General features: G+C 72.2%; 51 protein-coding genes, 2 tRNA genes and 1 other RNA gene (1 of these 54 cut by a window edge). 24 read left to right on the top strand and 30 right to left on the bottom strand.

Annotated elements, in window-relative coordinates; all coding sequences use genetic code 11:
* From AB4Z02_RS05165 to AB4Z02_RS05145, 5 genes are all read right to left on the bottom strand, one after another.
* Nucleotides 1-363 carry the 5' portion of a L,D-transpeptidase family protein gene (locus tag AB4Z02_RS05165; RefSeq protein WP_056883034.1) on the bottom strand. 183 nt of this gene lie to the left of the window's left edge, so 363 of the gene's 546 nt are visible here — the first part of the coding sequence; it begins with the start codon at nucleotides 361-363; its stop codon lies beyond the left edge, outside the window.
* A gap of 326 nt (nucleotides 364-689) precedes the next feature.
* Complete coding sequence (locus AB4Z02_RS05160; protein ID WP_056883033.1) at nucleotides 690-1,649, bottom strand: M15 family metallopeptidase; 960 nt, start codon at nucleotides 1,647-1,649, stop codon at nucleotides 690-692.
* Between the two features lie 68 nt (nucleotides 1,650-1,717).
* The gene (locus AB4Z02_RS05155; RefSeq protein ID WP_056883032.1) at nucleotides 1,718-2,578 is read right to left on the bottom strand and encodes a LytR C-terminal domain-containing protein; all 861 of its coding nucleotides are present in this window, start codon (nucleotides 2,576-2,578) and stop codon (nucleotides 1,718-1,720) included.
* Between the two features lie 230 nt (nucleotides 2,579-2,808).
* Entirely contained in the window at nucleotides 2,809-3,855 is a 1,047-nt protein-coding gene (locus AB4Z02_RS05150) for an aspartate-semialdehyde dehydrogenase (protein ID WP_441969815.1), read from the bottom strand.
* 41 nt (nucleotides 3,856-3,896) lie between these two features.
* Nucleotides 3,897-5,177 (bottom strand): aspartate kinase, encoded by a 1,281-nt coding sequence (locus tag AB4Z02_RS05145; protein ID WP_441969813.1) that lies wholly within the window; start codon nucleotides 5,175-5,177, stop codon nucleotides 3,897-3,899.
* Nucleotides 5,178-5,550: 373 nt separating this feature from the next.
* On the opposite strand from AB4Z02_RS05145, the gene AB4Z02_RS05140 reads away from it, so the two are divergent.
* From AB4Z02_RS05140 to AB4Z02_RS05125, 4 genes are all read left to right on the top strand, one after another.
* Entirely contained in the window at nucleotides 5,551-6,864 is a 1,314-nt protein-coding gene (locus tag AB4Z02_RS05140) for an MFS transporter (RefSeq protein ID WP_441969811.1), read from the top strand.
* Between the two features lie 84 nt (nucleotides 6,865-6,948).
* Nucleotides 6,949-8,559, top strand: coding sequence for a B12-binding domain-containing radical SAM protein (locus AB4Z02_RS05135; RefSeq protein ID WP_441969809.1), 1,611 nt, complete (start codon nucleotides 6,949-6,951; stop codon nucleotides 8,557-8,559).
* Nucleotides 8,560-8,658: 99 nt separating this feature from the next.
* The gene (locus AB4Z02_RS05130) at nucleotides 8,659-9,573 is read left to right on the top strand and encodes an ABC transporter ATP-binding protein (RefSeq protein WP_056883027.1); all 915 of its coding nucleotides are present in this window, start codon (nucleotides 8,659-8,661) and stop codon (nucleotides 9,571-9,573) included.
* On the top strand, nucleotides 9,570-10,709 hold the full coding sequence (locus AB4Z02_RS05125; RefSeq protein ID WP_441969807.1) for an ABC transporter permease: 1,140 nt from the start codon (nucleotides 9,570-9,572) through the stop codon (nucleotides 10,707-10,709). The genes AB4Z02_RS05130 and AB4Z02_RS05125 overlap by 4 nt, the downstream gene beginning before the upstream one ends.
* A 25-nt stretch (nucleotides 10,710-10,734) precedes the next feature.
* On the opposite strand, the gene AB4Z02_RS05120 is transcribed toward AB4Z02_RS05125, so the two are convergent.
* Genes AB4Z02_RS05120 through AB4Z02_RS05105 form a run of 4 tightly spaced genes read right to left on the bottom strand, consistent with a single transcriptional unit; the run spans nucleotide 10,735 to nucleotide 14,827 of the window.
* Entirely contained in the window at nucleotides 10,735-11,286 is a 552-nt protein-coding gene (locus AB4Z02_RS05120; protein ID WP_056883025.1) for a DUF5063 domain-containing protein, read from the bottom strand.
* Entirely contained in the window at nucleotides 11,279-11,878 is a 600-nt protein-coding gene (gene recR, locus AB4Z02_RS05115) for a recombination mediator RecR (protein WP_441969804.1), read from the bottom strand. The genes AB4Z02_RS05120 and recR overlap by 8 nt, the downstream gene beginning before the upstream one ends.
* A 26-nt stretch (nucleotides 11,879-11,904) precedes the next feature.
* Nucleotides 11,905-12,459, bottom strand: coding sequence for an SRPBCC family protein (locus AB4Z02_RS05110; protein ID WP_441969802.1), 555 nt, complete (start codon nucleotides 12,457-12,459; stop codon nucleotides 11,905-11,907).
* Nucleotides 12,460-12,463: 4 nt separating this feature from the next.
* The gene (locus AB4Z02_RS05105) at nucleotides 12,464-14,827 is read right to left on the bottom strand and encodes a DNA polymerase III subunit gamma and tau (protein ID WP_441969800.1); all 2,364 of its coding nucleotides are present in this window, start codon (nucleotides 14,825-14,827) and stop codon (nucleotides 12,464-12,466) included.
* Between the two features lie 173 nt (nucleotides 14,828-15,000).
* On the opposite strand from AB4Z02_RS05105, the gene AB4Z02_RS05100 reads away from it, so the two are divergent.
* Both AB4Z02_RS05100 and AB4Z02_RS05095 read left to right on the top strand, forming a co-directional pair.
* Entirely contained in the window at nucleotides 15,001-15,699 is a 699-nt protein-coding gene (locus tag AB4Z02_RS05100; protein WP_441969798.1) for an ABC transporter ATP-binding protein, read from the top strand.
* Nucleotides 15,696-17,102, top strand: a complete 1,407-nt coding sequence (locus AB4Z02_RS05095; protein ID WP_441969796.1) for a hypothetical protein — start codon at nucleotides 15,696-15,698, stop codon at nucleotides 17,100-17,102. The genes AB4Z02_RS05100 and AB4Z02_RS05095 overlap by 4 nt, the downstream gene beginning before the upstream one ends.
* Nucleotides 17,103-17,136: 34 nt before the next feature.
* On the opposite strand, the gene ffs is transcribed toward AB4Z02_RS05095, so the two are convergent.
* An RNA gene (gene ffs / locus AB4Z02_RS05090) (signal recognition particle sRNA small type) lies at nucleotides 17,137-17,235 on the bottom strand.
* 98 nt (nucleotides 17,236-17,333) lie between these two features.
* Here ffs and AB4Z02_RS05085 point away from each other — a divergent pair.
* Together AB4Z02_RS05085 and AB4Z02_RS05080 are read left to right on the top strand one after the other, a co-directional pair.
* Nucleotides 17,334-17,795: a DUF3817 domain-containing protein gene (locus AB4Z02_RS05085; RefSeq protein ID WP_056883020.1), complete on the top strand. Its 462-nt coding sequence runs from the start codon at nucleotides 17,334-17,336 to the stop codon at nucleotides 17,793-17,795.
* A 41-nt stretch (nucleotides 17,796-17,836) separates the two neighbouring features.
* Nucleotides 17,837-17,924 (top strand) — tRNA-Ser (locus tag AB4Z02_RS05080).
* Nucleotides 17,925-18,125: 201 nt separating this feature from the next.
* Here the strand turns inward: AB4Z02_RS05080 and AB4Z02_RS05075 are convergent.
* Genes AB4Z02_RS05075 through AB4Z02_RS05035 form a run of 9 tightly spaced genes read right to left on the bottom strand, consistent with a single transcriptional unit; the run spans nucleotide 18,126 to nucleotide 29,055 of the window.
* Complete coding sequence (locus AB4Z02_RS05075; RefSeq protein WP_441969793.1) at nucleotides 18,126-19,082, bottom strand: BadF/BadG/BcrA/BcrD ATPase family protein; 957 nt, start codon at nucleotides 19,080-19,082, stop codon at nucleotides 18,126-18,128.
* 13 nt (nucleotides 19,083-19,095) lie between these two features.
* Nucleotides 19,096-19,998, bottom strand: coding sequence for a carbohydrate ABC transporter permease (locus tag AB4Z02_RS05070; protein WP_441969791.1), 903 nt, complete (start codon nucleotides 19,996-19,998; stop codon nucleotides 19,096-19,098).
* Nucleotides 19,995-20,894 (bottom strand): carbohydrate ABC transporter permease, encoded by a 900-nt coding sequence (locus tag AB4Z02_RS05065; RefSeq protein ID WP_441969789.1) that lies wholly within the window; start codon nucleotides 20,892-20,894, stop codon nucleotides 19,995-19,997. The genes AB4Z02_RS05070 and AB4Z02_RS05065 overlap by 4 nt, the downstream gene beginning before the upstream one ends.
* Nucleotides 20,891-22,183 carry an ABC transporter substrate-binding protein gene (locus AB4Z02_RS05060; RefSeq protein ID WP_441969787.1) on the bottom strand — a complete coding sequence of 431 codons (1,293 nt, stop codon included), beginning with the start codon at nucleotides 22,181-22,183 and terminating at the stop codon, nucleotides 20,891-20,893. The genes AB4Z02_RS05065 and AB4Z02_RS05060 overlap by 4 nt, the downstream gene beginning before the upstream one ends.
* Nucleotides 22,180-23,133 (bottom strand): N-acetylmuramic acid 6-phosphate etherase, encoded by a 954-nt coding sequence (locus AB4Z02_RS05055; RefSeq protein ID WP_056883015.1) that lies wholly within the window; start codon nucleotides 23,131-23,133, stop codon nucleotides 22,180-22,182. Before AB4Z02_RS05055 ends, AB4Z02_RS05060 begins: the two co-directional genes overlap by 4 nt.
* A gap of 49 nt (nucleotides 23,134-23,182) precedes the next feature.
* Complete coding sequence (locus tag AB4Z02_RS05050; protein ID WP_056883014.1) at nucleotides 23,183-24,076, bottom strand: MurR/RpiR family transcriptional regulator; 894 nt, start codon at nucleotides 24,074-24,076, stop codon at nucleotides 23,183-23,185.
* A 29-nt stretch (nucleotides 24,077-24,105) separates the two neighbouring features.
* Nucleotides 24,106-25,830, bottom strand: a complete 1,725-nt coding sequence (locus AB4Z02_RS05045) for a serine hydrolase (RefSeq protein ID WP_441969784.1) — start codon at nucleotides 25,828-25,830, stop codon at nucleotides 24,106-24,108.
* An 18-nt stretch (nucleotides 25,831-25,848) separates the two neighbouring features.
* Nucleotides 25,849-27,216, bottom strand: a complete 1,368-nt coding sequence (locus AB4Z02_RS05040; protein ID WP_441969782.1) for an exo-beta-N-acetylmuramidase NamZ family protein — start codon at nucleotides 27,214-27,216, stop codon at nucleotides 25,849-25,851.
* Nucleotides 27,217-27,234: 18 nt separating this feature from the next.
* Nucleotides 27,235-29,055: a glycoside hydrolase family 3 protein gene (locus AB4Z02_RS05035; RefSeq protein ID WP_441969780.1), complete on the bottom strand. Its 1,821-nt coding sequence runs from the start codon at nucleotides 29,053-29,055 to the stop codon at nucleotides 27,235-27,237.
* Between the two features lie 159 nt (nucleotides 29,056-29,214).
* On the opposite strand from AB4Z02_RS05035, the gene AB4Z02_RS05030 reads away from it, so the two are divergent.
* The 4 genes from AB4Z02_RS05030 to AB4Z02_RS05015 all read left to right on the top strand — a co-directional run bounded on the left by AB4Z02_RS05030 (nucleotide 29,215) and on the right by AB4Z02_RS05015 (nucleotide 33,122).
* Complete coding sequence (locus tag AB4Z02_RS05030; protein ID WP_441969778.1) at nucleotides 29,215-29,772, top strand: hypothetical protein; 558 nt, start codon at nucleotides 29,215-29,217, stop codon at nucleotides 29,770-29,772.
* Between the two features lie 7 nt (nucleotides 29,773-29,779).
* Nucleotides 29,780-30,160, top strand: a complete 381-nt coding sequence (locus AB4Z02_RS05025) for a VOC family protein (protein ID WP_056883010.1) — start codon at nucleotides 29,780-29,782, stop codon at nucleotides 30,158-30,160.
* Nucleotides 30,161-30,281: 121 nt separating this feature from the next.
* Nucleotides 30,282-32,189, top strand: a complete 1,908-nt coding sequence (locus AB4Z02_RS05020; RefSeq protein WP_441969776.1) for a propionyl-CoA synthetase — start codon at nucleotides 30,282-30,284, stop codon at nucleotides 32,187-32,189.
* Nucleotides 32,190-32,198: 9 nt separating this feature from the next.
* Nucleotides 32,199-33,122: an AEC family transporter gene (locus AB4Z02_RS05015; RefSeq protein WP_441969774.1), complete on the top strand. Its 924-nt coding sequence runs from the start codon at nucleotides 32,199-32,201 to the stop codon at nucleotides 33,120-33,122.
* Between the two features lie 130 nt (nucleotides 33,123-33,252).
* Here AB4Z02_RS05015 and AB4Z02_RS05010 read toward each other — a convergent pair whose 3' ends face one another.
* Nucleotides 33,253-34,851: a helicase HerA-like domain-containing protein gene (locus tag AB4Z02_RS05010; protein ID WP_441969772.1), complete on the bottom strand. Its 1,599-nt coding sequence runs from the start codon at nucleotides 34,849-34,851 to the stop codon at nucleotides 33,253-33,255.
* Nucleotides 34,852-34,948: 97 nt separating this feature from the next.
* On the opposite strand from AB4Z02_RS05010, the gene AB4Z02_RS05005 reads away from it, so the two are divergent.
* From AB4Z02_RS05005 to AB4Z02_RS04980, 6 genes are all read left to right on the top strand, one after another.
* Nucleotides 34,949-35,245, top strand: a complete 297-nt coding sequence (locus AB4Z02_RS05005) for a type II toxin-antitoxin system VapB family antitoxin (RefSeq protein WP_056883007.1) — start codon at nucleotides 34,949-34,951, stop codon at nucleotides 35,243-35,245.
* A gap of 56 nt (nucleotides 35,246-35,301) precedes the next feature.
* Nucleotides 35,302-35,829 carry a LytR C-terminal domain-containing protein gene (locus AB4Z02_RS05000; protein ID WP_056883006.1) on the top strand — a complete coding sequence of 176 codons (528 nt, stop codon included), beginning with the start codon at nucleotides 35,302-35,304 and terminating at the stop codon, nucleotides 35,827-35,829.
* Nucleotides 35,830-35,853: 24 nt separating this feature from the next.
* The gene (locus AB4Z02_RS04995) at nucleotides 35,854-36,294 is read left to right on the top strand and encodes a hypothetical protein (RefSeq protein ID WP_441969769.1); all 441 of its coding nucleotides are present in this window, start codon (nucleotides 35,854-35,856) and stop codon (nucleotides 36,292-36,294) included.
* Between the two features lie 166 nt (nucleotides 36,295-36,460).
* On the top strand, nucleotides 36,461-37,087 hold the full coding sequence (locus tag AB4Z02_RS04990; RefSeq protein ID WP_441969767.1) for an ANTAR domain-containing protein: 627 nt from the start codon (nucleotides 36,461-36,463) through the stop codon (nucleotides 37,085-37,087).
* A gap of 9 nt (nucleotides 37,088-37,096) precedes the next feature.
* The gene (locus AB4Z02_RS04985; protein ID WP_441969765.1) at nucleotides 37,097-37,960 is read left to right on the top strand and encodes an SDR family oxidoreductase; all 864 of its coding nucleotides are present in this window, start codon (nucleotides 37,097-37,099) and stop codon (nucleotides 37,958-37,960) included.
* 31 nt (nucleotides 37,961-37,991) lie between these two features.
* Nucleotides 37,992-38,498, top strand: a complete 507-nt coding sequence (locus AB4Z02_RS04980; RefSeq protein WP_441969763.1) for a hypothetical protein — start codon at nucleotides 37,992-37,994, stop codon at nucleotides 38,496-38,498.
* Between the two features lie 96 nt (nucleotides 38,499-38,594).
* Here the strand turns inward: AB4Z02_RS04980 and AB4Z02_RS04975 are convergent.
* From AB4Z02_RS04975 to AB4Z02_RS04960, 4 genes are all read right to left on the bottom strand, one after another.
* Nucleotides 38,595-38,684 (bottom strand) — tRNA-Ser (locus tag AB4Z02_RS04975).
* Nucleotides 38,685-38,750: 66 nt separating this feature from the next.
* A complete protein-coding gene (locus AB4Z02_RS04970) occupies nucleotides 38,751-39,788 on the bottom strand; it encodes a metallophosphoesterase (RefSeq protein WP_441969761.1) in 1,038 nt (345 codons plus the stop codon).
* Between the two features lie 143 nt (nucleotides 39,789-39,931).
* Entirely contained in the window at nucleotides 39,932-40,564 is a 633-nt protein-coding gene (locus AB4Z02_RS04965) for a DedA family protein (RefSeq protein WP_441969759.1), read from the bottom strand.
* Complete coding sequence (locus AB4Z02_RS04960) at nucleotides 40,561-41,028, bottom strand: nucleoside deaminase (RefSeq protein WP_441969933.1); 468 nt, start codon at nucleotides 41,026-41,028, stop codon at nucleotides 40,561-40,563. Before AB4Z02_RS04960 ends, AB4Z02_RS04965 begins: the two co-directional genes overlap by 4 nt.
* 64 nt (nucleotides 41,029-41,092) lie before the next feature.
* On the opposite strand from AB4Z02_RS04960, the gene upp reads away from it, so the two are divergent.
* The 4 genes from upp (at nucleotide 41,093) to AB4Z02_RS04940 (ending at nucleotide 44,444) form a co-directional block, all read left to right on the top strand.
* Nucleotides 41,093-41,731, top strand: coding sequence for a uracil phosphoribosyltransferase (gene upp / locus AB4Z02_RS04955; RefSeq protein ID WP_056883000.1), 639 nt, complete (start codon nucleotides 41,093-41,095; stop codon nucleotides 41,729-41,731).
* Nucleotides 41,732-41,885: 154 nt separating this feature from the next.
* On the top strand, nucleotides 41,886-42,053 hold the full coding sequence (locus AB4Z02_RS04950; protein ID WP_200949212.1) for a hypothetical protein: 168 nt from the start codon (nucleotides 41,886-41,888) through the stop codon (nucleotides 42,051-42,053).
* A 6-nt stretch (nucleotides 42,054-42,059) separates the two neighbouring features.
* Entirely contained in the window at nucleotides 42,060-42,833 is a 774-nt protein-coding gene (locus AB4Z02_RS04945) for a PH domain-containing protein (protein ID WP_056882999.1), read from the top strand.
* A 123-nt stretch (nucleotides 42,834-42,956) separates the two neighbouring features.
* Entirely contained in the window at nucleotides 42,957-44,444 is a 1,488-nt protein-coding gene (locus tag AB4Z02_RS04940) for an amino acid permease (protein ID WP_056882998.1), read from the top strand.
* Between the two features lie 88 nt (nucleotides 44,445-44,532).
* On the opposite strand, the gene pntB is transcribed toward AB4Z02_RS04940, so the two are convergent.
* The 4 genes from pntB to AB4Z02_RS04920 form a co-directional block, all read right to left on the bottom strand.
* Nucleotides 44,533-45,918 carry a Re/Si-specific NAD(P)(+) transhydrogenase subunit beta gene (pntB, locus tag AB4Z02_RS04935; protein WP_441969755.1) on the bottom strand — a complete coding sequence of 462 codons (1,386 nt, stop codon included), beginning with the start codon at nucleotides 45,916-45,918 and terminating at the stop codon, nucleotides 44,533-44,535.
* Nucleotides 45,919-45,924: 6 nt separating this feature from the next.
* On the bottom strand, nucleotides 45,925-47,460 hold the full coding sequence (locus tag AB4Z02_RS04930; RefSeq protein WP_441969753.1) for a Re/Si-specific NAD(P)(+) transhydrogenase subunit alpha: 1,536 nt from the start codon (nucleotides 47,458-47,460) through the stop codon (nucleotides 45,925-45,927).
* Nucleotides 47,461-47,645: 185 nt separating this feature from the next.
* Nucleotides 47,646-48,620, bottom strand: coding sequence for a pirin family protein (locus AB4Z02_RS04925; protein ID WP_441969751.1), 975 nt, complete (start codon nucleotides 48,618-48,620; stop codon nucleotides 47,646-47,648).
* A 53-nt stretch (nucleotides 48,621-48,673) separates the two neighbouring features.
* Entirely contained in the window at nucleotides 48,674-49,237 is a 564-nt protein-coding gene (locus AB4Z02_RS04920) for a MarR family winged helix-turn-helix transcriptional regulator (RefSeq protein WP_441969749.1), read from the bottom strand.
* A 127-nt stretch (nucleotides 49,238-49,364) separates the two neighbouring features.
* Here AB4Z02_RS04920 and AB4Z02_RS04915 point away from each other — a divergent pair, with 127 nt between their 5' ends.
* Nucleotides 49,365-51,554 carry an MMPL family transporter gene (locus AB4Z02_RS04915; RefSeq protein ID WP_441969747.1) on the top strand — a complete coding sequence of 730 codons (2,190 nt, stop codon included), beginning with the start codon at nucleotides 49,365-49,367 and terminating at the stop codon, nucleotides 51,552-51,554.
* On the opposite strand, the gene AB4Z02_RS04910 is transcribed toward AB4Z02_RS04915, so the two are convergent.
* Nucleotides 51,525-53,153 carry an AMP-binding protein gene (locus AB4Z02_RS04910; RefSeq protein ID WP_441969745.1) on the bottom strand — a complete coding sequence of 543 codons (1,629 nt, stop codon included), beginning with the start codon at nucleotides 53,151-53,153 and terminating at the stop codon, nucleotides 51,525-51,527. The two genes, AB4Z02_RS04915 and AB4Z02_RS04910, sit on opposite strands and share 30 nt — an antisense overlap.
* A 181-nt stretch (nucleotides 53,154-53,334) precedes the next feature.
* On the opposite strand from AB4Z02_RS04910, the gene AB4Z02_RS04905 reads away from it, so the two are divergent.
* Nucleotides 53,335-54,972, top strand: coding sequence for an ABC-F family ATP-binding cassette domain-containing protein (locus AB4Z02_RS04905; RefSeq protein ID WP_441969743.1), 1,638 nt, complete (start codon nucleotides 53,335-53,337; stop codon nucleotides 54,970-54,972).
* 9 nt (nucleotides 54,973-54,981) lie between these two features.
* On the opposite strand, the gene AB4Z02_RS04900 is transcribed toward AB4Z02_RS04905, so the two are convergent.
* Nucleotides 54,982-55,812, bottom strand: a complete 831-nt coding sequence (locus tag AB4Z02_RS04900; RefSeq protein ID WP_441969741.1) for an SDR family oxidoreductase — start codon at nucleotides 55,810-55,812, stop codon at nucleotides 54,982-54,984.
* Nucleotides 55,813-55,999: the final 187 nt, after the last annotated feature.

Genomic DNA, 55,999 nt, shown 5'->3' with positions numbered 1-55,999 from the left:
GCTGTTGAGCAGCTCCTCGGCCGAGTCCCACCGGCCGTTGGTGGGCGTGCGCTGGTGGGTGTTGTAGAGCGAGGACCCGCTGTCGTCGACCCAGACGTCCTGGCTGTCGACACGGAACCAGCCCATGGCCAGGCCCGGGTTGGCGCGCACGCCGAAGCCGCCGCGCAGCGGGAACGTGCCGACCGGCGTGCGCAGGTCGCCCTCCCTCTTGGCCGAGCTCACCCCGTTGCGGCCGACGTGTCCCGAGTAGGGGCCCAGGGACAGCAGGTAGCGGCCGCCGGACCGTCGGCACGCGCGGACGGTCGCCGAGGACCCGGCCGAGGTGACGAGGACGACCTGCGACGCCGTGACGCCTGACGGCACCTGGCAGGTCGCGGCCGCGGGAGTTGGGGACGGCTTGGGTGCGGGCCTGCTGGATGGCTGCGCGCTCGGCCTCGTCGTCGTCGGGCGGTGCGACGGCTTGGGCCTGGGCTTCGGCTCGGGTTTGGGTTTGGGTTTGGGTGCGGGTTTCGCCCGGGTCGTCGTGGGGGTGGTCGGCGACGTCGGTGCCGGCGCGACGGTAGTCGTGCTCGAGGTGGCGCTGGGAGCAGAGGTCGTCGGCGCGGCGGCCTGTCGTTCGCCCCCACAGCCTGCGGCGCCGAGGACCGCGAGCGCGACGGTGGCCGAGACGAGCACCGGACGGATGCGGCTCATCGGTCGAAGTGCTGCAGGTCGGGGTTGCTCCACAGGCCGCCCCAGTGCAGGCCCTGGGAGGTGAACGCGCGGACGGCTGCGCTGCCGCTGGAGGAGAACACCCCGGCGGCGGGTCCGCGCCGGGTCAGCCAGTAGCGGTCGGGGTACACGGTGCCGTCGTCGGCGACATACGGGTTCTCGAAGTCGTTGACGTCGATGGCCGTGCCGTAGGCGTGCTTGCTGTAGACCTTGCTCGCCTCCTGGCCACCGACGTAGCGGCAGTTGAAGGCCGAGGTGTTGTCGGCCTCCATCGCGGCGTAGTCGTCGGCACCGGGCCCCTTGGGGTTGTGGCCCCAGCGCGAGTCCATCGGCTTCATCTGGCGGATCCGGAAGCGCTCCCCGTAGAGGCTCGTGAAGGCTGCCGCGGCCTCGTCGGCGATGGAGGCGTTGACCACCAGGGACCCGCGGGAGCGCTTGCCGTCGAACCCCCAGAAGTTCACGCGCACCCACCTCAGCTGCGTACGCCCCACCGGGCAGCCCGGGGTCCACGAGTACCCGGCCATCCGCGACCACTCCGAGTCGGGAACCGGCCCGACGGTGGCGTTGGCCCCGGAACCGACCGCCGGCTCGTTGGCGGGGAAGCGGGTGGTGGGCTCGGCACCGGCGCGCGGCACGGGCGCGAGGGAGGTCACCGGCTTCGGTGGCTGAGCGGCCGCCCGGGTGGGCAACGGCGACGCGGTACGGCGCGTGGTCCTGGTCGATGCGGTGGCCGCCTTGGTGGCCTTGGTGACCTTCGTCGGGGCCTTCGTGGCGGTCGTGGTCCTACCAGGAGGGGTCGTGGGGAATGGCGGTGTCGTGGTGTTCGTCATCGCCCCGGTGACGTCCGCCGCGGGGGACGCGGGGTCGCCTCCGCACCCGGCGACCAGGGCGAGGGGCAGCACCAGGAGGGGCACGGCATACCGGTGTGGGAGGCGCATCGGGCCACCACTGTGCCCGGTTCGTCCCCTCCGGACAACCACGGTCCGCCGCCGGGCGACGGCTCAGCTCAGCTGTCGGAGCAGGGGCGGGCGACCGTGGGCGTCGGCAGCTTGGGTCGCGCGGGCAGCGGCGGCACGTCGGCCGCGGGGGTGAGGCCGGTGTAGGCGTTGCCGATGACCAGGTCGAGGCCGGCGCCCCGGCGGTCGTCCTTGACGAGCTGCGCGCCGGGGACGTGCTGCTTGAGCAGGGCCGCGGCGAGGTCGCCGTCCTCGCCGTAGCGGATCACGGCGGTGCCGAGCTGCATGGTGCGCAGGGGGTCGTTGGAGACGTCCTTGACCTTGAAGCCGCGGGCCGCGACCTCGTCGGCGACGGTCTTGGCCAGACCGGTCTTGTAGGTCGTGTTGTAGACGTTGACCGCCACCTCGGACGGGATCGGCTTGAGCCGTGCGGGCAGCGGCACGAGGTCCTTGTAGCCCAGGCCGACGACGACGTCGACGGTGGTGCCGGTGCGGGTGTCCTCGAAGAGCTTGGCGCCGGGGATCTGGGTCGCCGTGAGCAGCGCCTGGTCGAGCCCCTGCGGCCCGTGGTGGATCACGGCCGGCGGGGTCACGTACCAGGAGTCCGGGGCGTTGCTGATGCCGCCGACGGTGAACTTGCGCTTGCCGAGGCCGGCCGCGACCTGGGCCGCGGTGCCGCTGACCCCGGTGGCGTTCATGACGTTGACCGTGAAGGACCCACGGGCCGGCGCCGGCACGATGGTGGGCTGGCAGGCCGCCTTGGGCGGGGCCGGCGTCATCCACCCGCTGGAGTAGGCAGCGGTGATGCTCGCGGTGCCGAGCAGCACCCCCGGGACGGTGACGAACAGCATGATCTGGCGCAGCCGGTGCCGCCGCCAGACGCGGGTCGGAGTGCGGTCCTCGTCGTCCATGTCTTCTGCCCCCTGGCTCATCAACGGTGGAGCCCCAATCGTCACATCAGTCACACGAGTCACATGTCAAGCGACACGCCCGCCGGCGCGTTCGTCACCGAGCCGTGACGAAGCATCCGACGAACCGACCCCACGGCCGACCCCACGGACAGTGTCCGGCATGCGCACCGGGCCCAGGGTCGGTGCCCAGCCGGTGGGACCCCACCGCTCAGCGGGTGGGACCGGCCTGCTCAGGCGGCGACGGCGAGGTCTCGGGCGACGAGCTCGGCGACCTGCACCATGTTGAGCGCCCCGCCCTTGCGCAGGTTGTCGCCGCAGATGAAGAAGTCGAGCGTGTTGGGGAAGTCGAGCGCCTGGCGCAGCCGCCCCGCGAACCGGGGGTCCGAGCCCACGGTGTCGTTGGGCGTGGGGAACTCGGTCGTCTCCGGGTCGTCGAGCACGACGACGGCCGGCGCCTCGATGAGCGCCTGCCGGGCCTCGTCGACGTCGATCGGCCGGGCGAACGTCGCGTGAACCGCCACCGAGTGCGTCGAGACGACCGGGACGCGGACGCAGGTCGCCGACACGCGCAGGTCAGGGAGGCCGAGCACCTTGCGGGTCTCGTTGCGGATCTTGAGCTCCTCGGTGGTCCAGCCATCCTCGGCCGCGGTCCCGATCCAGGGCAGCACGTTGAGGGCCAACGGTGCCGGGAAGGGCGACTCGGTGCCGAGCTCGAACTCGATGAGGCGGCGCACGTCGCCGGGCTGCTGGCCCAGCTCGCGGTGGCCGGCCACCACCTCGAGCTCGTCGTGCAGGCGCGCCATACCGGCGCGTCCTGCACCGGAGGCCGCCTGGTAGGTGGCGACGACGAGCTCGGTGAGCTCCCACCCGGTGTGCAGCACGCCGAGCGCGTCGATCATCGTCAGGGTCGTGGCACCGGGGTTGGCGATGATGCCCTTGGGGCGGTTGCGGACCTGGAGCGGGTTGACCTCCGGCACCACCAGCGGGATGTCGGGGTCGCCGCGCAGCGCCGAGCTGTTGTCGATGACGACCGCGCCACGGGCCGCCGCGACCGGGGCCCAGTGGGCGGCGACCGGTGCGGGCAGGTCGACGAGGGCGATGTCGACCCCGTCGAAGAACTCCGGCGTGAGGTGCTGGACGACGACGTCGCGACCGCAGACGGTCAGCTCGGTGCCGGCGTCCTCGGGCGCGGCGGCAGCCCGGATCTCCCCCCAGATGTCGGCCCGCATCGCAAGCACCTGCTGGGTGACCGAGCCCACCGCGCCCGTCGCACCCACCAGGGCCAGGGTCGGCCTGGGGGCCCTCGAGGCGAGTGAGCTCACCGGCCGCTGCCCCCGTAGACGACGGCTTCACCGTCGGCGGAGTCGAGCCCGAACGCCGTGTGGACCGCACGGACGGCGTCGTCGAGCACCTCCGCACGGGTGACGACGGAGATGCGGATCTCGGAGGTGGAGATCATCTCGATGTTGACGCCCGTGTCGGCCAGCGCCTTGAAGAAGGTGGCCGAGACGCCCGGGTGGGACCGCATGCCGGCACCCACGAGCGACAGCTTGCCGATCTGGTCGTCGTACTGGATCGAGCTGAACCCCACCGAGTCCTGCACCTTGCGCAGGGCCTGCACGCCGGTCTGCCCGTCGGTCTTGGGGCAGGTGAACGAGATGTCGGTCAGGCCGGTCTCGGTCGCCGACACGTTCTGGACGATCATGTCGATGTTGATCTCGGCGTCGGCGCAGGTCTGGAAGATCTCGGCGGCCTTGCCGGGGTGGTCGGGGACGCCGACGACCGTGATCTTCGCTTCGCTCCGGTCGTGGGCGACACCGGCGATGATGGGGGCTTCCACGGTGTCTCCTGCGGTGGTGGTGGTGGGGGTGTCCGTGACGATGGTGCCCTCCTTCGCGGAGAAGGAGCTGCGGACGTGGATCGGGATGCCGAAGCGGCGGGCGTACTCGACGCTGCGCAGGTGCAGCACCTTGGAGCCGGAGGCGGCGAGCTCGAGCATCTCCTCGTTGGAGATGCGGGCGATCTTGCGGGCCGCGGGGACGATGCGCGGGTCGGCGGTGAACACGCCGTCGACGTCGGTGTAGATCTCGCACACGTCGGCGCCGAGGGCGGCGGCCAGCGCGACGGCGGTGGTGTCGGTGCCACCACGGCCCAGCGTGGTGATCTCCTTGGTGTCCTGGCTGACGCCCTGGAACCCGGCGACGATGACGATGTGGCCCTTGTCGAGGGCGTCGGTCACCCGGCCCGGCGTCACGTCGATGATGCGCGCCTTGCCGTGCGAGGAGTCGGTGATGACGCCTGCCTGGCTGCCGGTGAAGGAGCGCACGGTGTAGCCGAGGTCGGCGATGGCCATGGCGACCAGCGCCATCGAGATGCGCTCACCCGCGGTGAGCAGCATGTCCATCTCGCGCGGCGGGGGCTGGGGGCTGACCTCGTTGGCGAGGTCGAGCAGCTCGTCGGTGCTGTCACCCATGGCCGACACGGCCACGCAGACGTCGTTGCCGGCCTTCTTCGCCTCGGCGATCCGGCGCGCGACCCTCTTGATGCTGGCGGCGTCAGCCAGCGATGAGCCGCCGTACTTCTGGACGACGATCGGCACGGTGGGACTCCTGGGGACCAGACGACGGTGCAGGGGGCGCACGTGGGGTCCACGTCCGCGCGGAGCGGCCAGTCTAACGACCGTCCTCATGGTGGGACGCGGCCGCCGCATACCGGACGCCGGGCCGCGCGGGCGCCGGGCCGCGCGGGCGGCAGCCACGCGGACGCCGTACCCAGCCGGGGTGGGCCGCGGTCCACGGATTCACCTGCTCGTTCGAGCGGCACGAGGCCCCCGTGCCGTTTACAGTGCAACCTGCTGCACCGTAGGCGGAATGTGGCTCCTCCGGCTTCGCGTCGAGGCGCCGCGGGTCAAGCAGGGGCCCCGCCGATGCCATCGCGCACGCAGCGGGTTGGACATGTCAGGGGTTGTGACCATGGGTGCCAGGAGCCGAGGCCGTGGCGCGCTCTGGCGCATCCGCGACCTGCGCGTCATCCTCCCGGCCCGGGTCCTGTCCTACACCGGCGACACCCTCACGCTGTTCGCGCTGACCCTCCGGGTGCACGACGAGGGGGGCGGCGCCAGCGGTATGGCACTGCTCCTCGCCGCCTTCGCCCTGCCGATGGCGCTCACCGTGGGGATCGCCGGGCACGTCGCCGACCGCTGCGACTCCCGGCGGGTCCTGGTCACCGCCTCGCTCGTGCAGGCCGCCGCCCTGGCCGGCCTCGTGCTGACCGGCACCGGACCGCAGATGTACCTCTTCGTCATCGCCCTGCAGCTCGGCCAGTCCTTCGCCAACCCGACCTGGGCCGCGCTGCTGCCGCGAGCCGTCGGCGAGCACAACCTGGGCCGGGCCACGGCCGTCCAGCAGGGGGCGCTCGCCGTCACCGGCGTGGTCGGTGCCGCGGTGGCCGGCGTGAGCGCCGGTCACTTCGGTCACGACGCACCCCTGTGGATCGCCCTCGGCGCCTTCGTGGCCCTCGCCGCCGCCGCAGCCGCCGTGCGGACCCGACGGCGCGGTGACCGGCACGCCGCCCCGCTCACCCTCGCCGCCCAGGTCTGGTCGGCGGCGGGCTTCCGGGTGCTGCACGCCGACCCCGTCAGCTGGACCCTGCTGTCGTCGATGGTGCCCTTCGTGCTGGCCCTGGAGACGGCCAACGTGCTCGAGGTCTTCCTCGTCCGGGACAGCCTCGACGCGTCGACGACCGTCTTCGGCCTGGTCCAGGCCGCGAGCGCCGCCGGCACCGTGGCCGGCGCCGCCTGGGCCTCCCAGATGCGCACCGAGCGCTCACGCGTGCGCCTGGCGATCGGCGGCGTGGCGGGGGCCGGCGCGTCCATGCTCGTGGCGGGCGCCGCTCCCGACGAGCTGGTGCTCGCCCTCTCCTTCGCGGGGATCGGGGTGTTCGTGATGGCCTCGACGGTGTGCCTCTGGCCGGTGCTGCTCACGCGCACCGTCGAGGCCGACCGGGGCAAGGTCAGTGCCGCGGCGAACGGCGCCAGCCGCCTCGCGTCGATGGTCGCCCTCGGCCTGGGCGCGCTCGCCGGTGGCTACCTCGGCCCCCGGTGGTCGTTCGCGCTCGCCGGGCTCACCGCCCTCGCGGTGGCCGCGCGCAGCTGGCACCACCTCGACGTCGTGCTGCTGGCCGGTGCGGCGACGCCCACCGACGCCCGCACCGACATCCCCGGCGACGCCGGCGCCGAAGCCCGGTCGGACCGGCCTGCGGAGTGGTCGGACCGCCGTACGGAGTGAACGTGCGACGATCCCGGCGCACCACCCGGGCGCCCGCCCGACACCACCGCTGACCGAACCCGACAGGGAGGACGAGCCCGAGCCATGCGCAGCCAGACACCGGCCCCGGCGATGCGGGCCGACCTCGGCGGGATGCGGGTCGCCCTGGTGCACGCCAACCCCTGGCAGACCTGGCGGCCGGTGCCCCCGTACGGCCTGTACCGGCTCCGCACCGCCCTCGAGGACTCCGGCGCGGTCGTGACGATCGTGGACCCGTACCTCGAACGGCCGGAGGACGAGGCCGAGGGGCACCTCACCACCCGCCTGCGCGAGCTGGCCCCCGACCTCGTCGGCTTCTCGCTGCGCGTCGTCGACACCCTGGTCCCGGTGGAGACCACGGACGGCGCCGACACCTCCAGCGACAGCACCCCGCTCCTGCGCCAGATCCGGGGCCTCGTGGACGCCGCGAGGCGCGGCGCCCCGGACGCCACCTTCGTCGTGGGCGGCGCGGCGTTCCCGACGGCACCGCAGATGCTCCTCGACGCGCTCGGCGTCGACCTCGGCATCCTCGGCAACGGCGAGGCCGCGGTCGTCGACCTCGCGCACCGGATCCGGACGTCGGCACCCCTGTCGGGGGTCGACGGCCTGGTCCACCGGGGCTGCACGCTGCCGGTGCGCCCCGCAACCGCCGCCCTGGCGACGACCACGCGGCGCGACCCGTTGTTCGCCCCGGTCTTCTCGGCCCCGGTCCGCACCCGCACCGGCTGCGGGATGTTCTGCTCCTACTGCACCTCGTCCAACACCTCCGGCGTCAACGCCAACTACTCCCTCGACCTCGTCCTCGACGAGATCGGCGAGGTCGTCGACCGGTCCCGGGAGATCGGGGTCGTCGGCGACATCCACTTCGCCGACGAGGAGCTCAACCTGCCCACCGAGGACCACGCCGTCGCGGTGCTGCAGGGCATCGTCGACCGCGGCTACGCACCCGACCTGCGGTGGTCCGGATACCTCAACCCGCGCCCGTTCTCCGACCGGTTGGCCGAGCTCGTCAAGGCCACCAACGGCTTCCCGGAGATCACGGTCGACTCGGCGGTCGACAGCGTCCTGCTGGCCAACCGCCGACCGGTGCGACGGCGCCACCTCGACCAGCTCGTCGACGTCCTGGTGCGGCACGAGGTCACCTCCGTGCTCAACATCATGTTCGGCATGCCCGGCGAGACCTGGGAGACCGCGCTGGAGACGGTCGCCTGGGCCCGCCAGGTGCCCGAGGCGGTGCAGGTGACGTGGGGCGTCGGGGTGCGGATCCTGCCCGGCCTGCCCGTGTCCAGGATCGCCGCGGTCGAGCCCCAGCACGTGTATGCCGGCGCGGGGCCGAGCTTCGAGGAGCCCAGCCTCTACTGCCCGCTCGGCCCGCCGCGGGCGGTGGGCCGCCGGCTCAACGAGCTGCTCGGCGGCCGTCCCAACGTCCACGGCATCCCCTCGGGCGAGAGCATCTGGAAGAGCACCGGCGTCATCGCGGTCGCCTACCGTCTGGTCGCGGCCGGCGTCGACGTCGACACCTGGGTGCGTGAGGTCGTCGACGTCGCGAGCACAGCGGGGCCGGTCTCGACCCGGCTCCTGAAGTCCGTCGACCTCATCGCGCGGTGGAACGACCGGCCGGACCTCGCGGCGGCGACCCCCCTGTCCCCCGCCCCCGCGCCGCCGGTCCACCGGTAGACGCCGGCCGGGCTGGGCCGGTCGGTGGGGCGGTCGCCGGTTCGGCACCACTTCGCCGAAAGCCGCGTCGGGGCCGCGCCCAGGCACTACCTTCCCCCCATGACCATCGAGGTACAGGGGGTCCGCCGCGCGTTCGGCGACGTCCTCGCGGTCGACAGCATCAGCCTCACCGCCAACCCCGGTGAGGTCACTGCGCTGATCGGTCCCAACGGCTCCGGCAAGACCACGCTGCTGCTCATGCTCGCGACCCTCCTGGTCCCGGACCAGGGTGCGATCCGCATCGACGGGCTCGACCCCGTCACGCAGCCCACCGAGGTGCGTGCGCGGATCGGGTGGATGCCCGACGGGTTCGGCACGTGGGACGCGCTCACGGTGAGGGAGGTGCTGCTCACCGTCGCTGCGGCGTACCGGATCGCGCCCGACCGGGCGCGCACCCGCACCGACGCGCTCCTGGCCACCGTGCACCTCGAGGACCTCGCCGACCGCCGGGCGCGCGTCCTGTCGCGCGGCCAGAAGCAGCGCCTCGGCCTGGCCCGGGCGCTCATCAACGACCCGAGCGTCCTCCTGCTCGACGAGCCGGCCTCCGGCCTCGACCCCCGCAGCCGTATCGAGCTGCGCGACGTCCTGCGCGGCCTCGCCGCCCAGGGCAAGACCGTCCTGGTGTCCAGCCACATCCTCACCGAGCTGCAGGAGGTGGCCGACCGCGCCGTCATCGTCGCGCGCGGCCGCAGCCTGGAGACCCAGCGCCTCGACGACGAGCACGCGCTGACGGCCACGGCGTCGTGGCGCATCGACTCCCTCGACCTCGAGGGCCTCACGGCCTGGCTGGCCGACCACCACGTGCCCGCGCGTCGCGTCGGCGGCGGGCTCACCGAGGTGGAGGTGGCCGGCGAGGAGAACGCCGCCCGGCTGCTCGCCGACCTCGTCCGCGACGGCATCCGCGTCACCGGCTACGCGCGCAGCCAGGGCGCCCTCGAGTCGGCCTACCTCGCAGCGACGGAGGACCGGCGATGAGCTGGCACGGGATCAGGACGGTCGCCGCCCTCGAGCTGCGCCAGCGGGTGCGCACCTCCAAGTGGCCGGTGGTCCTCGGCATCTGGGTCGCGGTGATCGCTCTCGTGGCGTTCCTCGCCTACTACGCCACCAACGACGAGCAGCTGCGCTCCGGCGAGGCGATGTACGACGTCGTCGTCTTCTTCGTCCTCGGCCTGGCCATGCTCATCGTGCCCTCGCTCACCGCGACCTCGGTCAACGGGGACCGCGAGCACGGGGTGCTCGCCACGCTGCAGACCACGCTGCTCACGCACTGGGACATCGTGCTCGGCAAGCTGGTGGCCGCCTGGGCGCTGTCGATGGCGTTCCTCGTCAGCGCGCTGCCGTTCATGGCCTGGGCCTTCTTCGAGGGCGGCGTCTCGTTCGGCCGGATCCTGCTGTCACTGCTGGTGCTCGTGCTCGTGCTCGCCGTCATCTGCACGGTCGGGTTGATGTTCTCGACCCTGACGGCCCGGCCCATCGCGTCGGCGGTGCTGACCTACCTGGCCATGGGTGCGCTCGTCTTCGGGACGACCATCGGCTTCGCCCTGTCGGCGTTCCTCGTCACCGACAAGGAGCAGCAGACGGTCTTCGGGATCCCCGACAACTGGTACGACACGCACCAGCCGCCGAACGTCGACCCCTCCGACCCGACGCTGACGCAGGAGCAGATCGACCAGCTCATGAAGGCCGGTCAGCCCACCCGGGCCGACTGCACGACCTTCACGCGGACCACCGACGTGGCCCACACCGAGCGGATCTGGTGGATGCTCCCGCTCAACCCGTTCGTCGTCGTCGCCGACGCGGCCCCGTCCAAGCCCCGCCCGCCGCAGCGGAACGAGGTGTCCACCTCCGCCGGCTTCACACCGATGCGCTGGATCAGCGGCGGGGCGAGGCTGGCGCGCAACGGCCCCGGCGGCGTCAGCGACGAGTGCTGGGTGGACGAGGCGAGCAGCTACAGCAACCAGGACCCCATCGAGAAGGCGCTGGGCACCGCCCCGGTCTGGCCCTACGGGCTGGCCTTCCTGCTCCTCGCAGGCACCGGCGCCGCGACCGTGGCCGGGCGCCGGCTGCGCACCCCGGTCCGCCGGCTGCCGAACGGGACCCGGATCGCCTGAGGAGGCGCGGTCGAGCCACCCAGCGTCAGGGGTGCAGCGCGTCGAACTCCGCCTCGGAGATGGTCTCCGCGTCGGCGTCGAGGCGGATGTGGCTGAGCAGCGACTGGAGCACGCGCAGCGCTGAGGCGGCACGCTCGCCCCAGTCGGACAGGTAGCTGAACTGCCACCACCACAGGGCCTCGGACAGCCGGCCCTCGTCGAAGTGGCGCAGCCCGTGCGACAGGGCGCCGGCGACCACGGCGACGTCGTTGGACAGGGAACCGGTGGTCAGCTCGGGCGAGGTCACCGGGTCGACGACGTCGGCGTACTCGTCGAGGCCCTCGAACAGGTTGGCGAACCCGGTGCGCAGCGGGTCGAGCTCGGCCTCGGTGGTGTCGGCCTCGAAGCGCTCCGCGGGCACGATGTCCTGGATCGCTGCGAGCCGCGTGCCCATGACCAGGGCCTGCGAGAGCGCCAGCAGCGTCATGGGGATGGCCGCGTCGGGCGCCGACCCTGACGCCACCTCCGTCACGGTGGCCAGGTAGTGCCGCGCGTCGCCGGCAGACTCGTCGGCCAGCACCTTGAGGTCCTCAGACATCGAGCAACCGCCTTCCTTCGAACGCGCGGCCGAGGGTGACCTCGTCCGCGTACTCCAGGTCTCCACCCACCGGCAGGCCCGAGGCGAGCCGGGTGACCTTGAGCCCCATCGGACGCAGGAACCGGGCGAGGTAGCTCGCCGTGGCCTCGCCCTCGAGGTTGGGGTCGGTGGCGATGATGACCTCGGTGACCTCGCCGGACGCGAGCCGGGTCATGAGCTCCTTGATGCGCAGGTCGTCGGGGCCGACGCCCTCGATGGGGCTGATCGCGCCGCCGAGCACGTGGTAGCGACCGCGGAACTCGCGCGTCCGCTCGATGGCGACGACGTCCTTCGGCTCCTCGACGACACAGATCGAGCTGGCGTCGCGGCGGGGGTCGGCGCAGATCTTGCACTGATCACCCTCGGCGACGTTGCCGCACGTGGCGCAGAAGCGGACCTTGGCCTTGACCTCGGTCAGCGCGTCGACCAGCCGCTTCACGTCGACGGCGTCGGACTGCAGGAGGTGGAAGGCGATGCGCTGGGCGCTCTTGGGGCCGACCCCGGGCAGCCGCCCGAGCTCGTCGATCAGGTCCTGGACCACGCCTTCGTACACACGGGTGAGCCTATGCCCTGACGGTGTCAGCCACCGGCCGGTGGGGCCTCGGACACCGCCCGGACGCGCTCGCGCAGCCCGGCCGCTAGGCCCATCACCGTCAGCTGGTCGACGAGGCCGCCGAACCGCGCGGCGAGCAGCGGGTGCCGCACCGGTGCCATGCGCAGCCGCAGGTGCAGGCGGGTGCCCCCGCCGTCCTCGGGCCGGAGGCGCAGGCACCAGGTCAGGCGGGTGTGTCCCCGGGTGGAGGTGTGGAGCAGGTGCTGCGACGGCTCGAGCGAGGCCACCGTGAACGTGGCGTCGCGGCCGCCCCAGTCGGGGATGACGTCACCCACGGCCAGGTGCGCGAGCCGGTCGTCGAGGTGCCGCAGGCCCCTGCGCGACGGCGGGACGACCCGCTCGAGGAAACCCGGCAGGTACCAGCCGGCCCTCCGCTTGCCGAGCTGCACCAGCCACGGCCAGACCGCATCCGGGGGTGCCGGCAGGCTGAACGCGCGGTCCATGACCACGTCCGCCGGGTCGACGAGCTCGTCGCCGGGGAGGGTGGCGGCTCGTTCGGCGGCGGTCGGCCGGGTCAGCACGGGCTCAGCCCTCGTCGATGACCCTGCCGCCGAGGATGCGCTCGATGACGGGGCGACCCACGTCGCCGACCGCCTCGATGTCCTCGTCGTCGTCGCTGGCGGCGCTGTCGTCGGCCACGTAGGTCTCCGGCTTGCGCTCGGGCTCCTCGGCGGCGACCTCGGCCTTGGCTCGGGCCAGCAGGGAGCCGGTCGGGGCGGGGGCCACGGCGACGGCCGGCGCTCCCTGGGAACCCGGTGCGCCGGGGCCGGGCTCGGTCGCCCACGAGGGGCCGCTTCCCGGCGCGGAGGCGGCGCCGGCCCAGCCTCCGTCTCCGGACTCGGGCGTGGGCGCCACCGCACCGGTGGCTGCGTAGGCGGCGGCTGCGCGTCCGCCTGCGTCACCGGAGGAGGATGCCCCGCCGCTGGAGTGCCCGCTGCTTGCCGGACCGGAGGCACCGGCCCCGGCCATGGGTCCGCCTCCCGCCTCGGGTCCCGAGGACGACGCTCCGGAACCCGGCTCGTGGAAGCCTTGGGAGGTCTCCTCGCGACCGACCACCGGGTGGGACTCGCCGCTGGGGGCCGACAGGCGGGCGTCGGGGACCGGGATGCCCTCGACACGGGCGTCGACGCCGAGCACGTCGATGAGTGCCTGGCGGACGAGGTCGGCGTGGGGGCCGTGCCGGAAGGTGTTGGCGATGCCGACGGTCGAGATGCCGAGGATGACCCGGCGACCGTCGAACTCGTGGACGGTCGCGTGCTCCGACAGCAGCGTCCAGGTCGTGCGCTTGTGCTTGAAGATCCAGGCCAGGATGTCCGGCCACGCGCGACGGATGGCGGCAGTGTCGAGGCCACCGGCCTGCGGCCGACCGGACTCCTGCGGCTCAGGCTGGGCCGGTGCGTGCTGGACCGGTGCCTGCTGGACCGTTGCCTGCGGGACGCGCTCGGGCTCCACTGACGCGACCGGCCCGGGACGGGACTGCTGAACCGGCTCCAGTCGGGACTGCTGCGACTGCTCGGCCGCCGAGGTCGCCGCGGCCGGCTCCGGCACTGCGGCGGTCTCCGGCGCTGGGGACGACTTCGGCACGGCTGGGGGTTCCGGCGAGGACGACTCCGGCACCCGGACGCTCGAGGGCGCGGACAGCGGGGTGGCGGGTACGGGCTCTGGGGCGGCGGCGGACGCAACCGGCTGGACCGGCGCCTGAGCGCGGGCGGCCACGGTGGGCACGCCCTCGACGTCGAGGCGACGCTCGAGGCGGTCGAGGCGTGCGGCGTACCCGCTCTCGCCGGACGCACCCGGGAGCAGGACACGGGCGCAGATGAGCTCGAGCTGCAGGCGGGGCGCCGTGGCGCCGGTCATCTCGGTGAGGCCGGCGTTGACGATGTCGGCGGCCCGCGACAGGGCGCCGTTGCCGAACGCCGCCGCCTGCTCGCGCATCCGCTCGAGCTGGTCCTCCGGCAGGCCGCGCAGGACCGAGGAGGCACCGTCGGGCACGGCCGCGACGACGATGAGGTCACGCAGCCGCTCGAGCAGGTCCTCGACGAACCGGCGGGGGTCGAGCCCGGTCTCGATGACCCGGTCGACCTGGTGGAACACCCCGGCGGCGTCACCCACGGCGAAGGCGTCGATGGTGGCGTCGAGCAGCTCGCCGTCGGTGAACCCGAGCAGGGCCGCGGCGCTCTCGTAGGTGAGGCCCTCGTCGGTGGACCCGGCGATGAGCTGGTCGAGCACGGACAGGGAGTCACGGACCGAGCCGCCGCCGGCGCGGGTGACGAACGACAGCACCCCCGGCGCCACGGCGACGCCCTCCTGCTCGCACAGCCGCTGCATGTAGTCGGACAGCTGGCCCGGCGGCACGAGGCGGAAGGGGTAGTGGTGCGTGCGGCTGCGGATGGTGCCGATGACCTTCTCGGGCTCGGTCGTCGCGAAGACGAACTTCACGTGCTCCGGCGGCTCCTCGACGATCTTGAGCAGGGCGTTGAAGCCCTGCGGGGTGACCATGTGGGCCTCGTCGATGATGTAGATCTTGAAGCGGCTCTGCGCCGGGCCGTAGGACGCGCGCTCGCGCAGGTCGCGGGCGTCGTCGACACCACCGTGGCTGGCGGCGTCGATCTCGATGACGTCGACCGAGCCGGAGCCGCCTCGGGCCAGCGCCACGCACGACTCGCACACGCCACACGGGTCGGGGGTCGGGCCCTGCTCGCAGTTGAGGCAGCGCGCCAGGATGCGGGCGCTGGTGGTCTTGCCGCAGCCGCGGGGGCCGGAGAACAGGTAGGCGTGGTTGACGCGGCCGGTGCGCAGCGCCTGCATGAGCGGCTCGGTGACGTGCTCCTGCCCGATGACGTCGGCGAAGGACTCGGGCCGGTAGCGGCGGTACAGGGCGGTGCTCACGAGGGGAACCCTAGTCGCCGCGCCTGACACGAGGCACCCGCCGCCGAGAGCTCCGCAGGGGCCCGTGCCGGACTGGTCCCCGCGCCAACCCCGGGCTCCCTGAACCGTTCCTGAGGCTGCCGGCACGGCCGCCCGCGACCCGGTGACACACTGGCCGGTGACGAGGGAGGTCCATGTTCGGACGACGAGCTCAGGCCGGCGACGCGGTCACCGCCACGGGTGACGGCACCCCTGCCGCACCGGTCACCATCAAGGTGTCCAAGGCCGGCAAGGACATCGAGGGGGCGGTGCTGCTGGCGCCGGTCAGCCTCACCGTCCGCTCGGGCCGGTGCGTCGTGCTGCGCGGCGCCAACGGCAGCGGCAAGACGACCCTGCTCAAGATCCTCGCCGGCGCCCTCGAGCCCTCCACCGGCACCGCCACCCTCGACGACGGACCCCTCGACGAACGCCACGCGGCGACCCGCGCGCGGGTCGCGGCGCTGGTCGGCTCGCCCACGGCATACCGCGACCTCACGCTCATCGACCACCTCGTGCTCATCGACTCGACGTGGGGCGGGGCGATCGACACCGCCGACGAGCGGGCCGACGCGATGCTGGCCACCCTCGAGATCGACCACCTCTCCGAGCGGTTCCCCCACGAGCTCTCCTCCGGGCAGCAGCAGCTCTTCCACCTCGCGATGGTGCTGTTCCGGCCGTCCCAGGTGCTGCTGCTCGACGAGCCCGAGCAGCGCCTCGACACCCACAAGCGCGAGCTGCTCACCGAGATCCTGCGCGCGCGCAAGGCCTCCGGCACGGCGCTCGTCGTCGCCTGCCACGACCCGGTGATGACCTCGGCGCTGGCCGACAAGGTCCTCGACATCACCGGCGCATGAGCGCGACCACCACCCCGGCCAGCGCGCCCACCACCGACCGCGAGCGCCTCGCGCAGGCGCGCGAGGTGATCCACGGCGGCGAGGCCGACCGGAGCGCGGGCAACGCGGTGTACGCCGCCTACGTCGCCGTCATCGCCTCCCTGGTCTACGGGGTCCCGGCCTCGCGCGCGTTCTTCATCTTCGTCGACCCGGCCTGGCTGTCGCGCCACCTCACGGGGGTGCAGGGGGTGCTGGTCATCGGCGCCGTCGTGCTCGCCCTGGTGCTGCTCGCGTTCCGCGTCGGGTCGATCCGCGGACCGGTGGTGCCCGACCTGCCCTACCTCGACCACGTCGCGACGAGCGCGCTCGACCGCGCGGTGGTCCTGCGGCGCTGGTGGCGCCTCAGCTTCCTGGCCTGCCTGCTCGGCGGGCTGCTCACCGGCGCGGTGGTCGGCACCGGCATGGTCGTGGCCAAGGTCGCCTCGCCGCTCGCGCTGCTGCCCTCCACGCTGGGCGGAATCCTGCTCGGCCTCGCCGTCGCCGGCGCGTGGCTGTGGGGCCAGGTGCGCTCGTGGCCGACCGGCATGCGGGGGCCCTCGACGGTCCTGCGCGAACGGCGGTCGCTGCGCGCCCTGCACCACGTCGGCCTGCGCACCCAGTCGGCCCGGGCGGTCACCGTCGGTGGCGCCGTCCTCGCCGGCGACCTGCGCGCCGCACGACTCGACGTCGCGGCGCCCAACACCCGCCTGCGCCGCACCCGCCTTCGCGCCCACGGGCCGGTCGGTGTCGTCGCCGCGCGCGACGCCCTGGGCCTGCGCCGCTCCCCCGGGGCGGTCGTGGCCGGCCTGGTCCTCACCGTCGGAGGCTCCTGGGCGCTGGCCCACTCCACGACCCCGGGCGTACCCAGCATCGTCGCCTTCGTGGGCATCCTCGCCGCCTACCTCGGGTACGGCGCGTGGTCGGAGGGTGTGCGCCTGCAGGGCGACAACGCCGGGACGCCGGCGCTCATCGGGCTGCCGTTCCGCGACGAGGCCAGGGCCCACCTGCTCGTGCCGTCGGCCCTGTACGCCGTCGTGGCCCTCCTCACCGGGGCGGTCACCACGATCACGTCCCCGTCGGCAGGGACCACCGCGATCTGGTGGCCGCTGGCCGTGACCGGGCTCGTCGCCGCGGCGCACCTCATGGCGGCGTTCCGCGGGCTGCCGCCGGTGTCGCTGTTCTCGGGTGGCTCGGCCGTCATCTCGGTCGTGTTCTGGTACTCACGGCCGCTGCTGCTCGCCGTCGTCGGTGTCGTCGCGGCGACTGCGGCCCTGGGGCGTTCGGGGGTCGGCCACGGGCTCGTGGTGCTGGTGCTCTTCACCGCCGGCACCGCGATCTTCGGGATGCGCCGCGTACGCCGCCTCGACGAGGCCCACCGCGCCTGACCTCCGCGCGGGCTCAGGGCGTGAGGCGCCCGGGAACACAGGGACACCCCGCGTACCTGGAAGAGCTCTCCTACCCTTGCTGCATTCCTGCCCTGGGGGAGTTCGGAGAGGTACCACCACGCGGGGTGCCGGTCGCCAGTGTAGACGGGGCCGTGCCGTGGCAGCCAATCCCCTCTTGAGACAATGGGCCGACATCCCCCGCACGTCGTCCGCACCGACCCCGGAGCCCCCATGTCACCGCTCGTCCTCTTCCGCCGCCTCGCCGTCGCCGAGGCCACGACCTGGGCCCTGCTGTTGCTCGGGATGGTGCTCAAGTACGCCACCCGCACCACCGAGCTGGGCGTGCAGGTGTTCGGCATGCTGCACGGCATCGTGTTCATCGCCTACTGCCTCGGCACGCTGTTCGTCGCCGTGAACCAGCGCTGGTCGGCGGGCGTGACGCTGCTCGGGCTCGCCAGCGCCGTACCGCCGTTCATGACCGTGTGGTTCGACTGGCGGGCCGAGCGCCGCCACCTGCTCGAGGGCGGCTGGCGGCTCTCCGTCGGGGGCGAGACCCCGCGTTCGCTGCCCGAGAGGGTGCAGGCGCGCATGCTCGCCCGACCCCTCGCCGCGGCCGCCGTGGCGCTCCTCGCGGTGGCTGCGCTGACCACTCTCGCGCTGCTCGTGGGACCCCCGGCAGGCTCCCCCAGCTGACGATTTCAGGACCGGGCCCCCGCCCGTGTAGCCTCGCCCGCGGAGGATTCGCATAGTGGCCTAGTGCGCACGCTTGGAAAGCGTGTTGAGTGAAAGCTCTCAGGGGTTCGAATCCCCTATCCTCCGCCACACGAGATGGCCCCCAAGCTTGCGCGGGGGCCTTTCTCATGTGCGGAGGTAGGTGGTGACGGGAGCCTGAGCGGGCGGCGAGGAACGAGCCGGCCGCGAAGGCGGGTCCCCTATCCTCCGCCACACGAGATGGCCCCCAAGCTTGCGCGGGGGCCTTTCTCCTTGCCCTTCTTGCTCGCCCCACGGGCCGTTCGTGGGGTGTCAGCCGATGAGCAGGTATGACGCGTGCGTGGGGAGGCCGCCCGTCTCCACGAGGTGGGCACCCAGCAGCCGGGCGCCGTCGAGCGCGCTGCCCTCGGCCGCGGTGAGCGCCCGCCCGTCGCGAGCGAGCCGCTGCTCCAACGCTTCCCGCACGGGTGTGGCACCGAGCACCCCTCCGGTCGCGGCCAGTACGGGGTCGGGCAGGCCCGCCGCCGCGGCGAGCAGCGCGTCGCCCAGTCCCTCTCCCCCTCGGGTGCACAGGTCGGCGCAGACCGGGTCGGTGGCTGCCGCGTCCGCGACGGCGGGGGCGAATTCTGCCAGCCGCTCGGGGGCGTCGGGCGCGTTCATCACCTGCCGCGGCCACGTCGCCGGCTCACCGAACGCCGCCGTACTCGACCGCAGCAGCGCCCGCGAACCCGAAGGCAGTCCGTCGTGTGCGCGCAGGGCCGCCCGCAGTCCCTCGAGGCCGAGCCAGGCAGCCGAACCCACGTCGCCGAGCACGTGGCCCCAGCCGTCGACCCGACGCCAGGTCTCGGCGAAGTCCGTGCCGAACGCGACCGCCCCGGTCCCGGCCGCAACCACGGCTCCGGGGCGCAGGCCGCCGAGGGCGCCCACGAGGTTGGCGACGGCGTCGCTGACGACGACGGTGCGCGCGGCTCTGAGGGTCGACCGCACCGTACGCAGCACCTCGTCTCGGTCGGCGAGGAAGAGCAGCCCACGCATCGACCACACCACGACGTCGGGGGCTCCGTCCTCCAGCACTTGCGCGAGCAGACCCCGGGCCGCGAGCGCCAGGGTCGGCACGTCGATCCCGCCGGGCTGGATACGCACCCCGGGGGCAGTGCGCACCGGGCCGGTCTGCCTACCGCGCAGCACCTGCACCCGCAGGCCGGAGCCGCCGATGTCGACCGCGGCGACACAGGCGTCGACGGCCGCGACCCAGGCCCCGTTGCTCACGCGGGCGATGGGATCACTTGGACATGCCGGCGGTCAATCCCGCGACGATCTGCTTCGTGGCGACCAGGAACAGCACGATGAGCGGGATGGTGGTGATGACCAGGCCCGCGAACACGGCCGAGTAGTTGGTCGCGTTCTCGCCGAAGAACGTCGTCAGGCCGACGGGCAACGTGTACTTCTCCTCGCGCCGCAGCAGGACGAGCGGGAAGAGGAAGTCGTTCCAGATCGGCACGAACCTGAAGACGGCCACGGTGGCCAGCGCGGGACGCACCATCGGCACCATGATCCGCCAGAACGTCTGCCACGGCGACGCGCCGTCGAGCGCCGCGGCCTCCTCGAGCTCCCCGGGCAGCTGCCGGAAGAACGTCGTGAGGACGAAGATCGAGAACGGGACCCCGGACGCGCCGTACATGAGAGCCAGGCCGAACCGGGAGTCGATCAGGCCGAGGCCGTCGAACAGGTAGAAGATCGGCAGGATCGCCAGGTGGATGGGCAGCATCAGGCCCGACAGGAACAGCGACTCCAGCGCGCGGAACGCCCTCGAGTGCACCCGCGCCAGCGCGTAGGCAGCCATCGTCGAGACGACCGTGGAGAGGGCGACGGCTCCGACGGTGACGAGCAGGGAGTTGCCGAAGTAGGTGGCGAAGCTGCCGGTCGTCCACGCCTCGCGGTAGCTCTGGGTCGACACCGGCGACGGCAGCCCGAGCGGGTCGGTGATGAGGTCGGCGTTGGTGCGGAACGAGCTGACGACCATGAGCAGCAGCGGGACCAGCGCGATGGCCGCGTACCCCCACAGCACGATGCTCGCCGCGACGCCGCCGACGGGCTTCTGACCGGTACGGCGCCGTGGCCCCTTCGGCTGCGCGAGGTCCGGGGCGTCAGGGGTCGCCGTGGCTGCCGGCGCGACGACGCTCATGCGGTGATCCTCCGCTCGTGGCGTCGCAGCACCGACGTGGCCGCCACGGCCCCGCCGAAGATGACGATGAACAGCAGGGTCGCCAGTGCCGACGAGCTGCCGATCGCGTCGACCGAGCCGGAGTCGAAGGCGGTGCGGTAGAACAGCAGCGACACGAAGTCCGTTGACCCAGCGGGGTTTCCGGTCGAACCACCGAACGCGTAGGGCAAGGCGAACGCCTCCATCGCGAAGATGAAGGTCAGCACCGAGACCGTGCCGATCGCGGGGACCAGCAGCGGCAGCGTCACCTTCTGGAAGGCCTGCCGGTTGCTGGCGCCGTCGACGCGGGCGGCCTCGGTCAGCTCCTCGGGCACCCCACCGAGCGCGGCGCCGTACAGCAGGACCGGGAAGCCGATCCATTGCCACACGCTCACGAGCACCACGACCCACAGGGCCGTCTTCGGGTCACCCAGCCACGGCAGCGCCCACGAGTCGAGCCCGACCTTGGTGAGCAGCTGGTTGACCGGGCCGAAGGTCGGCGACAGCAGCAGCGTCCACAGGTAGCCGATGACGATCGGGCTCACGAGGTAGGGCATCGCGTAGAGCGTCTGCAGCAGCCGCCGGGTGCGGGCCCGGCGGTGCAGCAGGAACGCCACCCCGAGGCCGATGGTGTTCTGGAACGCCATCGTCCCGACGAAGAACAGGATGTTGTGCAGCAGCGCGCGGGGCAGGTCGGTGGTGAACGGCGCGCGGGTGAACAGGGTGTGGAAGTTGTCCAGGCCCGCGAACGCGCCCCGTGCCGTGCCCCGCCACTCGAAGAACGCGTACGAGAACGCCGTGCCCATCGGGTAGAGCACGAAGATCCCGAAGAGCAGCAGGGCCGGCAGGACGAACAGCAGTCCGGTGCGACGGGTCACGAGGCCGGCTTGAACCAGGTCTTGACGCCGGTGTCGAGGTCCTTGCTCACCGCCGAGGCGTCCTTGCTGCCGAGGAGCAGCTGCTGGATCCCCTTGCCGAGCAGGTCGGTGCCCGAGGGGGCGCCGTAGCGGAAGTCGGTGAGCAGCAGGTAGGGCGAGCCCGACTTCTGGTAGTTGTCACTCATCGACTTGAGCAGCGGGTCCTTGTACTCGACGCCGGGGACCGCGGAGATCTGCTTGACGTCGTCGGCGACCATCTGGCCGAACTCCTTGGTGGACATCCACTTCACGAGGTCCATGGCCTGCGCCTGGTGCGTCGACTTCTTGGAGACGGCGAAGTTGCCGTCGGCCCAGCCGGCGGTGGTGGCCTCGGAGCCGCTCGGCGAGCCGGGCGGCGGCGGGACCTGCATGACGCCGATCTTCATCTGCGGGTTGGCCTTCTGCAGCACCGCGAGGTCGTAGGAGCCGCCGGGCAGCATGGCCGCCTTGCCGGCGGTGAACAGCGTCTGGGCGTCGGTCACGGCCACGCCGGTGACGTTCTTGGGCATGAACTTCTCGAGGTCCTTCACGACCTTGACCGAGGCGACCCAGTCGGGGTCGGTGAAGTCCTTGCTGCCGCTGGCGACCTGGTCCTGGAACGCCTTGCCGCCGAACCGCGGTGCCGCCAGGACCTCGTGCACGATCGGCAGGGTCCAGTCGTCCTTGGCCCCGACCGCGATCGGCGTCATGCCGGCCGAGGCGAGCTTGGTGTTCGCGGCCATGAACTCGTCCCACGTCGTGGGCGCCTTGAGGCCGTTCTTGGCGAACGCGTCCTCGTTGTAGAACATCACGGTCGTCTGGCGGGCGAGCGGCACCGAGTAGATCTTGCCGTCCTCCTTGCCCTTGGCGCTGGCGACGACGTTGTCGTCCCAGCCGGCCAGGTCGACCTTGCCGTCGAGCGGGACGAGCGCGTCGGACGCGACAGTGGTCTGCAGCTGCCCGTAGGAGCGGACCTGCGGCACGTCGGGGCCGTCCGACCCGGCGAGGCCGGTCGCGAGGATCTTGTTGTACTCGGTGGCCTTGAACGCCTTGAAGTTCACCGTGACGCCCGGGTGGGCCTTCTCGTACGCGTCGAAGATCTTGGTGTAGGCGGCCTCGTCCTCGACTCGCCACGACCAGACCGTCAGGGTCGTGCCCTTGTCACCGCTGCCGGAGTCCGAGCCTCCGCCGGAAGGAGCACAGGCGGCGAGGGCGGCGGTGGCGCCGAGGACGGCCACGAGGGCGGTGGACCTGCGCGCTGGACGAGTCATGAACGGTCTCCTGTCAGGGACTGCGGTGGGGTGGTCGGGGTTGTCGTGGGAGCGAGGGCGGCCAGGGCCTGGGCGACCGAGCCGTCGTGCTGGACGATCGCGGCCCGGGCGGTGGCCGCGTCGGTGCCGGCGAGCAGCGACAGCAGGGCTGGCTTGAGCTCGCCGTCGGCCTGCTCGAGCGCCAGCCGGGCGTCGCCCTCGCTCGCGCCGCTGGCCTCCTGCAGGATCCGCAGCACGCGGCCGCGGAGCTTGGCGTTGGTGGCGACGACGTCGACCATGAGGTTGGACCAGGTCCGGCCGAGGCGGATCATCACCGCCGTCGAGAACGAGTTGAGGATGAGCTTCTGCGCCGTCCCCGCCTTGAGGCGGGTCGAGCCGGTGAGGACCTCGGGCCCGGTCTGTGCGGCCAGCAGGTGGTCGACGTGCCGGGCAAGGGCGGCCTCGGGGTTGGAGGTCACGAGCGCGGTGACGGCGCCGAGCTCGCGGGCCCTGGCCAGCGCCCCGCCGACGAACGGCGTACGGCCCGAGGCCGTGAGCCCGATCGCCAGGTCGCCGGCGCGCAGGCTCTCTGCCTCGCGGCGCCCGGCCTCGACGTCGTCCTCGACGTTCTCGACGGCGCGCAGGAGGGCACCGAGCCCGCCGGCATGGTGGGCGACGAACAGGCCTTCGGGGGCGTTGAAGGTCGGCAGCAGCTCGGCGGCGTCGAGGACGGCCAGCCGCCCCGACGTGCCGGCGCCGAAGTAGTGCACGGTCCCGCCGGCCCGGATCGAGGCCACGGCGCGGTCGACGAGCACCGCCAGCTCTGGCAGCACCCCCGCGACCGCCGGGGCCACCTTGGCGTCGTCGTCGTTGAGGAGCCGCAGGATGTCCAGGGTCGACCGCGTGTCGATCGCGGTGGTCCCGGGATGGCGTTCCTCGGTGGGCGCGCTGACGCTCACGTGGCTGGTCACGCGGCCGAGGTTACTTTCCTACGCCGTATGCGTCAATGGTGTGAATCAGTCACGTCTGCGGGTCGACGTGACGGCTCGCGACAGCCTGGCGCGTCTCCTTGACCGCCTTGCGCGCTCGGGGCAGGTTCCGTTGTGCCACAGCGATGTACAGGCAGTCGACGACCGTCAGGGCCGCGATGCGGCTGGCCGTCGCGCCCGACCGCAGGCTGGTCTCCCTGGCCGCCGTGGTCAGCACCAGGTCGGCCTCCCCCGCGAGCGGCGAGACCGGGAAGTTGGTCACGGCGACCGTCGTGGCCCCCCTGCCCCGCGCTGCGTCGAGGGCGGCGATGGTCTCGCTCGTCGTGCCGGAGTGCGAGATGCCGATCGCGACGTCACCGGCCGACAGCAGCGTGGCGCTGGTGAGGGCGATGTGCGGGTCGTTCCACACGAAGGCCACCACACCGATGCGGTGCAGCTTCTGCTGGAGGTCGGTGCCGACGATCGCGCTGGCGCCGATGCCGTAGATGTCGACCCGCTTGGCCGCGGCCACCGCAGCGGCGGTGGCCGCGAGGGCCTGCCGGTCGAGCTGCTGGGCGGTCTCCTCGACCGCGCTCGCGTCGACCCAGGCGACCTTGGCGATGATGTCGTCGATCGAGTCCTTGGCGCTGATGTCGGTGTCGGCCGCGGCGGCGGACCGCGGGTGGGCGCTCTCCTCGGCCAGGCCCAGGCGCAGCTGGGGGTACCCGGGCAGCCCCAGACGGCGGCAGAACCGCAGCACCGTCGTCTCCGAGGTCCGCGCCGTCGCCGCGAGCTCGCTGATGGTCAGGGCCGCGGCCGCGCGCGGGTCGGCGAGCACCTGCTCGGCCACCCGGTCCTCGGCGGGCGACAGCGACGGGCGGATCCCCCGCAGCCGCAGCAGGAGGGGCACGGGCGGCGCGGTGGCGTCGGAGGCGCGGGTGGACATGCGCTTACCGTACGGCGTGGCCGCCCGCCTCAGCGTGACTGCAGGCTCCAGCCGTCGGCGGTGAAGGCGTCCGGGTGGGACTCACCGTCGAGCAGCGCCCCGCCGGGCCCCGCGACCCTGACGTCGTCGACGTACACGCCACGCCCGAGGTAGGAGCCGTCGGTGGTGTAGCGCCAGCGCAGCGACTGCGTGCCCGGCGGGAGGTCGGCCCGCGCCTGGGCCCAGCGACGGTCGCCGCTGCCCGAGACGACCCCGTCACTGGCGGTCGTCTCGCCGCGGTCACGCACCGTGAACGGCACCTTCGCCCAGGTCGCACCACCGTCGGTCGACCGCTCCAGCACCAGCAGGTCGGTCTCCTCCGTGTCGAGGAAGAGGTCGAACCCCAGATGCGCACCCGCAGCGGGCACCGGCAGCGGCGCGGTGGCGAGGGTCGACGTGGAGCCGTCGCGAGCACCGGAGAACCACGCGGTGTCACCGTGCTTCGGCCGCACGCGCATCGCCTGGGCCAGGCCGCCGGCCCACTCGCGCCGGGCCAGGTTGTTGCTGCCCCAGCTGCGCGAGGGGTGCACGCGGTTGGTGAGCAGGATCGCGAACGAGCGCGACGCGAAGTCGATGACGATCGACGTGCCCGTGTACCCGGTGTGGCCGGCGGTGCGCGGCCCGGAGAGGGCGTCCATGTACCACCGCTGGTCCAGCTCGAAGCCCAGGCCGTGGGCGTCGCCCGGGAAGTCGCCGTTGAAGTCGGTGATGAGCTGGGTGACGCTGGCACGACTGAGGATCCGGTGACCGCGGTAGGTGCCGCCGTTGAGCAGCGCCTGGCTGAGCACCGCGAGGTCGTCGGCGGTGGAGAAGACCCCGGCGTGGCCGGCGACTCCGCCGAGCGACCAGGCGTTCTCGTCGTGGACCTCGCCCCAGACCATGCCGCGGGCCGGTGCGGTCTGGTACTCCGTGGCGGCGGTGCGCGTCCGGTCGGTCGGGTTGTAGCCGGTGTCCTTCATCCCGAGCGGACCGGTGATGCGCTCCGCGACGACCTGGTCGAGGGACTTGCCGCGCAGCCTCTCCACGACGACACCGAGGGTGATCATGTTGAGGTCGCTGTAGAGGTAGGTCGACCCGGGCGGGTTGGTGAGCGGCTGGTCCATGACCGCCTTGATGCGTGACGCCTTGTCCGGGTACTTGCTCCACAGCGGCAGCCACGAGGTGAACCCGGAGGTGTGCGTGAGCAGCTGCCGGATGGTGACGGCTTCCTTGCCCGCGGCGGCGAACTCCGGCAGGTAGGTCGCCACGGGTGCGTCGAGGGCGACCTTGTCCTCCTCGATGAGCTGCACGACGGCGAGCGAGGTGAACAGCTTGGACACCGAGGCCAGGTCGAAGACCGTGTCGTCCCGCATCGGCACCCACTGGTCGCGCGGCAGCTCGGTCGTCGCGTCCGCGTACTTCAGGGCGTAGCCGCTGGCGTCACGCTCGACGACCTTGCCGTCGTGGCCCATGAGCCCAACCGCCCCTGCGTACATGGGGTGTCCGCCAGCGGGAGCCGTCTCGTGCCCCCGGATCTGCTCGACCGCGGTCGCGATCGGCGCCGGGTCGAGGCCCACGGACGCCGGTGAGGCGTCGGCGAGCACCGTGCTGGGCGGGGCGAAGCCGTGGAACGGCTTGCTGAAGTCCTCAGCCACGGCGGGCGTGGGCACGAGGGCACCGGTGGCCACGAGGGCGCACGCGGCGACGGTCGCGGACAGGGCTGGGCGCAGGCGCATGGAGGGGCACCGATCGGGTCAGGCGGCGGGGCCGCGGTAGAGGAGGTACTGCTGCCGGCGACGGTCGAACGCCGCGAGCTCGTCGCGCCAGGCGCCCACGACCTCGTCGGCGGAGGCACCCGCGGTCACCTGCTCGCGCAGACGGGTCGAGCCGGACAGCTTGTCGACCCAGTAGGGGCGCGCCGGGTCGTAGCTGTCGTAGCGCCAGGCGAACTCGGGGTAGAGCTTCTTCGCGGCCACGAGCATCTCCACGCCCACGCGCATGGGGTCGATTGCGGACGGGTCCGTGACGTGGACCTGCACGCCGCCACACACGGTGTTGACGTGCTTGCTGAAGGTCGGCGTGAAGTAGGCCTCACGGAAGCCGACGCCCGGGAGGTCCAGTGCCGCAAGGCGTTCGGCCCACCGGTAGTCGACGTAGGGGGCGCCGACCAGCTCGAACGGGCGGGTCGTGCCGCGGCCCTCCGACAGGTTGGTCCCCTCGAACATCCCGGTGCCGGGGTAGACGAGGGCGGTGTCGGGCGTCGGCATGTTGGGACTGGGCATGACCCACGGCAGGCCCGTGGCCGCGAAGGTCACGTCACGGCGCCAGCCGCCGACCTCCACGACCGACAGCTCCTCGAGGCGGTTCCCGGCGTCGGCGGTGAGGAACTCCCCGTCGAAGTAGCGCGCGAGCTCGCCGACGGTCATGCCGTGCGCCTGCACGATCTCCTTCGCACCCACGCCCGAGGTGTACGCGGTGGTCATCATGGGCCCGTAGGCCTTGCCGCCCAACGGGTTCGGGCGGTCGAGGACGACGAACCTCGCCCCGGTGGCGACGGCCGCGCGCATGGCCGTGTACATGGTCCAGATGTAGGTGTAGAAGCGGGCGCCCGCGTCCTGGATGTCGAAGACCACGGTCTCGACCCCGGCGGTCCGGAACAGCTCGGTGAGCTTGGAGACCCCGGCACCGTAGGCGTCGTAGACGGTCAGGCCGGTGCGCGGGTCGGTCGAGGTCCCCTCGGAGCCGCCGGCCTGTGCGGTGCCGCGGAAGCCGTGCTCCGGGCCGAAGACCCCGACGATGTCGACAGTGCCCGCCTCGTGCATCTCGTCGACGATCGTCCGCAGGTTGCCGAGGATCCCGGTCGGGTTGGTGATGACGCCGACCTTCTGCCCCGCGAGCGTCGACCACCGGTCCGCTGCTGCACGTTCCGCGCCGGTGGTGACCGGCCGCCGCGGGAAGGAGCCCGCAGCCGGGCCGGCGGGGGCGCCCGCCGGCCCGGCCCCACCGGGTACCCGGGCGGTGGTGGAGGCGCCCGCGGTGGTCGCGGACGCGATACCCAGCGGAAGGGCCAGTGCCCCCGCACCCGCTGCAGTGAGGAGCTGTCGTCGGTCGAGGTTGCCCATGGGAGCTCTCCTTGCGCCTCAGTAGGTGAGGCCGTGGCCGAAGGGGTAGAGGACCGTCGACGGGTCGCCGGCGACCGGGATGTCGACCGGCAGCTTGCCGGTCGGGGTGACCTTGCCGGCGATGACGCGGGCGACCGCCTCGATGGCGACCGGGCTGTAGGAGTAGGTCGCGAGGTAGGTCGGCGCCTGCGTCATGTAGGCGATGTCGTAGGGGTCGCGGGTGGCGACCACGATGACCGGCTTGCCGGTCGCGAGCAGCGCCTTGACCAGCTTCTGCTGGCCACCGCGCGGGTCGGTGGCCGAGGTGTCCCAGGCCTTCATGGTGGTCACGACGACGGCGTCCTGACCCGCCGCGGCAGCGACTGCGCTGGCGACCTGGGCGTCGGTCGGTGAGGTGCCGGTCTGCTTGACCGTGGTGACCGCACCCTGCTCCGCCAGTCCGTCGGCGAGGGTCTGGGTCGTCGTGACGCCGTACCCGGTGACGAGGACCTTGCGGCCGGACGTGGCGAGCGGAAGGGTGCCGGCGTCGTTCTTCACGAGCGTCGTCGTGCGGTCGGTGATGGCGTCGGCCGCAGCGAGGTGCTCCGGGGTGCCGACGACCGAGTCGAGGGCGGCCGGGTCTGCGTACGGGTGGGCGACGATGCCGCGCGAGTACTTCAGCTCCAGGACGCGGCGCACCTTGGCGTCGAGGTCCGCCCGGCTGATCCGGCCCGTGCGCATGGCGTCGACCACGGCGGCGTACGCGTCGTCCATGGCCGGCGTCATGAGCAACTGGTCGGCACCGGCGGACAGGGCTCGGACGGCGACCTCGGGGTCGCCGTAGAGGTCGCGCACACCCTGCATCGCCAGCGAGTCGGTGACGATGACCCCCTTGTAGCCGAGCTCGCCCCGCAGCAGGCCGGTGAGGATGGGCCGGCTGAGCGTCGCGGGGTTGCCGGAGTCGTCGAGCGCCGGGAAGCTCAGGTGCGCCGTCATGATCATGTCGATGCCGTCGGCGATGGCCTGCTTGAACGGCGGGGCGTCGATCTGCTCCCACTGCTGGCGGCTGTGCGTGATGACCGGGAAGGCGACGTGGCTGTCGGTCGCGGTGTCGCCGTGCCCTGGGAAGTGCTTGGCGGAGGAGGAGATGCCGGCGTCGTCCTGGTAGCCGCGCACCTGGGCGCCGACCATGCTGGCTGCGAGCGCCGGGTCGGAGGAGAACGACCGGGTGCCGATGACGGGGTTGAGGGCGTTGACGTTGACGTCGGAGTCGGGCGCGAAGTCGGTGTTGACGCCCATGGCCTTGAGCTCCTCACCGGTGATCCGCGCCGCTGTGCGGGCGTCGTCGGTGCTGCGGCCGGCGCCGAGCGCCATCGACCCGGGGAACTGCGTCGCCGGAGGGCCGATGCGGGTGACCACCCCCTGCTCCTGGTCGGTCGCAACCTGCAGTGGGATGTGGACCTTCGAGTCCTGGCTGAGCGCGGCCTGCTGGAGGCCGTTGGAGAGGCGGGTGATCTGCTGCGGGTTCTGGACGCTGTCGGTCCAGGCGAAGTAGATGACCCCGCCGAGGTGGTACTTGCGCACGACCTCCGCCGGGCTCGCGACGCCGTACAGCGGGATGTTGCGTGCGTCCGGTGTGGTGGCGTCCTTGCCGTAGACGTTCTGGATGAACAGCTGCCCGACCTTCTCCTCGAGCGTCATCCGCGCGAGTGTCGACGTCACCCAGCCGTTCTCCGCCGCGGGGGGAAGGGGTGGCGCCGTGGTCGGCGCGGCGGCTGCGGTGGACAGCCCGGCGCCGAGGAGGGCGACGCCGGCGGCCCCGGCGACGACGGAACGACGGGACAGGACAGACCCGGACATGGGCTCCTCCAAGGAAGTGAACGATTCACCATTGAATGACTTCCTGCGGAACTTACCTACGCTTGCCGAGACGGGACAAGGGGTTCAGGTGTCCGGTTTGGTCAGGATTTCGTCAGGTCACCCGGTGACCAGCACCCCTTCGCGGATTAGGGTCGACCCATGGCGCGACAGATCCGCTGGCGCGGAGCCCTCAGCCCCGACACCGCGGGCGACGGGCGGGCTGCCGAGCGCACCACGTGGCGCCCCGGCTCCCCGGTGGTGCCGCCGCAGTCGATCCTCGAGACCGTGCGCCTCCTGCAGGTCGGCGCCGTACTCAGCCTGCTCGAGGTCCCGCGCGCCTTCTTCACCCGCGGCGCCCTCCACACCGCGTTCGCCGCCGAGGCCAGGTCGCAGGGAGCCCGCGTCAACGCCAGCGACCTCGACAGCATCGTCGCCCTCAGCCTGACCATCTCGATCGCCTGGGCCGTGGTGTCGGCCGTCGCCTGGTTCAGCCTGGCGCAGGCGGCCTCGCGCGGGTCGTGGTGGGCCCGGTGGCTCGGCTGCGCGCTGTACGCCATCGCGCTGGTCGTCTTCTTCGGCGGCCTGCTGCCCACCGCCGGGCTCTTCGCGAGGACGCTCGCGCTGTCCCTCCTGCTCATCGGCGCCTGGACGCTGGTCCGGTGGTGGCACCGCGACTCCTCGGCCTGGATCCGCTACAGCAACCGCCCGGTCGACTAGGCCGCTCGTGCCCGGGCGCCTGCACCACGTCGTCCTCGACTGCCGCGACCCGCACGCGGTGGCCGCGTTCTGGTCGGCGCTCCTGGACCTGCCCGTGACCTGCACCAGCGACACCTGGGTCGTGGTGTCCGTCGACGACACCACGTCGGGACTGGCGTTCCAGCTCGCGCCCGACCACCAGCCACCCGTCTGGGGCGACCCCGCCCGGCCGCAGCAGGTGCACCTCGACGTCATGGCCGACGACCCCGTCGTGCTGGGCGCCGAGGCAGTCGCCCTCGGGGCGCGGCTGCTCAGCCCGCCGGGTGAGCACGTGTATGCCGACCCGGCCGGCCACCCCTTCTGCCTGATCCCGCGCCCGGGCTGGGCACCCCCGGTCACCCCCACCTGACGACCGGTCCGCGTCACGGGAAGGGCGCACCGGGTACCGCTCGCCGCAGCGAGCCGCGCTCCCGTCGCGCCGGCCGTCCACGCCTCTGGCGCGGTGAGGGGTGGCGCCGCACGATGGACCCATGAGCAACGGTGCCTACCGCGCGGCGTACGACGAGAGCCTGGCCGACCCGGATGCCTTCTGGGGGCGGGCCGCCCGGCTCGTCGACTGGGTCACCCCTCCCCCGCGGGTGCTCGACGACGACCGGCCGCCGTTCTACCGCTGGTTCACCGGCGGCACCCTCAACACCTGTTTCAACGCGCTCGACCGCCACGTCGCGGCCGGACGCGGTCCCCAGGCCGCGCTCCTCTACGACTCCCCGGTGACCGGCACGAAGCAGACGCTCACCTATGCCGAGCTGTTGGCGCAGGTCGCCACCTTCGCCGGGGCGCTGGACTCGCTCGGGGTGACCAGGGGCGACCGGGTCGTCATCTACATGCCGATGGTCCCGGAGGCAGTGGTCGCCATGCTGGCCTGCGCCCGCCTCGGTGCCGTCCACTCCGTCGTGTTCGGGGGCTTCGCGCCGGCCGAGCTCGCGGCCCGCATCGAGGACGCGCGCCCGAGCGTGGTCGTCGCGGCCAGCTGCGGCATCGAGCCGAGCCGCGTCGTCGAGTACAAGCCGATGCTCGACGACGCGCTCGACCGCAGCAGCCACAAGCCCGAGACCGTCATCGTGCTCCAGCGCCCGCAGGCCCGCGCCGCCGTCGGTGAGCGCGACACCGACTGGGAGGAGCTCGACTGGGACGAGCTGGTCGCCGACGCCGAGCCGGCCGACTGCGTCGAGGTGGCCGCCACCGACCCGCTCTACATCCTCTACACCTCCGGCACGACCGGCCGGCCCAAGGGCATCGTCCGCGACAACGGCGGGCACGCGGTGGCGTTGCGCTGGTCGATGGAGAACGTGTTCGGCATCGGGCCCGGCGACCCGTGGTTCACCGCCAGCGACGTCGGCTGGGTCGTCGGCCACTCCTACATCGTCTACGCGCCGCTGCTCACCGGCGCGACCACCGTTCTCTACGAAGGGAAGCCGGTCGGCACCCCGGACGCCGGCGCGTTCTGGCGCGTCATCGCGGAGTACGGCGTGAAGGCGATGTTCACCGCCCCCACCGCCTACCGCGCCATCAAGCGCGACGACCCCGAGGGGCGGCTCATGCAGGGGCACGACCTCTCGTCGCTCCAGACGGTGTTCCTGGCTGGTGAACGGCTCGACCCCGACACGTATGCGTGGGCGTGCGAGCGCCTCGGTGTGCCCGTGGTCGACAACTGGTGGCAGACCGAGACCGGCTGGCCGGTCGCCGCCAACCTGCGGGGCCTCGAGCCCATGCCCATCAAGGCCGGCTCGCCGAGCGTGCCCTGCCCGGGGTACGACGTGCACGTCCTGGACGAGCGTGGTGAGCGGGTGCCCGCGGGTCGGGAGGGGTCCATCTGCATCAAGCTGCCACTGCCACCCGGCACCCTGCCGACCCTGTGGGGCGACGACGAGCGCTACGTCGCGGGCTACCTGTCGGCCTTCGACGGCTACTACCTCACCGGCGACGGCGGGTTCGTCGACGAGGACGGCTACCTGCACGTCATGGGCCGCACCGACGACGTCCTCAACGTCGCGGGGCACCGGCTGTCGACCGGCTCCATCGAGGCCGCCCTCGCCGGGCACGAGGCCGTCGCCGAGTGCGCGGTCATCGGGGTCGCCGACGACCTCAAGGGCCAGGTGCCGCGCGGGCTGGTGGTGCTCAAGGCCGGTGTCGACGGCGCGACCGACGGCGAGCGCATCCGGGCCGAGCTCGTGCAGCGAGTGCGCGACGAGGTCGGGGCCGTCGCCTCCCTGCACCGCGTCGACATCGTGCCGGCCCTGCCGAAGACGCGCTCGGGCAAGATCCTGCGCAAGACGATGCGCGAGATGGCCGACGGGCACACGCCGGTCGTGCCGGGCACCATCGAGGACGCCGGCGTTCTCGAGACCCTCGCACCTGTGCTGCGCCCTCCCGTCTAGCCTGACGGCGTGCAGGGGGTCTTCACCGGTTTCGCCACGATCGCCGTCGTCATCGGCGTCGGTGCGCTGCTCGCCCACCTGCGCGTGCTCGACCTCCAGGCGCAGCGGCTCCTGTCGAAGCTCGCGTTCTTCGTGGCCAGCCCGGCCCTCATGGTCATCACCCTCAGCCGTGCCGACGTCCACTCGGTGCTGTCGGCCAACCTGCTCGCCACCAGTGCGGGCGTGGTCGCCACCGCCGGGCTGTACTGCGCCCTCGCCCGCTGGGTCTGGCACCGTCGCCTCGGTGACGCCACCATCGGCGCGCTCTCCGCGTCATACGTCAACGCCGGCAACCTCGGCATCCCCGTCGCCAGCTATGTCCTCGGCGACGCAGCCCTGGTCGCACCGACGCTCCTGCTGCAGCTGCTCGTCCTGCAGCCCCTGGCCCTGGCCGTCCTCGACGTCGACGCCCGGGGACGCTCGGGCTCGGTGTGGCAGGTGCTGTCCCGACCGCTGAGGAACCCGCTGACCGTCGGTTCGCTGGTCGGGGTGCTGCTGTCGGTGACCGGATGGACGCTCCCGGCACCGCTGGCCAGCCCACTCGGGCTGATCGGCAACATGGCGGTGCCCAGCATGCTCATCGCCTACGGCATCGCGCTGCGCCTCGGGCCAGGGCTCGGCCGCGCCGGGTCGGTCACGGAGCTGGCCGCGACGTCCGCTCTCAAGCTGGTCCTGCAGCCGCTCGTGGCGTGGTTCGTCGCCTCACAGCTCATCGGCGTCGAGGGGCACGCCCTGCTCGCCATCGTGGTCACCTCGGCCCTGCCGACCGCGCAGAACATCTTCGTCCACGCCACGCGCTACGGCCGTGCCACGGTCCTGGCACGCGACACCATCCTCATCACGACGGTCGGCGCCGTCCCCGTCATCCTGTTCGTCGCCGCCGTCCTCGGCTGACCGCCCCGCGTTCGCCTGGCGAGCCCTCGCCGTTTCGAGGTATTCCGCCGCCGGGATCCGGTCGCCGAATACCTTGAACCGGCGGTGGAGGGCGGGCCGGGTATGGGTGCGGTCGGAGTCGGCGGACGGGTCAGCGGGAGCGGCGGGCGGTGCCGAAGATCGAGCGGGTGATCTCGCGGCCGAGGACGGTGCCGGCCGAGCGCAGGGCCGACTTGAACGCGCTCGACGTCACCACCTGCTCGACGATGCCGGGCTGCTCCTTCGCCGGCTTCGGGGCGCGCGGGGCCGGCGCCGGGACCTGAGCGGACTGGGGAGCGGGAGCGGGAGCGGCCGGCGGCGCGGCGGGTGCCGCCTCGAGGCGGGCGCGCAGCTTCTCGTAGGCGGACTCGCGGTCGACGGCAGTGGCGTACTCCGCCGCCAGCGGTGACCCCGCGATGAGCGCGGTGACGGTCGCCGCGTCGGAGGGCGCCATCAGCGACTGCGGGGCGATCATGCGGGTCCACGCGACCGGGGTCGGCGCACCCTTCTCCGACAGCACCGTGACGACGGCCTCGCCGGTGCCGAGGGAGGTGAGCAGCTCCTCGAGGTCGTAGCCGCTGCGGGGGTAGGTCGACACCGCGGCCTTGAGCGCCTTGGCGTCCTCGGGCGTGTAGGCGCGCAACGCGTGCTGCACCCGGTTGCCGAGCTGGGCCAGCACCCCGCTGGGCACGTCCTTGGGGCTCTGGGTCACGAAGAAGACGCCGACGCCCTTGGACCGGATGAGTCGCACGGTCTGCTCGATCGCCGACAGGAACGCCTTGCTCGCGTCCTTGAACAACAGGTGGGCCTCGTCGAAGAAGAACACCAGCTTGGGCTTGTCGGCGTCGCCGATCTCGGGGAGGTCGTGGAACAGGTCCGCGAGCAGCCACATGAGGAACGTCGAGAACAGCGCCGGCCGGTCCTGCACGGCGGGCAGCTCCAGGCAGGTGACCAGGCCCTTGCCGTCGGCAGCCGTGCGGAGCAAGTCCGCGGTGTCGAACTCGGGTTCACCGAAGAACGCGTCGGCGCCCTGGTCGGAGAACGCCACGAGCTCCCGCAGGATGACACCTGCCGTCGCCGACGACAGGCCGCCGAGCGACTTGAGGTCGGCCTTGCCCTCGTCGGAGGTGAGGTAGGAGACGACCTCGCGCAGGTCCTTGATGTCGAGCAGCGCCAGGCCGTTCTTGTCGGCGTAGTGGAAGACCAGGCCGAGGCTGGACTCCTGGGTGTCGTTGAGCCCCAACACCTTCGACAGCAGCGTCGGGCCGAACGACGTCACGGTGGCGCGGACGGGGATGCCCTGCCCGAGACCGCCGAGTGACAGGAACTCGGTGGGGTACGCGGTGCCCACCCACTGCTGCCCGACGTCGGTCGCCCGGCTCGCGATCCGGTCGTTGCTGACCCCCGCGGTCGCCATCCCGGACAGGTCGCCCTTGATGTCGGCGAGGAAGACCGGCACGCCCTGGCCGGAGAGCTGCTCGGCCATGAGCTGCAACGTCTTCGTCTTGCCCGTGCCGGTGGCTCCGGCGACCAGGCCGTGCCGGTTGAGCGTCGCCAGCGGCACCTTGACGGGCGCGTCCGGGTGGGCTGTGCCGTCGATGACCGCGGCGCCGAACAGCAGCGCCCCACCCTCGAAGGCGTACCCCGCCCGGATCGCGTCGAGCTGCTCGGTGGACTTCGCGGACTGGTCACCACTCGCGTTCTCGGTCACCTCCGGCACTCTAGTGCGGCAGCGATCCCGGGCGCAGGGAGACGAGAGGCGACGCGGGCGACTGGGGTCGCACGCGACGTACCCCTATGGTGGCTGGGTGATCTTCAAGAAGGTGGGCGAGGGCAAGCCGTATCCGGACCACGGCAAGCAGACGCCGCGGGACTGGGCCGAGGTGCCCCCACGGATGGTGCGTCTCGAGGAGCTCATCACCACCAAGCGCACCCTCGACCTCGGGCAGCTGCTCGCCGAGGACTCCACCTTCTACGGCGACCTGTTCGCCCACGTCGTGGAGTGGAAGGGCGACCTCTACCTCGAGGACGGCCTGCACCGCGCCCTGCGTGCCGCCCTTCAGCAGCGACCTACCCTGCACGCCCGCGTCCTCGTGCTTGACTAGCCCCGACCAGGCCCTGCGCGCAGCAGGTGCCGCACGCGACGGGGCGGAGGTGGGCGGTGAGCTACATCGTGGAGTCGGGGGCGTCGAGCTCCCGGCGCGCGCGACGACGCCGCGCCCTCATCACGCTCGGCCTCGTCGCCCTCATGCTGTTCTTCGCCTTCTGGTACGCCTACTCCTACTTCGAGGCGTCCGACGGGCGACCCAGCACCGCGACGAAGCCGACCTGCACGACGACCGCCGCCCCCGCCCTGACCCCCGCCGGAGTGACGGTCAACGTCTACAACGCCACCGACCGCAGCGGCCTCGCCGCCACGACGGCCAGCGCGGTGCGCAAGCGCGGCTACCGCATCGCGACGGTCGCCAACGACCCGCTCCAGAAGACCGTGTCCGGCCCCGCCGAGGTCCGGTACGGCACGACCGGCCGCCCCGGTGCGCGCCTGGTTCTCACGCTGGTCAAGGGCGCGAAGGCGGTCAAGGACAGCCGTACCGACTCCTCGGTGGACCTCGTCCTCGGCGACAAGTTCACCGTCCTGGCGGCCGCGGCCAAGGCCAAGCCGTCGCCCACGACGACCAAGCCCTGCTGACCGGACGGACGTAGGCTCGAGGGCATGATCTCCGTCGAGCTCGCGCGCGGTCTCAGCGAGGGTGGCGTGCTGTGGGAGCCTGCGCCCGGCGACCGGTTCACCATCGACCAGCCCAACGTGGTGGGCGAGGTCTTCTGGATCAGCCACCTCACGATCGACGTGCACACGTTCCACGGGCAGCCGCTGCTGGGGTTCAACGGGACGACCGAGTGGGCGCTCGACTCGGTCACCCTCGACACGGCGCTGTGGATGCCGCGCGAGGACCAGCTCCGCGTGCTGCTGGGCGACCGTTTCGTCGGCCTGCGTCGCGAGGGTGGTGACTGGCTGGTCGACGTCGTGGCCGACCACGCCGACCACGCCGACGCCGACGGCGACGGCGACGGCGACGGGTCGAGCGGGGTCACGACGTTCCGGGACGCCGACCCCGAGTGCGCCTACGCGCTGGCCCTGCTCAGCCTGGTCTGACGTCGAAGACCGGACTGCAGGCGGAGCAGTCCACCACCCCGAACGGCGGTGCAGTGGCAGTGAGTTGAGGACATCTCCCGAGCCGACATATGCTCACCGCCGGTCAAACAGCGGCCAGGTCATGTGAACCCGCCGCTCTCGCGCGGCCAGGTGAGATCGAGGTCTGATGCCACTGCACGCCGCTGCGCCCGAACCCGGGGCGGCCCACTTCCAGTACGACGTCGTCGCCGACCGGTGGACGTGGTCACCCGAGCTGCGGGCCCTGCACGGGCTGCCGGCGGACGCCGAGCCGACCACGGCCCTCCTGCTCGACCACGTCGTCGACGGGGAGCGGGACACCGTCGCGGCGCGCGTCCAGCATGCCGTCGCCACGCCCGGCGCGTTCTCCTGGACCTACCGGCTCACCACGGCCGGCGGGCCCCAGCGCACGGTCGTCGTCGTGGGCCGCAGCGAGAAGCCCGGCGACCGGGTCGTGCGCCTCCTGGGATTCCTCGTCGACATCACCGAGGCCGTGCGCGAACGCACCGACGCCGCCGTCGCCGCCGCCTCCGAGCACCGGGCCACCATCGAGCAGGCCAAGGGCGCCCTGATGCTCGGGTTCGGGGTGGAGGAGGACGTCGCGTTCGAGCTCCTGCGCTCGCACTCCAACCAGCACAACATCAAGCTCTCGACCGTGGCCTACCGCGTGGTCTCCGGCCTCACCGAGCGCGGCGCCCCCAGTGACGACCCCGTACGCAGCCTGCTCGACACGCTCCTGTCCGCCGAGGGGTTCGAGGGCGCCTCGGCCGGGTAGGGGCCCGGCATGACCACTCGACCCGACCTGTCCAGCATCCCCGCCCAGTCCCAGGACTGGCCCGGCTCGGTGAGCGCCCTCGACCCGCAGGCCGACCACGGGGAGGAGAGCTACACCGGGCACGGCCGCCTCTCGGGTCGGCGCGCCCTGGTCACCGGCGGCGACTCCGGCATCGGGCGCGCGATCGCGATCGCCTTCGCGAAGGAGGGCGCCGACGTCGCGATCGCCCACCTGCCGCAGGAGCAGGCGGACGCCGACGACACCCTGCGCCACGTCGAGGCGGCCGGCGGTCGCGGCTTCTCCTTCCCCACCGACCTGCGGACGCAGGAGGCCAACGCCGAGCTCGCCACGAAGGCGACCGAGGCGCTCGGAGGCATCGACCTGCTCGTCTGCAACGCGGCGTACCAGATGACCCACGACTCGCTCGAGGAGTTCCCGCCCGAGCAGGTGGCCCGGACCTTCGAGACCAACGTGTTCTCGCCGTTCTGGCTCAGCCACGCGCTCGCCGGCGAGCTCGAGGGCGGCGGCAGCATCACCATGACGACGTCGGTGCAGGCATATGCGCCGAGCGAGCACCTGCTCGACTACGCCTCGACGAAGGCGGCGCTGACCAACATGGTCGTCAACCTCGCGCAGGAGCTCGGCCCGCGCGGCATCCGCGTCAACGCGGTCGCACCCGGACCGATCTGGACGCCGCTCATCCCCGCCACCATGGCGCCCGACAAGGTGGAGGGCTTCGGGGCCGACACCCCGCTCGGACGGGCCGGGCACCCGGTCGAGGTCGCGAGCGCCTACGTCTTCCTCGCCTCCGACGAGGCCAGCTATGTTTCGGGGACGGTGCTCGGGGTGACCGGGGGCAAGCCGGTCTTCTGACGCCGGCTGGGGCGCGGGACAGGGAGGCGCAGTGGTACGCAGGGGCTGGTGGGTCGTCCTGGTGGTGCTGCTGATCGCGTGGCCGCTGACCTACCGCTACACCTCCGTCGGCCTGGACCTCGAGGGCCGACACGGCCAGCGGGTGGACCAGACGTTCTACCGGGTGCGCTGGCCCGGCAACGGCTCGATGCTGGTCGGGCGCATCGACGAGCACCGCGACCTCTCGACCGCGAAGGTGCAGCGGCTCGACCTCGGCGCCGAGATCTTGCGGCCCGCACGGCCGATCGGGACCCGCTCCACCTGGAACCGGCTGGGGTTCTGGTGGGTCCACGCCGACGCTGCCGCCGGCGACCCGCCCACCGATGCCGCTCCCCACGCCGACCGGGTGTGGTTCGTCGGGGTGCCCCACTGGCTCCTGGTCCTGCTCGCCCTCGGGATGGCGGTACGCCGCCGCGCCCGCCGCCCTCGTTCCCGTCGCGACACCGGCCCCGGCCCTGACCCCGGCACCGAGGTGGTGGCAGATCGCCCTCGTCCCTGACGATGACCACGGTTTGCCACCAGGTCGACGCGATCAGCGTTCAATCACACGAAGAAGGACCCGACGAAATGCTTGTCGGGTCCTTCTTCGTCTGGCTGGCGGTGGCGGTGGGATTTGAACCCACGGTGGGCGTTAACCCACACACGCTTTCGAGGCGTGCTCCTTAGGCCGCTCGGACACGCCACCGCGGAGCAGGTTACTAGAGCGGTCGACCACCGAGAAATCGGCCCGGGAGAAGCCGGTCGGCAGGTCTCAACCCGTGTAGGGCACGCGCTCCCAGCTCAGCGTCGACGCCGCACCGGGACGGTTGACCGTGACCTTGAGCCAGTCCTTGTTGTTGTCCGATCCGTCGACCGTGATCCGCTCCAGGCCGGCGGCCGGCTGCGTGACGCCGTACCGCTCCAGCCACACGGAGCCGGGCGCGAGCGGGCGGTCGGAGTTGTAGATGTGGGAGTCGCCGTTGACGAGGTAGACGTCGCCGTCGAACCGGCTGGTCTCCTCGGCGAGTGCCTGCACCAGCGGCCGGAACGCGGAGATGTCGGCCTCGGTCGGCGTGTAGGTCGGGTCGAACATGTCGGCCTGCTGCAGGACCATGACGGCCCGGTCGTGTCGTTGGGTCGCCTCCGCGAACGTCCGGCGCAGCGAGGCGATCGAGGCGTCCATCCGCCCGCGCTCCTCGGCGACCTGGTCGGGTGTCGCGGTGGTCTGCCCGATGCCGGTCCAGGGCTGGAGGTCGTTGTTGCTCCCCACGACGTGGAGGGTGGCGAAGGAGACCCCATCGCGGCGCAGCGCCACGTTCTCCGGGTATGCCGCGTCCGGCACCCTCACCCGCGCCGGGGCACCCAGCGTGGTCCCGGGCCGGTCGAAGAACACCGAGCGGTCGAAGGCGAGCCGCTCGAGCGGGTCGTAGGCCCCGTTGTTGGCGCGGTGGCAGTCGGTCCACTCGTTGTCGCCGGGCGTGTAGACGAGCGGGTCGGTGAACCGGTCGAACTGGGCGCGGACCATCCGGTAGTACGCGTCGTCGCAGCGCGTCGAGCCGTTCTTGATGTCGCCCACGTGGAAGACGAGGCCGACCTGGGCGTCGGCGTTGATCTGGTCGACCCAGCCGGGGAACTTCGCGACCTGGTCGGCGCCGTAGGGCACGTCACCGATGACGGCAAAGGTCTCGTGCCCGGGCTTGGCCTGCCCCGGCGCGTCGGCGGCCAGGGCGGGTGCCGCACCCGCCAGGGCGGCGGTCAGCAGGGTCAGGCAGGCGGCGCCGAGGACGCTGCGTCGAGCAGTGGAAGGCATGGGGGCTCCTGTCAGAGGGGACAGGAGAGTTCTCGCCCAGCCGGGTGAACTCCAGCTCCTCGCCGAGGTGGCCGGCGCGTGAACGATCAGCCCGGCCGACCGGGCCGCCTGGCGGGCCCGGCTGGTCAGCGGACCGAGCGGCGTCAGGCGGCCTCGGAGCGGCCCTCGGCGCGGTGCCGGCGGATGGCCCAGACGGCGATGGCGACGAGCACGATGAGGCCCACGACGACGGCCGCTCCCGTGCCGAGCCACTTCTCGACGCGGTGGTAGGACTCGCCCGCGAGGTAGCCGGCCGTCACGGCGGCGCCGCCCCACGCAATACCCCCGAGGGCGTTCCACGGCAGGAACACGCGGTAGCGCATGCCGCTCAGCCCGGCGAGGGCCGGCATGACGGCGCGGAAGAAGGCGGTCCAGCGGCCGAGGAAGACCGCCGACCCGCCGCGGCGACGCAGGAACTCCTGCGCCGACTCCAGCCGCTTGCGCCGGCGGTCGAAGATCTTGTGGCCCATCACCTTGGGGCCGAACAGCCGGCCGATCTCGTAGCCGACGGAGTCGCCGATGACCGCAGCGAGGATGACCACGACGAGCACCCACCACAGCGACGTGTGCCCGAGGCTCGCGGTGACGCCGCCGATGATGGCCAGGGTCTCGCCGGGCAGCACGAACCCGACGAACAGCGCGTCCTCGGCGAACACGACCAGCGCGACGATGAGGTAGACCAGCCACGGCGGGGCGCTGAGCACCGTGTTGACCAGGCTGTTCACCACCCCGCTCATCGTGCTGCTCCCAGCTCTCGTGGCCCTCGTGGCGTCCTGCGTCCCTCGAAGAATGCCAGCAGCACCTGAGAGCACTCTGACTCGCGCACCCCCGAGACCACCTCGATCCGGTGCGTGGCCCGGCGGTCGCGCACGATGTCCCACACCGAACCCGTCGCGCCGAGCTTGGGGTCCCAGGCGCCGAGCACCAGCGTGGCCACCCGGGAGAGCATCAGCGCCCCGGCGCACATGGGGCACGGCTCGAGGGTCACGACGAGGGTGCAGCCCTCCAGGCGCCACGACCCGGTACGCCGCGCGGCCTCGCGCAGGGCCACGACCTCGGCGTGCGCCGTGGGGTCGCCCTCGACCTCACGGAGGTTGCGGCCCTCGCCGACGACCTCCCCCGCCGCGGTGACGACGACCGCGCCCACCGGAACGTCGCCCTCCTCACCCGCCTCCGCGGCGAGCTCGAGCGCCCGCCCCATCCACGCGGCGTACCGCTCGTCGGCGGCTGGTCCGCTGCTGGAGGTCACGCGCTAAGTTTCGCCTATGCGCGTCCACGTTGCCGACCACCCGCTCATCACGCACAAGCTGACCTACCTGCGCGACAAGCGCACGGACAGCCCCACGTTCCGGCGGCTGACCGAGGAGCTGGTGACGCTGCTCGCCTACGAGGCCACCCGCGACGTGCGCGTCGAGCCCTTCGACATCGAGACGCCGGTCGCCCCGACCACGGGCATCAAGCTGTCCAACCCCAAGCCGCTCATCGTGCCGATCCTGCGCGCCGGCCTGGGCATGCTCGAGGGCATGGTCCGCCTCCTCCCGAGTGCGGAGGTGGGCTTCCTCGGTATGCAGCGCAACGAGGAGACGCTCGAGGCCATCACCTACGCCAACCGGCTGCCCGACGACCTCAAGGGACGCCAGTGCTACGTCGTCGACCCGATGCTGGCGACCGGCGGCACCCTCGCCGACGCCATCCGCTACCTCGCGGACCGCGGCGCCGACGACATCACCGCCGTGACGCTGCTCGCCGCCCCCGAGGGCGTCAAGCACGTCGAGGAGGCGCTCGCCGACCTCGACATCCCGATCCAGATCGTGACCGGCGCGATGGACGAGCGCCTCAACGAGAAGGGCTACATCGTGCCCGGCCTCGGTGACGCCGGTGACCGCCTCTACGGCGTGGTCTGACGCGCCCTGCCCGGCGCGCCCGGCGTGGTCTGACGCGCCCGGCGCGGCGCGCCTGTCCCGGCGACCCGGCCGGATCCGCCACGATGGACGTCGAGGTGTGCCCGTCCGGTGTGCCCCCACGCCCCCAACCGGCCACCAGACCAAGGAGACGACGATGAACCGCGTGAAGAAGATCCTGCTGTGGCTCCTCGTCGCGTTCGCCGCCTACGCGATCTTCACCTCCCCCGACCAGGCCGCCCAGATCGTCAAGACGTCGGGCTCGATCCTCGCCGACGGCGTGCGCAACATCGGCAGCTTCTTCGACGCCCTGCTCGGCCGGTAGGCCGAGATGGGCCCCGGCGAGCGCCGCCACGCCGAGCTCGACCGCTACCTGCTCGACGGTGAACGGCTGGTCACGGCCGTGCACCAGCACTGGGGCAAGGTGGCCGAGCCGGTCGCGAGCGCGGTGGCCGGGTTCGCCGTCGCCCTCTGGGTCGACGGCAGCGTGCCGCGCTCGCTGCACCTGCTGTCCACCGTCGTGTGGTGGCTGTTCTTCGCCCTGGTCCTGCGGGCGCTCTACCTCGTGGCCGAGTGGCGCCACGACTGGTTCGTCGCCACCGACAAGCGGCTGCTGCTGTTCTACGGCTTCATCACCCGCAAGGTCTCGATGATGCCGCTGACCAAGGTGACCGACATGTCCTACGAGCGCTCGGTGCCCGGGCGCCTGCTCGGGTACGGCCGCTTCGTCATGGAGTCGGCGGGCCAGGACCAGGCGCTCCGCGAGGTCAACTGGGTGCCCGAGCCCGACCACCACTACCGCGCCATCTGCGCGGAGATCTTCGGCGTGGCCCACCACGACACCGACGCCGTCGACCGGGCGTGGGAGCACCTCGCCGCCCCCGCGACCACGGTGCCCGACCCGTATGCCGGGTGGGACGAGCCGCACCACACCGAGACGCACCCCACCGAGACCCGGCGTCGCTCGCTCTACCGCAGCCCGGACCTGCAGGCCCGCGACCGCAGCGCCGACACCGGCCCCATCCCGATGTACCCGCCGCGTGAGCGGCCGCGGGACCGCCACGACCACGGCGACGACGGCCGGCAGGGCCACCACGAGGACTGAGCGCCCGCAGGACTGGACACCCCCGTCGCTCGGGAGGGCGCCGCCACGCGAGCACCGCTACCGTGGTCTGTCGTCCGGGCCGCCCCAGGCGGCCGCGAAGTGCCGGCCGGAAGGGCGCCCAGCATGTCCGTGATGAGGACCAAGTCGATCGAGCAGTCGATCAAGGAGACCGACGACCCGGAGTTCCAGCTCAAGAAGAAGCTGACCGCCCTCGACCTCACGGTCTTCGGCATCGGCGTCATCATCGGCGCCGGCATCTTCACGCTCACGGGTCGTGCCGCGGCCGACTACGCCGGGCCGTCCATCGCCCTGTCGTTCGTCCTCGCGGCGATCTGCTGCGGGCTCGCCGCCCTCTGCTACGCCGAGTTCGCCTCGACGGTCCCGGTCTCGGGGTCCGCCTACACGTTCTCCTACGCCTCGCTCGGTGAGCTCGTCGCGTGGATCATCGGCTGGGACCTCCTCCTCGAGCTCATGCTCGGCGCGAGCGTCGTCGCCCAGGGCTGGTCGCAGTACGCGACGCTGTTCCTCGAGAAGATCGGCATCACCGTGCCGGCCTCGGTGGCCCCGGGGTCGCACTTCGACCTGCCGGCGTTCGTGCTCGTCGCGGCCCTCACCGCACTCATCGCCATCGGCATCAAGGAGTCGCTGCGGGTCAACCTCGTGCTGGTCGGGGTCAAGCTCTTCATCGTCCTGTTCGTCATCGTGGCCGGGCTGTCCTACGTCAAGACGTCCAACTACACGCCGTTCATCCCGCCGGCCACGGCCGGCAAGGCGAGCGAGGGCCTGGCCGCCCCTCTCATCCAGGTGCTCTTCGGGCTGACGCCCACGACGTACGGGATCCTCGGCATCGTCTCCGGCGCCTCGATCGTCTTCTTCGCCTACATCGGGTTCGACGTCGTGGCCACCACGGCCGAGGAGGCCAAGAACCCGCAGCGCGACCTGCCCATCGGCATCATCGCCTCACTCGTGATCTGCACGGTCCTCTACGTCGCCACCACGCTCGTCATCACCGGGATGGTCAAGTACGACAAGATCGACCCGAAGGCGGCCCTGGCCAGTGCGTTCGAGTCGGTCGGGAAACCGGGCTTCGCCACCCTGATCGCCGCCGGAGCCGTCGCAGGCCTGATGACGGTCGTGATGACGCTGATCATCGGTGCCACCCGCGTCACCTTCGCCATGTCGCGTGACCGGCTGCTCCCCCCGGCCCTGGGCCGCACCAACCCCCGGACCGGCACCCCGGTGCGCCTGACCCTCATCATCGGCACCGCGGTCGCCCTCATCGCCAGCCTCACGCCGATCGGCAAGCTCGAGGAGATGGTCAACATCGGGACGCTGTCGGCGTTCGCGCTCGTCTCGCTGGCGGTCCCGGTCCTGCGCAGCCGCCGTCCCGACCTCAAGCGGTCGTTCACCGTGCCGTTCTCGCCGGTGCTGCCCGTCGTCGCGGCCCTGATCAGCGTCTACCTGATGGTCAACCTGTCGGTCGAGACGTGGCTGCGGTTCCTCGTCTGGATGGTCATCGGGTTCCTGCTCTACTTCACCTACGGCATCCGCAACAGCCGCCTGGCGGTGCGCGCCAGGGAGGAGAAGGAGTCCAGCGTCACGAGCGGCTGAGCTCCCTCCCCGACGCTGTGGGCCCGTCCTCGATCTCGAGGACGGGCCTTCGGCGTGTGGTGCCAGTGCGAGAGCGAACCCTCGATGGTCACAGGGCCTTGATGATGTCCTCGACCCGCTCCTTGGCGTCGCCGAAGAGCATCTGGCTGTTCTCCTTGAAGAACAACGGGTTCTGCACGCCCGCATACCCGGTGGCCATGGACCTCTTGAAGACCACGACGTTGCGCGCCTTCCACACCTCGAGCACCGGCATCCCGGCGATGGGGCTGCCGGGGTCCTCGGCGGCGGACGGGTTCACGGTGTCGTTGGCGCCGATGACCAGCACCACGTCGGTGCCCGGCAGGTCGCCGTTGATCTCGTCCATCTCAAGGACGATGTCGTAGGGGACCTTGGCCTCGGCGAGCAGCACGTTCATGTGCCCGGGCAGGCGTCCGGCGACCGGGTGGATCCCGAACCTCACGTCCACGCCCTTCTTGCGCAGCTGCGAGGTGAGCTCCGCGACCGGGTACTGCGCCTGGGCGACCGCCATCCCGTAGCCGGGGGTGATCACGACGGAGGAGGCGTCCCGCAGCAGCTCGGCGACGTCGGCGGCGTTGGTCTCGCGGTGCTCGCCGTAGTCCTTGTCCTCCCCGAGCGACACCTCCTGCCCGAACCCGCCGGCGATCACGGAGACGAACGACCGGTTCATCGCCTTGCACATGATGTAGCTGAGGATCGCACCCGAGGAGCCGACGAGGGCGCCGGTGACGATGAGCAGGTCGTTGCCGAGCATGAACCCGGCCGCGGCCGCCGCCCAGCCCGAGTAGCTGTTGAGCATCGAGACGACGACCGGCATGTCGCCGCCGCCGATCGAGGCGACGAGGTGCCACCCGAACGCCAGGGCGACGACCGTCATGAGCAGCAGCGGGACGACCGAGTGCGAGGCCACGAACCAGGCCAGGAGCCCTGCCGACACGACGAGGGCGGCGAGGTTGAGCCAGTGCCGGGCGGGCAGCATCAGGGGCGAGGACCGGATGCGAGCGCTCAGCTTGAGGAACGCGACGATCGAGCCGGTGAAGGTCACCGCGCCGATGAACACCCCGAGGAACACCTCCACGAGGTGGATCGTGACGCCCGTGCCGGCGTCGCCACCCTCGAGGTAGGAGTTGAACCCGACGAGCACCGCGGCCAGGCCGACGAACGAGTGCAGCATCGCCACGAGCTCGGGCATCTGCGTCATCTCGACGACCCGCGCCCGCCAGAGCCCGATCGAGCCACCGACAGCCATGGCCACGACGACGAACAGAAGGGTGAGCAGGGCGTTGGCGGACTGCGACGCCGCGAGCCAGATGGTCGCCGCGAGGGCGATGACCATGCCGGTCACGCCGAAGGCGTTGCCCTCCTTGGCCTTCTCGTGCTTCGAGAGCCCGGCGAGGGAGAGGACGAAGAGGACGGCCGAGACGATGTATGCCGCCTGGACGAGGTTGCGCGTCACGTCGGGTCAGTCCTTCCGGAACATCTGGAGCATGCGACCGGTCACGGCGAAGCCACCGAAGATGTTGATGCTGGCGATGACGATGCCGATGAAGGCGATGACCGCCACGAGCAGGCTGTTGCTGCCGACCTGGAGGATCGCGCCGACGAGGATGATGCCGCTGATGGCGTTGGTCTCGGCCATGAGCGGCGTGTGCAGCGCGTGGGCGACGTTGGAGATGACGTAGAAGCCGACGATGACCGCGAGCGCGAAGACCGTGAAGTGGCCGAGGAACACCGAGGGCGAGCTCACCGCCACGAGCCCGAACAGGACGGCGGCCAGGGCCATCCCGACGTACTTGCGCCGGGGGTCCGGGGGCGGTTTCGGGGCCGCGGGCTCAGGGCGTGCGGCAGCAGGGGTCGCCGCGGGCGCCGCGCTCACCTGCACGGGGGGCGGGGGCCACAGGGTCTCCCCGTCGCGGCACACCGTCATCCCCCGCTGGACGACGTCGTCGAGGTCGAGCACCACGCGGCCGTCCTTGCCGGGGGTGAGCAGCTTGAGGAGGTTGACCAGGTTGGTGCCGAAGAGCTGGCTCGCCTGGGTCGGCAGCCGCCCGGGCAGGTCGGTGTAGCCGATGATCTTGACGCCGTTGGCGGTGGTGACCAGCTCGTCGGGGACCGAGCCGGCCACGTTGCCCCCGCTGGCTGCGGCCATGTCCACGACCACCGATCCCGGCTTCATCGAGGCGACCATCTCCTCGGTCAGCAGCCGCGGCGCCGGCCGACCGGGGATGAGGGCTGTGGTGATGACGATGTCGACGTCCTTGGCCTGCTCGGCGTAGAGCGCGGCTGCCTTGGCGTTGAAGTCCTCGCCCATCTCCTTGGCGTAGCCGGTCGCGGACGGGCCCTCGTCGGCGACGTCGATGCGCAGGAACTGCGCGCCCATCGACTCGACCTGCTCGCCGACCTCGGAGCGGGCGTCGAAGGCCCGCACGATCGCGCCGAGGCTGTTGGCCGTGCCGACCGCTGCGAGCCCGGCGACTCCGGCCCCCACGACGAGGACCTTGGCGGGCGGGACCTTGCCGGCGGCGGTGACCTGGCCCGTGAAGAGGCTGCCGAACTCGTGGGCGGCCTCGATGACGGCCCGGTAGCCGCCGATGTTGGCCATGGACGAGAGCACGTCGAGCGACTGGGCCCGGGAGATGCGGGGTACGGCGTCCATCGCCAGGGCGGTCACCCCCGCCCGGGTCAGCCGCTCGACCAGGGCCGGGTCGAGGGCGGGGGCGATGAGGCAGGCGAGCAGGCTGCCGGGGCGCAGGAGGCCGATCTCGGCGTCGGTGGGGGCGTTGACCTTGATCACCAGGTCGGCGGCCCACGCCTCGTCGCGCTCGACGACGCGGGCGTCGGCGGCGGCATACGCGTCGTCGGCGAAGGACGCGTGCGCCCCTGCCGCGCGCTCCACGGCGACGTCGTAGCCGAGCGCCACGAGCTGGACCACCGTCCTGGGCGTGGCGGCGACCCGGGTCTCGCCCGGCTTGGACTCTGCTGGCACACCGATCAGCACTGCTGCTCCCGTCGTTGGGCTCGCGTGGACAGCAACCTAAGGGCAAAGCCCGCGCCGTGGGGGCAAGCTGTGAGCACAGTCGCGCCCGCCGTCCACGGGGTGGACGACGGGCGCGGACTGGACGACGGGCGCGGGGTGGAAGGACGCGGACTGGACGGGCGCGAAGCCGACGACCCGGCGACGGGTCAGGCGGTGCCGCCCACGTCGCCGTGCGGGACGGGCTGGCCGAGCCGGCCGGCCTGGTAGTCCTCGAACGCCTGCACGAGCTCGGCGCGGTTGTTCATGACGAACGGCCCAGCCCACGCGACGGGCTCACGGATCGGGAGGCCACCGAGGACGAGCAGGTCGAGCCCGGCGGCATACCGCTCCTGCTGGGTGCGGGCCGACGACACCCGCAGCGCGTCGCCCCTGCCCATCACCGCGAGCTGGCCGGGGCCGATCGGGGTCTGGTCGGGGCCGACGAAGCCGTCGCCGCTCATGACGTAGACGAGGGCGTTGAAGTCCTTGCGCCACGGCAGGACGAGCTCGCCGCCCGGTGCCACCGTGGCGTGCACCATGGCCATGGGCGTGTGGGTGGACCCGGGACCGGTGACGCCTCCGACCTCACCGGCGATGACGCGCAGCAGCGTGCCACCGTCGGCCGAGGTGAGCAGGCCGACCTCGGAGGAGCGCAGGTCCTGGTAGGCCGGTGCCTTGAGCTTGTCGACGCTGGGCAGGTTGACCCACAGCTGGAAGCCGTGGAAGAGGCCGCCGCTGACGACGAGCTGCTCCGGCGGGGCTTCGATGTGCAGGATGCCCGACCCGGCCGTCATCCACTGGGTGTCGCCGTTGGTGATCGTGCCGCCACCACCGAAGGAGTCCTGGTGGTCGAAGATCCCGTCGATGATGTAGGTCACCGTCTCGAAGCCGCGGTGCGGGTGCCACGGGGTGCCCTTGGGCTCGCCCGGGGCGTACTCGACTGCCCCCATCTCGTCCATGTGGATGAACGGGTCGAGGTCCTTGAGGTCGACGCCGGCGAAGGCGCGCTTCACCGGGAACCCCTCACCCTCGAGACCACCCGGGGCGCTGGACAGGGCGCGGACCGGGCGCTGGACGGCCGTGGGCGCCGGCGCGGGCACGCGCGGGAGCACGGTCAGGTCGGCGACGGTGACAGCAGGCATCTCGACTCTCCTTGTCGTTCAATATTCAACTATCGACTGAACGACGGGACACGTCAAGGCATTCCCGGCGGCCCCTCGGCCCTGTCCTCGGCGTGGGTGGCTCGCTCGACAGCCCCCACCGCATCGGTGAGGAAGCGCAGGACCGTCTCGCGCTCCGATTCGGAGTACGACGCGATGGTCTCGCGCATCGTGGCGCCGATCGGCCCGAAGATCCCGCCGGCGACCTCCATCGCCTCGTCGGTCATCTCGACGGCCACCCGGCGCCGGTCGACCTCGCTGTGGGTGCGCCGCACGTGCCCCACCGACTCGAGCCTGCGCAGCAGGGCCGACGTGGCCGGCGGGCTGAGCGAGAGGCGGTGGGCGAGCTCGCCGGGCGACAGCTCCCCACCGGAGCGGCGGGCCTCGAGCACGTGGGCCAGGGCGTTGAGGTCGGTGCGGTGCAGACCCACGGCCCCACCGCGGGTGTCGATGTAGCGGTCCATCTCGGTGGCGAACGCGCGCAGGGCGTCGATGATCTCCAGGGCCAGCGCCGGGCCCTGGGGTCGCGAGCCGTGCAGCGGCTGCCCCGGCCGGCCGAGCCGTGAGGAGGACGGGCCCGGAGTGACGGGCTCTGGCATCGGTCCTCCTCTCTCGGGATCGGCGCGGTGCACGGTCCTCGGCTCGCGGCACATTGTGCCGCACGCTACTGTTTCCATGATAGAACTATTTCTCGGTAAAAGTGCTGGGAACGACGAAGGAGCTGACGTGGCTGGCGGACATGGGTTCTCGGGGGCGGGACGCGTCCTCGGAAAGCTGGTGGGACCTCGGGTGAAGTGGCTGGTCGTCGTGGTCGCCGTCCTCGTCTCCGCGGCGGCGTTCGCGTTCGCCGGTGAGCCCAAGGCCGTCTCCACGACCGCGGCCTCGCTCCCCGACAGCGCCGAGGCGGCCCAGGTCACCGCACTGCGCGAGAAACTCCCCTCCAGCGGCGTCACCCCGGCGATCGTCGTCTACAAGGCCGCTTCGGGCGAGGTCGACGTCAAGGCCGTCGAGGCATCGCGCGACCGGGCGGTGGCGGCCGTGAAGCAGTGGGCACCCACCGCCGCCGCGGCAGGTGGCGCCGCGCCCGATGGCGCGTCGGGCGGCGGCGCGGCCCCCGGTGGCGCGTCGGGCGGCAGCGCTCCCGCGGGGGCCATCCCTCCCCAGTTGTCAGAGGACAAGGGCACCGCGCTCGTCATCGTGCCGCTCAAGGCCGACCTGCCGGACGGCGCCAACTCCGACGCCGTCGCGGCCCTGCGTGCGGCCGTCCGAGAGGGCCTGCCCGAGGGACTGACCGCGACCGTCACCGGCGGACCCGCGTTCGGAGCCGACATCGGCGCGGTCTTCGATGGCGCCGACATCCGCCTGCTCGGCGCGACCGCCGGGGTGGTGGCCCTGCTGCTCCTCATCACCTACCGCAGCCCCTGGCTGTGGCTCGTGCCCCTGTCGGTCGTCGGCACCGGCGACCAGGTCGCGAGCAAGGCCCTGACCGTGCTGTCGCGCATCAGCGAGGTCCGCGCCGACGGCGCCGTCACCGGCATCACCTCGGTGCTCGTCTTCGGCGCCGGCACCAACTACGCCCTGCTCCTCATCGCCCGCTACCGCGAGGAGCTGCGCCGCACCGAGGACCGCCACGAGGCCATGCGCGCCGCGCTGGGCTCCGCCGCGCCGGCGATCCTCGCCAGCGGCGGCACGGTGATCCTCGCGCTGCTCAGCCTCGGCCTCGCCGACGACCCCTTCGCCCAGTCCCTGGGCTACGCAGGTGCCATGGGCATCGCCGTCGCGCTCCTCTACGCGTTGCTCGTCCTGCCTGCCGCGATGGTGCTCTTCGGCCGCCGCCTGTTCTGGCCGTTCGTACCCCGCGTGGGCACCCTCGACCCCAGCCACGCCGGCGTGTGGCGCCGGCTCGGTGACGCCGTGACCGGGCGTCCCGTGGTCGTCGGCCTCGCCGCCGTCGCGGTGCTGGTCACCCTCGCCCTGGGCGGCCTGAGCCTGTCGGTCGGGCAGTCGCCCAACGAGCAGTTCCTCGAGAAGCCCGAGGCCGTCGTCGGCCAGGAGCAGCTGGCCGCGGCCTTCCCCGCGGGGACGAGCGAGCCCACCACGATCATCGCCAAGGCGTCGGCCGCGGAGGCCGTCACCACGGCGGCAAAGCAGGTGCCCGGCGTGCAGGACGTCCGCCGGTCCGGTGGCGACGACCGGCTGGTCGAGCTGAGCGCCGTCCTCGACGCCTCCCCGGGGACGACCAGGGCGTTCGACCAGGTGCGCGCCCTGCGCACCTCGGTGCACGCCGTACCCGGTGCCGACGCCCTCGTGGGCGGCGCCGACGCCGAGGCCCTCGATGCCAGGACCACGGCCGACGGCGACCGGTGGCTGCTGTTCCCCCTGATCCTCGGGATCGTCGTGCTGGTCCTGCTGCTCCTGCTGCGCTCCGTGGTGGCCGCCCTGGTCCTGGTGGCCACGGTGGTCGCCACCTACGTCGCGAGCATGGGCGCGAGCTGGTTCGCTTTCCAGCACCTGCTCGACTACCCCCCGCTGGCCGTCAGCACCCCGCTTCTGGCGTTCCTGTTCCTCGTGGCGCTGGGCGTCGACTACAACATCTTCCTCACGACGCGGGCCCGCGAGGAGGCGGCCGGTGGCTCGCACGCCCGTGAGTCGATCGTCATGGCGCTGGCCGTCACCGGTGGCGTCATCACCAGCGCCGGCATCCTGCTGGCGGCGGTGTTCGCGGTGCTCGGCGTCCTGCCCCTGGTGCAGCTGGCGCAGATCGGCGTGATCGTCGGGTTCGGCGTCCTGCTCGACACCCTCCTCGTGCGCTCGGTGCTCGTGCCCGCAGTGGTCAGCCTGCTGGGCGACCGGTTCTGGTGGCCGAGTCACCCGGCCCGGGGGACCTCAGCGGCCGAGGCCGAGGTCGGCCACTGACTTCTCACGCATCTCGACCTTGCGCACCTTGCCCGTCACGGTCATCGGGAACTCCTCGACGACCGTGACGTAGCGCGGGATCTTGTAGTGCGCGAGCTTGCCGCTCGCGAAGGCGCGCACCGCCTCGGCGTCCAGCGGCTGAGCGCCCTCGCGCATGCGGATCCACGCGCACAGCTCCTCCCCGTACCGCTCGTCGGGCACACCGATGACCTGGGCGTCGAGGATGTCGGGGTGGGTGTAGAGGAACTCCTCGATCTCACGCGGGTAGATGTTCTCGCCACCGCGGATGACCATGTCCTTGATGCGTCCGGTGATCTGCACGTAGCCGGACTCGTCCATGACGGCGATGTCGCCGGTGTGCATCCACCCGTCGACCAGCACCTCGTCGGTCTTGTCCTGCTGCTCCCAGTAGCCGAGCATCACCGAGTAGCCCTTGGTGCAGAACTCCCCCGCCTCCCCGCGCGGCAGCGTCTCGCCGGTGACGGGGTCGACGACCTTGATCTCCAGGTGCGGCCCGACCCGGCCGACGGTGCCGACCTTCTGCTCGAAGGTGTCGTCGGTGCGGTTCTGCGTCGAGACCGGCGAGGTCTCGGTCATCCCGTACGCAATCGTCATCTCGGTGATCCCCGCCTCGATGAGCTTGGTCATCATCGTCGCGGGACACGGGGATCCGGCCATGATCCCGGTGCGCACCGAGGACAGGTCGTATGACGCGAAGTCGGGCAGCGACCACTCCGCGATGAACATGGTGGGCACGCCGTACAGGGAGGTGCACCGCTCGTCGGCCGTCGCCTTCAGCGTCGCGGCGGGGTCGAACCCGGGTGCGGGGATGACCATGGCGGCGCCGTGGGTCGTGGCTGCGAGGTTGCCCATGACCATCCCGAAGCAGTGGTAGAAGGGCACGGGGATACAGATGCGGTCGGCCTCGGTGTAGCGGCAGAGCTCGCCGACGAAGTAGCCGTTGTTGAGGATGTTGCGGTGGCTGAGGGTGGCTCCCTTGGGGAACCCGGTGGTGCCCGACGTGTACTGGATGTTGATCGGGTCGTTGGGGTCGAGCGACGCCTGCACCCTCGCCACCTGCTCGTCCGTCACCTCGTCGGCCCGGGCGAGGAGCGCCTCCCAGCTCGCCCGGCCCAGGACGTGGGCGCCGACGACAGCCGGGCAGCGGTCGCGCACCTCGTCGAACATCGCGACGTAGTCGCTGGACTTGAACGACTCGGCGAGGAACAGGTGGGAGATCCCGGCCTGGCCCAGGACGAACTCGAGCTCGTGGGTGCGGTAGCTCGGGTTGATGTTGACCAGGATCGCGCCGATCTTCGCGGTGGCGTACTGCACGACGGTCCACTGCGCGCAGTTCGGCGCCCAGATGCCGACGCGGTCGCCCTTGGCCACCCCGGCGGCGAGCAGCGCCCTGGCGAGCCGGTCCACCTCGGCGCCGAACTCGGCATACGTCCACCGGATGCCCTGCGCGACGTCGACGAGGGCCTCCCGCTCCCCGAACCGCGCGACGGTCGCGTCGAGGTTGTCGGGGATGGTCTGCTCCAACAGGGCCGGCTCGGTCTCGCCCACGGTGTGCGACAGCGTCGTCATGGTTGCCATCCCACCGCGCAGGAGGCCAACCCACAACCCCGCGCGCTGGGTCTGGCGGGTGGCCCGCAGGGCCGTGGCGGGCCTGGCGGGAGCGCGGAGCGAAGCGGAGTGCGGATGGTAGGCCCAAGGGCCACCCGCCAGGACCGGCGTGACCGCACGGTGGTTTGGGTTCGGTACCGTCGGACCCGACATGAGCACCACCCTCAAGGCCTCCGGCCTCGCCGCCGGCCACGGCGCCCGCGCCCTCTTCGCCGACCTCGACCTCATCGTCGCCCCGGGCGACGTCGTCGGGCTCGTCGGCGCGAACGGTGCCGGCAAGTCCACACTGCTGCGGCTGCTCGCCGGCGAGCTCGAGCCCGAGGCCGGTGCGGTGACGCTCGCGCCCGCGACGGCCACCGTCGGCCACCTGCCACAGGAGCCGGAGCGGCGCGCCGGCGAGAGCATCGCGGCGTACATCGCCCGTCGCACCGGGGTGACCGCGGCAGAGGCGACGATGAACGCGGCGGCGGAGGCTCTCTCGGACGCAGCGCCGGGCGCCGACGACCGGTACTCCGTGGCGCTCGAGACGTGGCTGGCGCTCGGTGGGGCGGACCTCGAGGAGCGCAGCGACGCGACCGCGGCCTCACTGGGACTCGGTGTCGACCTCGACACCCCCATGACCGCGTTGTCCGGTGGACAGGCGGCCCGAGCCGGCCTCGCCGCGCTGCTGCTGTCGCGCTACGACGTGCTGCTCCTCGACGAGCCCACCAACGACCTCGACCTCGACGGCCTCGAGCGGCTGGAGCAGTTCGTCAGCGGTCTGCGCAGCCCGGCCGTCATCATCAGCCACGACCGCGAGTTCCTGGCGCGCACCGTGACCCGGGTCGTCGAGCTCGACCTCGCCCAGCAGCAGGTCTCCGTCTACGAGGGCGGCTACGACAGCTACCTCGCCGAGCGGGCCGTCGCCCGGCGGCACGCGCGCGAGGCCTACGAGGAGTACGCCGACACCCGCAGCGGCCTGGAACAGCGGGCCCGTATGCAGCGTGACTGGGCCACCGTCGGCGTGAAGAACGCCCGGCGCAAGAAGTCCGACAACGACAAGTTCGTCACCGCGTTCAAGGTGGACTCCTCCGAGAAGCAGGCCGCCAAGGCGCGCCAGACCGAGCGGATGATCGAGCGCCTCGAAGTCGTCGAGGAGCCCCGCAAGGAGTGGGAGCTGCGGATGACGATCGCCGCCGCCCCGCGTTCCGGTTCGGTGGTGGCCTCGGCGTCAGGGGCCGTCGTGCGCCGCGGCGAGTTCACCCTCGGGCCCGTCGACGCCCAGGTCGACTGGGCCGACCGCGTCGTCATCACCGGTGCCAACGGGTCGGGCAAGACGACGCTGCTCGGGGCGCTCCTCGGCACGATCCCGGTCGCCGAGGGCAGCGCAGGGCTCGGGTCGTCGGTGCGCCTGGGTGAGGTCGACCAGGCCCGCGGGCTGTTCCTCGGCCCGCAACCGCTCGCCCGCGCGTTCGGCGAGGCCCTGCCCGAGTGGCCTGACGCCGAGGTGCGAACCCTCCTGGCGAAGTTCGGCCTCGGCAGCGAGCACGTCCACCGCCCGGCGGCGTCGCTGTCTCCCGGCGAACGCACCCGCGCGGCGCTGGCACTGCTGCAGGCCCGCGAGGTCAACCTCCTGGTGCTCGACGAACCGACCAACCACCTCGACCTGCCGGCCATCGAGCAGCTCGAGCAGGCGCTGGACTCCTTCGGCGGCACCGTGCTGCTGGTGACCCACGACCGGCGCATGCTGGCCGACGTGCGAGCCACCCGCCGATGGCACCTCGACGCCGGCCGGCTCGCCGAGCTCTGAGCGAACGCCTCAGCCGAGGAACAGGTCGGGTGCCAGGCCCTCGTCACGGCCGGTCATCGAGTACGGCGCGAAGTCCTCGACCCCGCGCGAGCGCAGCAGGTCCTCGTCGATGACGGTCTGGCCGTTGAGCGCCCCACCGGGGGTGGTCAGGACCTCGTACGCCGCGTCGGCGACGATCTCCGGACGGCGCGACACCTTGACCATCTGGTCGCCTCCCGGCAGGTTGCCGATCGCGTCGGTGGCCACCAGGGTCGCCGGCCACAGGCAGGTCGAGGAGACGCCCTTGCTGCCCAGCTCGTGTGCGAACCCGAGTGCTGCCAACGTCATCCCGTACTTCGCCATCGTGTAGGCGGGGTGCCCGGACAGCCAGCGCGGGTCGAGGTTGATCGGCGGGCTCAGCGTCAGCACCTTCGGGTCCGGCGACGCCAGCAGGTGAGGGATCGCAGCCCGCGTCAGCATGAACGTCCCGCGCACGTTGACGTCCTGCATGAGGTCGTAGCGCTTGGGGTCGAGGTCGACCGACGGGCTGAGGTTGAGGACGCTGGCGTTGTTGACGACGACGTCGATCCCGCCGAACTGCGCCACCGTCTGCTCCACCGCCGAGGCGATGGTCTCGTCGTCACGGATGTCGCCGACGATCGGCAGGGCGTGGCCGCCGGCGTCCTCGATGGCCTTCGCAGCGGTGTGGATGGTGCCGGCGAGACGGGGGTCGGGCTGGTCGGTCTTGGCGACGATGGCGATGTTGGCGCCGTCCCGGGCCGCGCGCGTGGCGATCGCGAGGCCGATGCCCCGGCTGCCGCCGGACATGATGATCGTGGTTCCGCGCAGCGACGTCGTCATGGGGCCCGAGCCTAGTTACCGTGCAGTAGCCACGGAACGCGGCGACGGCGTGGGCCTCGTCACCCCGGGGCCGGGGCAGGGGCGGGCGCTTCGGGACGGGGCTCGGCACGGCGCCATCCCGGCCCGCGCACCCAACCCCACCGCTGAGTGAGCGCGAAGTGCGGGAACCCGCGGGGGATTCCCGCAC

The sequence above is a fragment of the Pedococcus sp. 2YAF34 genome (genome assembly GCF_052114585.1).
Classification (GTDB): Bacteria; Actinomycetota; Actinomycetes; order Actinomycetales; family Dermatophilaceae; genus Pedococcus.
Note: the sequence above shows the minus strand (reverse complement) of the source record. Positions and strands in the feature narration are given on the sequence as shown.

Excerpts from the sequence above, each read along its gene's own strand:
- AB4Z02_RS04960 (WP_441969933.1), bottom strand. The coding sequence starts at position 41,028 with ATGGGGCGGGCGCTCGAGCTCGCCGCGGAGGCGGGTGAGGAGGGCGAC.
- AB4Z02_RS04950 (WP_200949212.1), top strand. The coding sequence starts at position 41,886 with ATGAACCGCGTGAAGAAGATCCTGCTGTGGCTCCTCGTCGCGTTCGCC.
- AB4Z02_RS04990 (WP_441969767.1), top strand. The coding sequence starts at position 36,461 with ATGCCACTGCACGCCGCTGCGCCCGAACCCGGGGCGGCCCACTTCCAG.
- AB4Z02_RS04905 (WP_441969743.1), top strand. The coding sequence starts at position 53,335 with ATGAGCACCACCCTCAAGGCCTCCGGCCTCGCCGCCGGCCACGGCGCC.
- AB4Z02_RS05095 (WP_441969796.1), top strand. The coding sequence starts at position 15,696 with ATGAGCGCGACCACCACCCCGGCCAGCGCGCCCACCACCGACCGCGAG.
- AB4Z02_RS04910 (WP_441969745.1), bottom strand. The coding sequence starts at position 53,153 with ATGGCAACCATGACGACGCTGTCGCACACCGTGGGCGAGACCGAGCCG.
- AB4Z02_RS04970 (WP_441969761.1), bottom strand. The coding sequence starts at position 39,788 with ATGCCTTCCACTGCTCGACGCAGCGTCCTCGGCGCCGCCTGCCTGACC.
- AB4Z02_RS05120 (WP_056883025.1), bottom strand. The coding sequence starts at position 11,286 with ATGTCTGAGGACCTCAAGGTGCTGGCCGACGAGTCTGCCGGCGACGCG.
- AB4Z02_RS05135 (WP_441969809.1), top strand. The coding sequence starts at position 6,949 with ATGCGCAGCCAGACACCGGCCCCGGCGATGCGGGCCGACCTCGGCGGG.
- AB4Z02_RS05050 (WP_056883014.1), bottom strand. The coding sequence starts at position 24,076 with ATGTCCACCCGCGCCTCCGACGCCACCGCGCCGCCCGTGCCCCTCCTG.
- AB4Z02_RS05040 (WP_441969782.1), bottom strand. The coding sequence starts at position 27,216 with ATGGGCAACCTCGACCGACGACAGCTCCTCACTGCAGCGGGTGCGGGG.
- AB4Z02_RS05035 (WP_441969780.1), bottom strand. The coding sequence starts at position 29,055 with ATGTCCGGGTCTGTCCTGTCCCGTCGTTCCGTCGTCGCCGGGGCCGCC.
- AB4Z02_RS05060 (WP_441969787.1), bottom strand. The coding sequence starts at position 22,183 with ATGACTCGTCCAGCGCGCAGGTCCACCGCCCTCGTGGCCGTCCTCGGC.
- AB4Z02_RS05085 (WP_056883020.1), top strand. The coding sequence starts at position 17,334 with ATGTCACCGCTCGTCCTCTTCCGCCGCCTCGCCGTCGCCGAGGCCACG.
- AB4Z02_RS05125 (WP_441969807.1), top strand. The coding sequence starts at position 9,570 with ATGAGCTGGCACGGGATCAGGACGGTCGCCGCCCTCGAGCTGCGCCAG.
- AB4Z02_RS04945 (WP_056882999.1), top strand. The coding sequence starts at position 42,060 with ATGGGCCCCGGCGAGCGCCGCCACGCCGAGCTCGACCGCTACCTGCTC.
- AB4Z02_RS05100 (WP_441969798.1), top strand. The coding sequence starts at position 15,001 with ATGTTCGGACGACGAGCTCAGGCCGGCGACGCGGTCACCGCCACGGGT.
- AB4Z02_RS05160 (WP_056883033.1), bottom strand. The coding sequence starts at position 1,649 with ATGCGCCTCCCACACCGGTATGCCGTGCCCCTCCTGGTGCTGCCCCTC.
- AB4Z02_RS05045 (WP_441969784.1), bottom strand. The coding sequence starts at position 25,830 with ATGCGCCTGCGCCCAGCCCTGTCCGCGACCGTCGCCGCGTGCGCCCTC.
- AB4Z02_RS04925 (WP_441969751.1), bottom strand. The coding sequence starts at position 48,620 with ATGCCTGCTGTCACCGTCGCCGACCTGACCGTGCTCCCGCGCGTGCCC.
- AB4Z02_RS04920 (WP_441969749.1), bottom strand. The coding sequence starts at position 49,237 with ATGCCAGAGCCCGTCACTCCGGGCCCGTCCTCCTCACGGCTCGGCCGG.
- AB4Z02_RS04985 (WP_441969765.1), top strand. The coding sequence starts at position 37,097 with ATGACCACTCGACCCGACCTGTCCAGCATCCCCGCCCAGTCCCAGGAC.
- AB4Z02_RS05070 (WP_441969791.1), bottom strand. The coding sequence starts at position 19,998 with ATGAGCGTCGTCGCGCCGGCAGCCACGGCGACCCCTGACGCCCCGGAC.
- AB4Z02_RS05140 (WP_441969811.1), top strand. The coding sequence starts at position 5,551 with ATGGGTGCCAGGAGCCGAGGCCGTGGCGCGCTCTGGCGCATCCGCGAC.
- AB4Z02_RS05020 (WP_441969776.1), top strand. The coding sequence starts at position 30,282 with ATGAGCAACGGTGCCTACCGCGCGGCGTACGACGAGAGCCTGGCCGAC.
- AB4Z02_RS05155 (WP_056883032.1), bottom strand. The coding sequence starts at position 2,578 with ATGGACGACGAGGACCGCACTCCGACCCGCGTCTGGCGGCGGCACCGG.
- AB4Z02_RS04900 (WP_441969741.1), bottom strand. The coding sequence starts at position 55,812 with ATGACGACGTCGCTGCGCGGAACCACGATCATCATGTCCGGCGGCAGC.
- AB4Z02_RS05130 (WP_056883027.1), top strand. The coding sequence starts at position 8,659 with ATGACCATCGAGGTACAGGGGGTCCGCCGCGCGTTCGGCGACGTCCTC.
- upp (WP_056883000.1), top strand. The coding sequence starts at position 41,093 with ATGCGCGTCCACGTTGCCGACCACCCGCTCATCACGCACAAGCTGACC.
- AB4Z02_RS04995 (WP_441969769.1), top strand. The coding sequence starts at position 35,854 with ATGATCTCCGTCGAGCTCGCGCGCGGTCTCAGCGAGGGTGGCGTGCTG.
- AB4Z02_RS04965 (WP_441969759.1), bottom strand. The coding sequence starts at position 40,564 with ATGAGCGGGGTGGTGAACAGCCTGGTCAACACGGTGCTCAGCGCCCCG.
- AB4Z02_RS04940 (WP_056882998.1), top strand. The coding sequence starts at position 42,957 with ATGTCCGTGATGAGGACCAAGTCGATCGAGCAGTCGATCAAGGAGACC.
- AB4Z02_RS05030 (WP_441969778.1), top strand. The coding sequence starts at position 29,215 with ATGGCGCGACAGATCCGCTGGCGCGGAGCCCTCAGCCCCGACACCGCG.